This is a genomic window from Neomoorella stamsii (assembly GCF_002995805.1).
In the GTDB taxonomy this organism is placed as follows: Bacteria; Bacillota; DSM-521; order Neomoorellales; family Neomoorellaceae; genus Neomoorella; species Neomoorella stamsii.
Genome location: NZ_PVXL01000055.1, coordinates 1 through 57,147 on the forward strand (window position 1 = coordinate 1; position 57,147 = coordinate 57,147).

Genomic DNA, 57,147 nt, shown 5'->3' on the forward strand with positions numbered 1-57,147 from the left:
AAGAGTATTTAGCTTCTTAACGTACTTATCAACCCCCATACCTTCGGTTAATTGCCAAAAATAGTCGTTAGAAACCGGAGAGAATAGTTGATGAAATGTGGATAATGTGGTATCCTTGCCTTGCATTTTGGCCTCCTTATGTTAGAGGTTAGGGCAAGGACTACCCTTAATCTCTAGTATAAGGAGTTTTTTCTTGCAAGGCCAGGTTATTTCAGGAATTTGGCTGATTTTGGGGCGCAATTGCTCTTGACATGTTTATAATTTTTTTATGCAACGCTAGTGATCTTAGGCAAAAATTGAATGTAAATACTACTGTAACAAACATTCCGACCATCTTTATTTTAACGTCAGCAGGATTTTCGCCGGAACAGGGCGAATTATAAATAGCAAAACGTAATAAGTATTAAATACCCTGCTTCGTATATCCTCAGCAATACGGCCTGAGGGTCTCTACCAGGCAACCGCAAATTGCCCGGCTACGAAGTTATTCCTTCGTTGCTGCGCTACGGTTGCCTGGTTTTTTATAACTACCGGAAGGAGGTTTAACATGCCGATTATCGGTACTTCCCCGGCCAGGATGGAAGCCCGGGCCAAAGTCACCGGCCAGGCCATCTACCCGGCGGATATTAATTTCCCGGGGATGATTTACGGCCAGGCTATTCGCAGCCCCCATGCCCATGCCCGGATTGTCAATATTGAAACCTCGGACGCCCTGCAGGTTCCGGGGGTCCTCTGCGTCCTTACGGCCCGTGATATTCCCGGCCATAATAGCCACGGTGTCGTCTACCAGGACATGCCCGTCCTGGCCCGGGACGAAGTACGCTCTGTGAATGACGTCGTCGCCCTGGTAGGTGCCACCACCCCGGCCGCCGCCAGGGCCGGGGCAGCTAAAATAAAGGTGACCTATAAAGAACTGCCGGCCCTTTTAGATCCCGTAGCTGCCATGCAGCCATGGGCTCCCAGGGTCCATCCCGACCGGGACAACGTTATTTACCACCTGCCCATCCGCAAAGGTAATGTCGAAGCGGGATTCGCCGCGGCCGACGTGATTGTGGAAAATACCTACCGCACCCAGCTCCTGGACCATGCCTTTCTCCAGCCGGAGGCCGCCGTGGCCCGGTTGGACGAGCGCGGCCACCTGGTAATTTACGTGGCCACCCAGTATGTTCACTGGGACCGGACAGAAGTAGCCCGGGTGCTGGGCTGGAACCAGGACCGCATCCGCATCGTGGCCCCGGCCGTGGGCGGTGCCTTCGGCGGCCGGGAAGATATGACCCTGCAGACCCTAGTAGCCCTCCTGGCCGTGCATACCCGGCGCCCGGCCAAAATGGTTCTCAGCCGGGAGGAATCCTTCCTGGCCCACAGCAAGCGCCACCCTATGATCATGCGCTATAAGACCGGGGCCACCAGGGAAGGAAAGTTAACGGCCCTGGAGGCCGAAATCATCGGCGACAGCGGCGCCTATTCTTCCTGGGCCCCCAACGTTTTGCGCAAGGCGGCCATCCATGCCACCGGTCCCTATGTCATCCCCAACGTCAAGATTGATGCCTATGCGGTTTATACCAATAATCCCTTTACCGGGGCCATGCGCGGCTTTGGCGCCACCCAGCCACCCCTGGCTTACGAAAGCCAGATGGACGAACTGGCCAGCCGCCTGGGCCTCCACCCCTTTACCATCCGCTGGCTCAATGCCTTCCGCCAGGGGGATATAACTGCCACCGGCCAGGTCCTGGAAAGTAGTGTCGGCCTTATAGACACCATGCTCCAGGCGGCCCGGGCCGCCGGCTGGTCACCGGAAGATTTAATGCCGGGAGGGAAGGAGAATGAGTAAAAAACGCGGTATAGGCATAGCCTGCTTTTTGTATGGCACTGGTTATGGTAATGGCTTTCCCGATGTCTCGACGGCGACCGTAGAGATCCATGATGACGGGACGGCTACCGTCCGCAGCGGGGCAGTAGACTGCGGCCAGGGGTCCAGTACCGTCCTGGCCCAAATAGCTGCCGAGGAGCTGGGGGTGCCCTATGAATGGGTAACAGTAATCACCGCTGACACCGATACCACCCCCGATGCCGGCACGACGGCAGCCACCCGCCAGACGTATGCTTCTGGCAATGCCGTGCAAATGGCCTGCCGCCAGGCCAGGGAAGTTCTTTTTGAGTACACCCGCACCCTCTTGGGGGTCAATACCATCGCCGGCCTGGTAGCCCGCGAAGGAATAATTTACGTCAAGGGTTACCCCAAGAAACAAATAACTTATCCCGAGGCTGCCGCCCGGGCCCGCCTGGCCGGCTGCCGCCTGGTAGGGCAGGGAACCTTCGTCACCCATACCACAGCCGTTGACCGGGAGACCGGCCAGGGAGCGCCCTACTGGCCCTATGCCTTTGGTACCCAGATTGCGGAAGTGGAAGTGGATACGGAAACGGGCCAGGTTCGGGTCTTAAAATTCATCGCTGCCCATGATGTCGGCCGGGCCGTTAACAGGAAAGGGGTAGAGGGACAGATTGAAGGCGGTATCGCCCAGGGCCTCGGCATGGCCCTGCTGGAAAAGGTCCACCTGCAGCAGGGCCGGATCGTTAATAATTCCTTTTCCACCTACTTGATACCTACCACCCTGGATATGCCCGAGGTTCAACCCCTGATTGTGGAAACTTATGAGCCCACCGGTCCCTATGGCGCCAAAGGAGTGGGTGAACCCGCTACCATCCCCACAGTACCGGCCATTATCAATGCCATTTATAACGCTGTAGGAGTTCGCATTACGGAGTTACCGGTTACACCGGAAAAAATTCTGGCCGCCCTGCGGGAAAAAGAAGGAGAGAAGAAATGAGTATTTTAATCAAAAACGGTACCCTGGTCACCATGAACCCCCAGAGGGAAGTATTCCAGGGCAACATCTACATCGAAAACGACCGTATCGCCGCCATTGGCCGGACGCCGGCTACCGCCGACCAGGTCATCGATGCCAGCGGCCAACTCGTCATCCCCGGCCTCATCCAGCCCCATATCCACCTCTGCCAGGCCCTCTTCCGCGGCCGCGCCGACGACCTGGAACTCCTGGACTGGTTGCGCCTGCGTATCTGGCCCCTGGAAGGAGCCCACGATCCCGAGTCCCTTTATTATTCCGCCCTGCTGGGCATCAGTGAGCTCTTCTTAAGCGGTACGACCACCATCGTAGACATGGAAAGTGTCCACCATACGGAGGCGGCCATTGAGGCCATCGCCCAAAGCGGCATCCGGGCCATTACCGGCAAGGTGATGATGGACTTTGGCGATGATGTCCCGGCCAGCCTGAAGGAAAGTACCGACGCCTCCCTGAAAGAGAGCGTCGACCTACTGGAGAAATGGCACGGTTACGACAATGGCCGCATCCAGTACGCCTTTGAGCCCCGTTTTGTGGTTTCCTGTACCGAGGAATTATTATTAGAAGTCCGGGATCTCGCCCGCCATTACGGCGTTAAAATCCATACCCATGCTTCGGAAAACCGGGGTGAATGCGCCCTTGTGGAAAAACTCCACGACCGGCGCAATGTCCTCTACCTGGACGATATCGGCCTCACTGGCCCCGACCTCATCCTGGTCCACTGTATCTGGCTCAGCGAAGAGGAGAAGGATATCCTGGCCCGCACCGGTACTAAAGTGGTCCACTGCCCATCATCCAACTTAAAAATGGCTTCCGGCATATGCCCGGTACCGGATCTTTTGAGCCGGGGGACGGTAGTCTCCCTGGCCGCTGACGGCGCGCCCAATAATAACAACCTGGATGCCTTTATGGAAATGCGGCTGGCGGCGCTGATCCAGAAGCCTATCCATGGTCCCACCTCCATGCCGGCACCCCTGGTCTTTGAGATGGCCACCCTGGGCGGGGCCCGGGCCATGGGAATGGAAAAGGAAATCGGTAGCCTGGAAGTAGGGAAAAAGGCCGACCTGGCCATAGTTTCCCTGGCGGGCCTCCATACCCAGCCTGCGGCTGGCGTCAACGTCTACACCCAACTGGTCTACCAGGCCCGGGGTTCTGATGTTACCATGACCATGGTGGACGGCAAAATCGTCATGGAGAGGGGCGAACTGAAAACTATAGATGCCGGTGAGGTCCGGAAAAAGGCTAATGAGGCAGTCTTGCGCGTTGCCCAAAGGGCCGGACTGGCATAACTTCTATCAGGCAAAAAATCATCAGGAATCTAAGAACACGGTTTAAACCCCCTGGACATCCTATCCAGGTTATGATAGAATAACCTTAAAGTGAATATGTTCCAGGCAAATACGGGAAGTCAGTGCAATTCTGACACGGTCCCGCCACTGTGAGGGGGAGCAAGCACCATAAAGCCACTGGGTAATACCTGGGAAGGCGGTGCTGGAGTTATGATCCCGAGTCAGGATACCGGTTGTCTGGGAACCTTTACCCCTACGCCGGATAGGGGGTGGTTGGCCAGAGTATGGCAAGCAAACCCTCTGCTTTTGTAGGAGCAGGGGGTTTTATCATGTTGCTCCTCAGTTGTTATGTTATCTAAAACTTATCCTTCAATGGCTTTTTAAAATGCATACAGAATGGGTGCGCGGTCTCGAGAAGACCGGGCTTAAATTCAGCCGCCGGCAGGGGAGAGGTTGCGCAAAACGCCGCCTGGAAGCGGGAACTTGCAGCCACCGATGATGCCCGGCCAACAGGCCAGCCTATCCTGATGCCACCAGGGCCTTAACCCGGGGAGGTGGTGTATTTAGGTATGCCTGTTTAGCGGCACCACTGGTTCCCCCGGCAAAGTAGCCGGGGTTTTTAGTTTCTACAGGGAGGACAGCGCGTTTTGATTTTAGTGGTAGGGAGTACCGGCGAGGGACGGCAGTTAATCCGCAGCCTCGGGCAGGCAGGCTATCAAATTGTTACCTGGACCGACAGTGCCTATGGCGAACAACTGGCCCGGCAGGATGGTGCAACGTTAATATTAACATGTCCCTTAACGGAAGGTAATTTAGCTACCCTGGGGGGTAGCAGGCAACTGGAAGCAGTCATTGACGCCACCCTTCCTTATCCCAACCAGCTATCCCGGACCCTGGAAGCCTGGTGCCAACAACAACAGCTATATTACCTGCGGTTCTTACGGCCTGAAACCCTGTTGCCAGATGATAGCCTAATATACCAGGTAGCAACCTGGGAAGAAGCCGCCCGGACTGCCGCCAGGCTGGGGGAGACTATCTTTTTAACTACCGGTACCAATAACCTGGAAGTGTTCGTCAAAAACCCTTTACTTAAAGACAAACGAATTGTTGTCAGGGTTTTACCTGAACACCAGGTAATTAAAAAATGCCAGGACCTGGGTTTAACGCCCCGTGACATTATAGCCATGCAGGGACCCTTTTCTAAAGAAATGAACAAAGCCATGTTTAAAGCATATAAGGCCGGCGTTATCATCACCCGGGATGCCGGCCCGGCCGGCGGTACCGAGGCGAAAATTGCCGCCGCCCTGGCTCTAAAAATACCGGTGGTCATAATTAAAAGGCCGGCAATCCAGTATCGTTATCCGGTCTATTCAGTGGCGGAAGTTATTGATATATTAAAAAAGATAGCACCGGTAAAAAGCGAAGAACAAAGATAGGTATTACTTCCAAAATTTAAGGAGGGTACATACAATGTTCCGCCGTACAACTTGGCTAACCCTATATCTCCTGCTGGCTATGGCCTTACTGGCCGGGCCGGCCTTTGCCATGCATATCGCAGAAGGCTTCCTCCCGTTTAACTGGGCCGCCTTCTGGTTTGTCGTTGTCCTGCCCTTCTGGTTCTGGGGCCTGCGGTCCATCCAGCAAACTGTAAAAAGCAATCCCGGCCTGAAAATGCTTTTAGGCCTGGCCGGCGCCTATGCCTTTGTCCTGTCGGCCCTGAAAATCCCTTCAGTAACCGGTAGCTGTTCCCATCCCACCGGGGTAGGTCTGGGGGCCATCCTCTTTGGCCCGGCAGCCATGAGTATCCTGGGTGGTATCGTCCTCCTCTTCCAGGCCCTTTTGCTGGCCCACGGCGGCTTAAGCACCCTGGGTGCCAATACCTTTTCCATGGCCGTCGTCGGACCCTTTGTGGCCTACGGCCTTTACCGCCTGGTACGGAGGCTCAATGGCTCAATGCCCGTAGCCGTCTTCCTGGCCGCTACCCTGGGGGACCTGATGACCTACGTCACCACTTCCCTGCAGCTGGCCCTGGCTTTCCCGGCCCAACCCGGAGGGGTGCTCGCGTCCATGCTAAAATTCATGGGTATCTTTGCCGTCACCCAGTTACCCCTGGCCATTAGCGAAGGTATCTTAACCGTCATCGTCTTTAACTTGCTAGTCACTTATAATAAAAACGAATTGCAGGAGCTATCTATTTTAGATGAAAAGGCCCTGGTGGTGGGAGGCCGCAACCAGTTCATGGAGGTGCACAAGAAATGAGTACCGCCCAGAAAAATATCTTCTTACTCTTGATCGTTATTCTCCTGGCAGTGGCACCCTTTTTCCTTCACCGCAGCGCTGAATTTGCTGGTGCTGACGACCAGGCGGAAGAGACTATTACCCAGATCCGGCCTGATTATGAACCCTGGTTTAAACCTGTCTGGGAACCCCCCAGCGGGGAAGTGGAATCCTTCCTCTTTGCCGCCCAGGCAGCCATCGGTAGCGGTATTGTTTGCTACTTCCTGGGCTACAGCAAAGGCAAGAAACAGCGGGAGCAAAAGTAAATGTTCAGCATTGACCAGTATGCCTATAGCAACCGGTTGAAAAACATCCACCCGGGCGAAAAAGTAGCCTTTGCCCTGGTAACCCTCCTGATCGCCCTGGTGGCGCCCCGGCCTTTAATCCCGGCCATCATCATTGCCCTGATGGCCGGGGCTACCATTGGGGTCGCCGGCATCCCGGCCCGTTTTTACCTGCAACTTTTCCTGGTACCCTTTTCTTTTTTAGTAGCGGGGGTGGCCATGATCGCCCTCACCATTACCAGCCAGCCACAGGCCAGTCTTAAGGGCGTGACCCTCCTGGGCTGGACTTTGGGCTTCACCCCAGCCGGTATGCACCTGGCCGGAAAAATTTTTCTCAAGTCCCTGGGGGCCGTTGCCTGTCTTTATTTTCTTTCCCTAACGACCCCCATAGTGGATATCCTTACCGTCATCAGACAGCTCCGCGTCCCCGCCCTGCTGGTGGATTTAATCAGCCTGACCTACCGCTTTATCTTTGTCCTACTGGCAACCGTAAACGACATTTATACCGCCCAGACCTCCCGCCTGGGCTATGCCTCCCTGCGCACGTCTTATCATTCCCTGGGCCAGCTGGCGGCCAACCTTTTTATTAAGACTTACCGGCGTTCCCAGGAATTATTTACCGCCCTGACAGCCCGGGGCTACCATGAAGAGCTACAAGTACTGGAGGTTGCTTATCCTTTCTCCTGGCCCTTTTTATGCCTGGCCGCCAGCTTTGACCTGGTTTTAGTTATTTTAATGCTGCTTACATAAACCGGCCGTCTTCAGACCGGCTCCTCCTCGTGTCTTTTTGACACCAACCTCAATGCCGACTACCGGAGGTGGACCTTTTGGCCGCCCTTTTAGAAGCAGAAAGGGTTTCCTTTACTTACCCTGACGGTACCCGGGCCCTGCAGCATGTTACCTTAAGCATCCCTGAAGGTAAGAAAATTGCCGTCCTGGGTCCCAATGGCGCCGGCAAATCAACCCTTTTCCTTCATTTTAACGGCATCTTAAGGCCCCAGGAGGGGTGTATCTACTTTGCCGGGGCCAGGATTAATTACAGCCATAAAGCATTAACAGATTTACGCCAGCAGGTGGGTATCGTCTTTCAAGACCCCGACAGCATGCTCTTTTCAGCCAGCGTCCGACAGGAAATTTCTTTTGGACCATTAAACCTGGGCCTGAGCAGGGAAGAGGTGGGGCAAAGGGTTGAAGCCGCCATGGCGGCAACGGGTATAGCCGACCTCCAGGATAAGCCAACTCATTTCTTAAGCTATGGCCAGAAAAAGCGGGTGGCCATTGCCAGCGTCCTGGCCATGGAACCCCGGCTTATCATCTTTGATGAGCCGACGGCCTACCTGGACCCGCGCTCAACCCGGGATGTGATGGCCTTGCTGGAAGATATCAGCCGCCAGGGTAAGGCGATTATTTTATCCACCCACGACGTGGACATAGCCTATACCTGGGCCGACTATATTTACGTCCTGGCTGGTGGCCAGGTAATTGGCGCCGGGACGCCGGCCGAAATCTTTAGCGATGCCACCCTCCTGGAGGCTGCCGGCCTGGCCCGGCCCTGGCTGCTGGATGTCTACGAAGACCTGAAAAATAAAGGCTGGCTGCCGGCAGCGGCGCCAGCCCCGAAAAATAAAGATGATCTGCTAGGCCTCATTCCTTATCGTTCCAGGTCTAAACTGGCCATTTAAGTTATTTCACGCCCGTGTCGTAAAACAGTCCCCCCTTCATTTTTCTTGCCTGTGTGTTTCGACTTTCTTAACCGGCAGAAGCTGCAAGGTGGCCATCTGGTTACGTAGGCGAATGTTTTCCTTGAATTCAATCAGGATCGACAGGATTTCATGGAGGAAGGGACTGCCAAAGGTAGACATCAGGCCCACGGCAACCATATTAATCAATGAATAAAGGCCAGGATAAGCAGCCTTCAGGCCGGCAAAGGCATTCAGTCCCATCAGGGCAAAGACATCAATCGAGGCCATACCGGCCAGGAGGGCGGCGATAACGGCGTTAAATAAAATCACCCATAGCTCCCGCTGTTTTTCCTCCCGGGGATCATCCCTTGGTTCCCCCAGCCAGGGCCAGCGGGCCTTGAGCTGGTCAGTAATGCCTTTGGCCGCCGCAAAGACCGCTCCGATAACGGTAAAGAAGCGACTGAGATCTTCCAACTGTATCCCCCCCCTTCAGCACGGCCGTTCCATACATATCCTATGCTTGGTGTTGGTCGGATGCTAAAAGGGGATGAGTTTATTTTAAAAATAACCAGCGATTGCCATTTTTAGCCTCTGCTGATGCTCCTTACAACACGAGCATCCACCCCGTTGAAAAGTGAATTTATTATCACGGCTATAAAAACGGTTAAACTGGTCCGGTTAAATTTGACTTAAATAACTAACCCGGATCATCTCCACACCATCTCCGCTCCATCTCCGTTTTTAGAACTATAGTTAAATAAAGTGTAATTTAATTGAGGGGGAGGGAGTTTTGTTGCTCTGGTCGCTGGCTCTGGCAGGCACCTTGCTGGCCTACCTGGCCGGTTCCCTGGCCGGGGGGCATATTGCCGGCCGCCTCTGGCACCGGGTGGATGTGCGCCGGGTGGGCAGCGGTAATGCCGGTACCATGAACGTCCTCCGCAATCTGGGGGTGATGGCAGGTATTGCCACCTTCCTCTGGGATACGGCGAAAGGTTACCTGCTTGCGACCCTGGGATGGAAGTGGGGTGGAATAGAGCTGGCCGTCGCCATGGCCCTGGCAGCCGTGGCCGGGCATAACTGGCCCCTCTACTGGCAATTTAAAGGCGGGAAGGGCCTGGCCACCAGCCTGGGTGCAGCCCTGGCCATTTATGCGCCGGTAGTCCCGCCGGCGGCCATTGCCCTTGGCCTGCTGGTATTCCTCTCCCGCAACAGCGACCTGGCAACCATGGTCATATTCAGCTACCTGCCATTTTATTTCTGGTGGCGCCTGGGACCCGGCTGGTATTTTGTCTTCGGCCTGGGCCTGGCGGTGATTATGCTCCTACGGCATGGACCCCTGGTAATTGGTAAGCTTGATTAACTGCACCCAACTTCTTGCCCCCTTGCCTGGAGGCTGCTACTTCCAGGCTTTACTGAAATAGGGGTCCAATCACTATGGCTCAATTCAAATGGAACTTCTAATTCTAAAGGTTGTTTCGCCCTTTGGCTCTTCATACTGGATCCTCACTTCCTGGACTTCGGCCAGGGCGGGCCCCCGCCGGCAATGGTCCAGGAACTCTTTCACCCTTTCAGTCGGTCCTTCAACTACCCCTTCAACGCTGCCGTTATAGCGGTTCCGCACCCATCCGTTTAACTGCAGAGCCGCCGCCTGCCGCAGGACAAAATAACGAAAACCCACTCCCTGGACCAGTCCCTTCACCCAGAAGTGCGCCCGCACAATGGACAAAGGAAAGCCCTCCCTGGCAAAAATCTTAGTAAAAATATAGCATAAACCCAGGGAAAGGACAACTGATAGTTGGGCAGGAAGAGCCCCCAGGTAGATGTGCGGCGGCAAAATGGCTAAAAGTTTAGGATATTTTTATGGGGTGTCAATAAAAACCATTTCAGGTTGGGCAAGGACCTTTAAATCCTCCAGGGGGTTACCCCGAACGGCAATCAGGCAGGGCCGGTAGCCGGGTTTTACCTGCCCCAGTTCCCCGTCCAGCCCCAGGGCGGCTGCAGCTGTAACCGTAGCCGCCCGGAGGACAGCCGCCGCCGGGACGCCGGCCCGGTGCCAGTACAGCAGTTCGTCCAGATAAGATTCCCCGTGGTAGACACCGGGGGCACCGGCATCGGTGCCTACTACCAGCTTCACCCCCAGACGGTAGGCCCGGGCAATCATCTGCTGCTGGGATTCCTGGGTCCGCTGAATAATTTCCTTTTCCCTTTCCGGGTAGAACTGTTTCACGGTGGCTGAAAGCCGGTTGGCTATAGCGGCGACAGTCGGTACCCAGTATGTACCCCTGGCAGCCATGGTTTCCAGCTGGGCCGTGGTGAGAAAATAGCCGTGTTCAATACTATCCACCCCGGCGGCCATGGCCAGGTTCACGCCAGCGGCCGAGTTGACATGAGCCATCACCGGCCGCCCGGACGCATGGGCCGCCTTTACGGCGGTAGCCAGTTCGGCAGCGTCAAATTCCAGGCTTCCCACCTCGCCGTAGCGGTGGAAAGTAACTAAGCCGGAAACCACTATTTTAACCTGATCTACGCCCCGGTTTACCAGGCCGGCAATCAACTCCCTGATGGAAGCCGGGTCGGTGGTGCCGGGACCAAGAAAAGAACCGTATTTTCCTTTTTTCGTTACGGCCATCCCGGTGGCCACCACCTGGGGACCCGGGTATTTGCCAGTCCGGACCCATTCCCGCGCCTGGAGGTTGAGACCCTCCCGGTCGCCGCCGTCTCTTATAGCTACCAGGCCATACTCCAGGGATGCCCGCAGGGCCCGGGCCAGGGCCGCTTCCCTGGCCGGCTGGTCCTGCCAGCGGGCCAGGGAGGCCTGAAAATCGATGCCGTCCAGGGCCAGGTGGACGTGAGCGTCGATTAAGCCGGGTAAGACCGTCAATCCAGCAAGGTTGATCTGCCGGGCATTTTTTTCTGTAACGGCCGTTTCCTGTGGCCGTACAGCGGCGATGCGGCCCTGGCGGATGCTGATAACTACTTGCTGCCGGCAATCCTCGCCCCGGCCGTCCCACAGGCTGCCGGCCAGGAGGTCCAGGTTTGTCTCCGGGTTAATATAGACGAGCTTCATAGCTACACCCCCAAACAATAACTATCCTACACCTTTAAAGGGGCGGGAGGCAAGGCAGTCCCGGAGAATCCGGAGTAGGCAGGTTGCTTCCAGGGTCTTAATAAAAATGCACTGCGCCAGAGCCGGCGCTTACCTGCTGGCAGGATTCCCGGTTTCAACGGCGAATAAATCTTCGTTATAGAAAATTCCCGGGTTTTCCTGGAGCTCAAGACCCGCATCCTGGAGCAGATCCAGGAAGAGAGCCTGAAGGCGGCCGCCATGATGCCGGCCGGTTGCGGTTAAGAAGTCCCGTTCTGGGAGTTACCCTCGTGCGCCTCCCAGGCGGCTAGCCTAGAAATAAAGGATAGATGTCAGCCATGGCTAACAGGCGCCTGCCCCCGCATAGTTCTGCCCGGCTGGTCTGGGAGACAAAACCGGCGGGGGAACCACGGGCGGGTGAATTTATTTTCCGGGCGCAAGAGCTGGTCATCCCCCAAGCAGGCCACAACGACATGCCTCAACAAGAAATCGCCGCGGGAAATCCAGATCTCAACCGTCTTATTTACGGTGACAACCTCCAAGCCATACTCGCCCTCCTGGCCGAAGGGTATGAAGGTAAAATTAACTTTGATATATATCGATCCGCCTTTTTTCAGCCAGGCCAATTACAGTTACCGGGTTCCCATTACCGGCTCCCGGTCAGGAAGTCCCGGTAATCGAACGCCCGGCCTACCAGGATACCTGGGCCGGGGGCATGGAGGCCTAACTGGATATGCTCTACCCCCGCCTCCAGCTCATGAAAAAGCTGCTGGCGCCGGACGGCAGCATCTATGTCCAGGGAAAAGACCGGCTTTGCCACCCAGAAAAATAAAAGCCTCCTGCGGCGCATCATCAAAGCTTCCTCCAACCTCGGAGACCTGGTGGCTGATTTCTTTTGTGGTTCCGGCACTACCCTAGTAGTGGCCGCAGAACTGGGAAGGCGCTGGCTGGGATGTGAAATGGGTAGGTCTGGACTGCAGGCGGCCCGAATACGCCTGGTGGCGGCAAGGGCTGGGCCCTTTATCATTGAGGTGGTGCAGCCGGCAGGCCTGCCCGGCGACAATTATTCCGCTTATTCGCCCGACCTTCCCGGCTGCGTTGCGACCGGCAATACGCCGCAAGAGGCCAGGCAGAACATGGCAGAAGCCATAAAGATGCACCTCCAGGGACTAAAAGAGGTAGCCTGCCAATTCCCAGCCCCACAGCCAGGGCCGATTACGTCAGCGTAAACCTGCAAGCGCTTAAACGCTCCGCTTCACCCTTTAAAAAAGTAAACGCCAGCGGCCCACTCCTAGAAGCCGTTGGCGTTTCTAGTTTTCCCTGGAGCCAACGAGGGGATTCGAACCCCTGACCTACTGATTACAAGTCAGTTGCTCTACCGGCTGAGCTACGTTGGCACAAAAACGCTGGTCGGGATGACAGGATTTGAACCTGCGACCCCCTGCTCCCAAAGCAGGTGCTCTAGCCAAACTGAGCTACATCCCGGCAGCATTCATATTTTAACATGCCTGCGTCCGGCAGGCAATACCTTACTGCCCGCTTGAGGGTAAATTATCGCTCCTTACCAGGGAGGCCAGGGCACCAGCAGCAGCCAGGCAAGTACCAACCAGGAAGGCGGCCTTCAACCCGGCCATAAAAGCCATGGTTGTACCGGCAGGTCCCAGGACAGCCAGTTTGGCCTCCCGTTGCCAGGTAAAGACGCCGCTGCTAACGGCTATCCCCAGCACCATACCCACATTGCGGACCGTAGCCAGGACGCCGGAGCCAATACCCAGCCGGTGGCGGGGGATACTACCCATCACAGCGCTATTATTGGGGGACTGGAAGATACCGGTGCCAAAACCAAAGAGGCATAAGCGCCAGATAATATCCAGGACCTGGGAAGTAACTTTTAGACCGGCCATCAGGAAAAGGGTTATACTGACGATAGCCTGCCCCGTAAAGGCCAGCCAGCGCGTTCCCAGGCGGTCCGATAGGGCCCCGCTAACAGGGGCGATTAAAAGAGTCAACAGGGGAGAGGCCGTTAAAATTAAACCGGCCTGCCCGGGAGTGTGGTTCAATATTTGCTGCAGGTAAAAAGGGATCAAAAAAATCATGGCATACTGGGACATAAAGTTCATCAGGGCCGCAAAGTTGGCCGCAGTAAACACCTTATTATGGAACAGGGTTAAATCCAGCATGGGTTGTTCAACCCGGCGCTCCCAGCGGATAAAGGTCCAGGTACCAACTAAAAACATCAAACCCAGCATTAAGGTGACCGGTGAAGTCCAGCCCCATTCTTCGCCATAACTGCCGGCCAGCAGGAAAGCGCTCAAAGAGAAAAAAACCAGGGCCGCACCAGTTAAATCAAACCGCTGCGGTTGCAAATCTTTCGTCGCTGGTACTACCTGCCGGCACAAGATATAACTAAGGATACCAATGGGAATATTAATGGTAAAGATGGCCTGCCACCCGGCTACCGTGACTAGCAAACCGCCCAGGGTCGGTCCCAGGGCCAGGCCGGTGGCAATAATCATACCGTTGGTACCCAGGGCGCGCCCGCGTTCGTAAGGTGGGAAAACTGAGGTTATAATGGCCGGGCCCATGGCCATAAACATCCCGGCACCAATGGCCTGGATGGCGCGAAAGGCAATCAAGATCCATATATTGGGGGCCAAGGCGCAAATTCCAGAAGCTACAGTAAAAATGGCAATTCCCATTAAAAGCACCCGGCGAAAACCGTACATATCCCCCAGGCGACCGTAGATTAAAATTAAGCTCCCTAAAACTAAAAGATAGGCCATGGCCACCCAGCCTACCGTATTTAAATCGGCATTAAAAACCCTGCTAATAGTTGGCAGGGCCACATTTACCACGCTGCCATCAATAGGCCCCATTATGCCGGCGGTCATGACGGCAAAAAGGATGAGCCACCGCCGGGGGTGGGGAGCGGGAAGGATATTACTTTGGGGGAGCAAGGCAAGAGCCTCCTTGACTGTAGATATTTATATTTTTTCACACCTGGTGTACCAAGTCAAGGTAATTTAAACCTTGACAGGAAGACCCGGGGCAGTTTATAATCATATCAGTAACTATTATTAGAAAGGCAGGTACAGGCCATGGCAGTCTGGCAATGCACCCAGTGCGGTTATGAAAAAGATGCCCGTTGCAAACCCCGCAAGTGCCCTGAATGTGGCGCCAAAGATTCCTTTACCAAAAAAGATGCTTCTACCCCTTAAGCTCCTTTAAGGAGCTTTTTTATTAAACCCGAAACATAACCCGGCCGGAATATGGTATAATAATCCAGGAAAGTTATTCGAAACAGGGAGGTAGTCAAGGATTATGCTGGATCTCATGCGCAAAGTTTTCCTCGCCGGCCTGGGAGCCATGTTCCTGACCAAGGAAAAAGCAGAAGAAGTAGCCGAAGAGCTGGTCCACCAGGGGGAACTCCGCCGGGAAGAAGTAAAAAATTTTGTTGAGCAACTTTTAAACAAAGGTAAAGAACAGCAAGCCCTTCTCCAGGAAACCGTTAGTAGGGAAATTAATCGCTTACGCAATGAATGGGGCCTGGTAACTAAGGCCGAAATGGCAGCCCTGGAAAAAAGGGTGGCTGAATTAGAAGCGAAACTAGCCAGTAAGGGAGAACAGTAAAATTAGATAATAAGCTTATTAAGCAAAGTTATTGTATTAAACTATTGACACAAATAAGGCCTGCCGTTAAGATAATACTCAATATGTAACGGCAGGCTTTCTTTTGTGAGCGCTTTCTTAATTAACAAAAATTATTCCATTTTTGTATCAAATGGTTTATAATATTGGCTGACTGGATGAAATAGAGGGTTGAAAGGTGCAGGAGCAATAAAATTAAATTGAATGATTTGTTGCCCGGGATGAGAAGAGAGCAAAAATTAACAAGCAGTTCAGGGAAAGGGTAGCAGGAAAAACGGACTTTGTGTAGAAGTTCACTAATATAACCGGAAAAATGTATGTCCATTTTTTTGAACAAAGGAGGTGTTCGAGTGAAGCTGGCCATTTCCGGGAAAGGTGGCGTCGGCAAAACCACCATTGCTGCCGGTTTAATTAAATGTTTTGCCCGGCATGGTTACCAGGTATATGCCGTCGATGCTGATCCCGATACCAGCCTGGGGATGGTCCTGGGGCTCCCTGAGGAAAGGCTGGGTACCCTTAAACCCATTGTGGATATGCGACAGTTAATTGCCGAACGCACAGGCGGTAGCGGCGCCTTCTTTTCTTTAAACCCAGGAGTAGATAGCCTGCTGCAAGATTATACCATAAGGAACGGGAATATCCTTTTTTTGAAAATGGGGGCCATCAAACCCGGGGGATCTACCTGCTATTGCCGGGAAAATGCCGTCTTGAATGCCATGGTCAATTCCCTCATCCTGAAACGCCAGGAAATGGTGGTCCTGGATATGGGTGCAGGCATTGAGCACCTGACCCGGGGTACGGCCCGCGGGGTAGATCTCATGTTGATTGTTACCGAACCCACCCTGGTCAGTGTCCAGACTGCCCGTGTCGTCCAAAAACTAGCCGCAGAACTTGGTATTGAGCAAATAAAATTTGTGGGCAATAAATTGCGTCAATCCAAGGATGAAGAATTTATCCTCAACCACCTGCCGCCAGGCGATGTCATTGGCCTGATTCCCTTCCAAACAGAAATCTTAGACCAGGCTGCCGGTTTTACCCGTGAGCAGTCTTTTACCGCAGCAGGTATTGCCGAGCTGGCTACCAGGTTGCTAAGCTAACTGGATGTTGCCTGGGCATATGCAGGAGAACCGGAGTTCTCCGTAGAGATAGCCATTGTATTAAAAGGAGTAAAAAGACCAAGGAGGTAAGTAATATGCCCAGGTTCCGCGATCTTACCCACACTTGCAGGCCCTCAGAGGCCCCGCGGGTCATGGAACCCAAAAACAGGGACCGTACCGTCGACCCGGCAGCCCTGAAAATGCTGGCTAAAAGCAGAGACGACAAGGTAATAACCGCCTTTGATCGCTTTGTCGCCCAGCAGCCCCAGTGTAAAATCGGGTATGAAGGTATTTGCTGCCGTTTTTGCATGGCCGGCCCCTGCCGCATCAAGGCCGCCGATGGTCCTGGCAGTCGCGGTATTTGCGGCGCTTCAGCCTGGACCATCGTTGCCCGTAACGTTGGTTTAATGCTCCTCACGGGAGCTGCGGCCCACAGTGAGCACGGCAATCATATTGCCCATGCCCTGGTAGAAATGGCTAATGGGAAAGCGCCGGACTATACTGTCAAGGATGAAGCCAAGTTAAAGGAAGTCTGCCGGCGTGTAGGTATTGAGGTAGAAGGCAAAAGCGTTATGGAACTGGCCCAGGAAGTAGGGGAGAAAGCCCTGGAAGACTTCCGCCGCCTGAAGGGTGAGGGTGAGGCCACCTGGCTGATGACAACTATAACTGAAGGCCGCCGGGAAAAATTCCGTACCCACAATGTTGTCCCCTACGGGATCCATGCCTCTATTTCCGAACTGGTCAACCAGGCTCATATGGGTATGGATAACGACCCCGTTAACCTGGTCTTCAGTGCTATCCGCGTAGCCCTGGCTGACTATGCCGGTGAACATATTGCCACTGATTTTTCCGACATCCTCTTTGGTACCCCCCAGCCGGTGGTCAGTGAAGCCAACATGGGCGTCCTGGACCCGGATGAGGTTAACTTTGTCCTCCACGGTCATAACCCCTTGCTAAGTGAAATTATCGTCCAGGCGGCCCGGGAAATGGAAGGGGAAGCCAGGGCTGCCGGTGCCAAGGGTATAAACCTGGTGGGCATTTGCTGCACCGGCAATGAAGTCCTAATGCGCCAGGGTATACCTTTGGTCACCTCCTTTGCCTCCCAGGAACTGGCCATCTGCACCGGTGCCATTGACGCCATGTGCGTCGACGTCCAGTGCATAATGCCCTCAATCAGTGCCGTGGCCGAGTGTTATCACACCCGGATTATTACCACTGCCGACAACGCCAAGATCCCCGGCGCCTATCACCTCGACTACCAGACGGCTACCGCCCTGGATAATGCCAAAACTGCTATCCGCATGGCCATTGAGGCGTTCAAAGAGCGTAAAGAAAGCAACCGGCCGGTTTTTATCCCTCAAATCAAAAACAGGGTGGTCGCCGGCTGGAGCCTGGAGGCCTTGCAACAGCTCCTGGCTACCCAGGACCCTGAAAATCCCATCCGGGTGCTCAATAAAGCCATCCTTGACGGCGAACTAGCCGGGGTGGCGCTTATCTGCGGTTGTAATAACCTGAAAGGGTTCCAGGATAATTCGCACCTGGTTGTTATGAAAGAGTTGCTGAAAAATAACGTCTTTGTCATCGCTACCGGATGTTCGGCCCAGGGAGCGGCAAAAGCTGGCTTAATGGACCCGGCCAATGTAGAAACCTACTGTGGCGATGGCCTTAAAGCTTTCCTGAACCGCCTCAGCCAGGGAGCTAATATTGAGATGGGCTTGCCACCTGTTTTCCACATGGGTTCATGCGTGGATAACTCCCGGGCCGCCGACCTGCTCATGGCCATGGCCAACGACCTGGGCGTTGATACCCCCAAGGTGCCCTTCGTTGCCTCAGCCCCGGAAGCCATGAGCGGTAAAGCGGTAGCCATCGGCACCTGGTGGGTATCCCTGGGTGTACCGACCCACGTCGGTACCATGCCTCCTGTCGAAGGAAGTGACCTGATCTACAGTATCCTTACCCAGATTGCCAGCGACGTTTATGGCGGTTACTTTATGTTTGAAATGGATCCCCATGTAGCTGCCCGGAAGATCCTCGACGCCCTGGAATATCGCACCTGGAAGCTGGGCGTACACAAAAATGTTGCTGAGCGTTATGAAACCAAAATCTGCCAGGGTTACTAAAGGAGGTTCCAGGCAATGACTGATTTTGATAAAATCTACGAAGGTGCTATTCCAGATGGTAAAGAACCTGTATCCCTGTTCCGGGAAGTTTACCATGGCGCCATTACGGCCACCAGCTATGCGGAGATCCTTTTAAACCAGGCTATCCGGACTTATGGTCCCGACCATCCCGTCGGTTATCCCGATACCGCCTATTATTTACCGGTTATTCGTTGCTACAGTGGGGAAGAGGTAAAGAAACTCGGCGACTTACCGCCCATCCTCAACCGCAAGCGGGCGCAAATAAGCCCGGTGCTTAATTTTGAAAATGCCCGCCTGGCAGGAGAAGCCACCTGGTACGCGGCCGAAATTATCGAGGCCCTCCGTTACCTGAAATATAAGCCAGAAGAACCCCTCTTACCCGAGCCCTGGACGGGCTTTATCGGCGACCCGGTCGTCCGCCGTTTTGGTATCAAAATGGTAGACTGGACCATCCCCGGGGAAGCCATTATCCTGGGCCGGGCCAGGGATTCCAAGGCCCTGGCGAAGATAGTCAAGGACCTCATGGGTATGGGCTTTATGCTCTTCATCTGCGATGAGGCGGTAGAACAACTGCTGGAGGAAAACGTCAAACTGGGCATTGACTACATCGCTTACCCCCTTGGTAATTTCACCCAGATCGTCCACGCCGCCAACTACGCCCTGCGGGCCGGGATGATGTTTGGCGGCGTAACACCGGGCCTGCGCGAAGAGCAGCGCGACTACCAGCGGCGCCGCATCCGCGCCTTCGTCCTTTACCTGGGTGAGCACGATATGGTCAAGACAGCCGCCGCCTTCGGCGCCATCTTTACCGGTTTCCCGGTAATTACCGACCAACCTTTGCCGGAAGACAAGCAAATCCCCGACTGGTTCTTCAGCGTCCAAGACTATGACAAAATAGTTCAGATAGCTATGGAGACCCGGGGCATCAAGCTTACCAAGATTAAGCTCGACCTGCCCATTAACTTCGGTCCGGCCTTTGAAGGGGAGAGTATCCGCAAGGGCGATATGTATGTAGAAATGGGTGGTAACCGGAGCCCGGCCTTTGAACTGGTACGTACTGTTTCCGAGGCGGAGATTACCGATGGCAAGATCGAGCTTATCGGCCCGGATATTGACCAGGTACCAGAAGGCAGCACTTTACCCCTGGGTATCCTGGTGGATATCTATGGCCGTAAAATGCAGGCCGACTTTGAAGGGGTCCTGGAACGGCGCATCCACGACTTCATTAACTACGGTGAAGGTCTCTGGCATACCGGCCAGCGCTCCATTAACTGGCTCCGGGTTAGCAAAGAAGCCGTGGCCAAAGGTTTTCGTTTCAAGCATTATGGTGAAATCCTGGTAGCCAAGATGAAGGAAGAATTCCCGGCCATTGTCGACCGCGTCCAGGTAACCATCTTTACCGACGAAGCGAAAGTTAAAGAGTACCTGGCAATCGCCCGGGAGAAATACAAAGAGCGTGACGACCGCATGCGCGGCTTAACCGACGAGTCGGTGGATACTTTCTATTCCTGCGTCCTGTGCCAGTCCTTTGCCCCTAACCATGTCTGTATCGTCACCCCCGAGCGGGTAGGCCTGTGCGGCGCCGTCAGCTGGCTGGACGCCAAGGCTTCTTATGAAATCAACCATGCCGGGCCCAACCAGCCGATAGCTAAAGAAGGGGAGATTGATCCCGTTAAAGGTATCTGGAAGAGCGTCAACGACTACCTCTATACTGCCTCCAATCGTAACCTGGAGCAGGTATGCCTGTATACCCTTATGGAGAACCCCATGACTTCCTGCGGTTGCTTTGAAGCCATCATGGCCATCCTGCCGGAGTGTAACGGCATCATGATTACTACCCGCGACCATGCCGGGATGACCCCTTCCGGGATGACCTTCTCCACCCTGGCCGGCATGATTGGCGGCGGCGTCCAGACTCCTGGCTTCATGGGCATCGGCCGCACCTATATTGTCAGTAAAAAATTCATTAAAGCCGACGGCGGCATCGCCCGCATTGTCTGGATGCCTAAAGCGTTGAAGGACTTCCTCCATGATGACCTGGTCCAGCGCAGCATAGAAGAAGGTCTTGGCGAGAACTTTATCGATAAAATTGCCGATGAAACCATAGGCACCACCGTTGATGAAATCTTGCCCTACCTGGAAGAAGTGGGCCACCCGGCCCTAACCATGGATCCCATTATGTAAGCTCTACTCCTGCAGCTAGCAAGGCCGGGTATATGCCTCTCCCGCATACACCCGGCCCGGTATATTTGACCTTAAAGGAAAGGAGTTAAAAGTTATGGCTTTAACGGGACTGGAAATTTATAAACAGCTGCCTAAAAAGAACTGTGGCGAATGTGGTACGCCCACCTGCCTGGCTTTTGCCATGAACCTGGCGGCCGGTAAAGCCAGTCTGGACTCTTGCCCCTACGTTTCCGATGCCGCCCGGGAGGCCCTTAATGCTGCCGCGGCCCCGCCCATTGCCAAGGTAGTCCTGGGTACAGGTACGGCAGCAGTGGAGATGGGGGATGAGACCGAACTCTTCCGCCACGACAAGCGCTTCTACCATGAAACAGCCATTGCCATCCAGGTAAGCGATAACCTCAGTAACGAAGAGTTAATGGCTAAAGTTGCTGCCATCAACGAACTGCAATTTGACCGGGTGGGACAGCATTATACCATCCAGGCCATTGCCATCCGCCACGACGCCGATGACCCCAATGCCTTCCAGGCAGCTGTAGCTGCGGTTGCTGCCGCTACCCGGCTAAACCTTATCCTCATGGCTAACGATGCCGCCGTGTTAAAAACTGCCGTGGCGGGAGTAGCCGACCGCAAGCCCCTATTATATGCGGCCACTGCTGCCAATTACGAGGCCATGACTACCCTGGCTAAAGAGTTTAATTGTCCCCTGGCGGTATATGGTAACGGCCTGGAAGAACTGGCCGGCCTGGTGGACAAAATTGTCGCCCTGGGCTGCAAGCAGTTGGTCCTTGACCCCGGAGCCCGGGAAACTTCCCGTGCCGTTGCCGACTTTACCCAGATCCGCCGCCTGGCCATTAAAAAACGCTTCCGTTCCTTCGGCTATCCCATTATTGCCCTGACGACGGCCGGCGATCCCCTGGCGGAAATTCTCCAGGCAACGAACTATATCAGCAAGTACGCCAGCCTGGTAGTTTTGCGTACCGCCGCCAAAGAACACCTGTTACCCCTGCTGTCCTGGCGCCAGAATCTCTATACCGACCCACAGGTACCCATCCGGGTAGAAGAGAAACTCAATGAAATAGGAGCCGTTAATGAGAATTCACCGGTTTATGTGACCACCAACTTCTCCCTGACCTATTACTCGGTAGAAGGAGAAATTGAAAGCACCAAGATCCCCAGCTACCTGCTTTCCGTCGATACCGATGGCCTGTCCGTGCTAACGGCCTATGCCGATGGCAAGTTTGAGGCTGAAAAGATTGCCGGCGTCATGAAAAAAGTGGGTCTCGAAAATAAGGTCAAGCACCGCCGGATTATTATCCCCGGAGCAGTGGCCGTCCTGAAGGGCAAGCTGGAAGACCTGACAGGCTGGGAGGTACTGGTAGGACCCCGGGAAGCCAGCGGTATCGTGGCCTTTGCCCGGGCCAACCTGGCGTCATGAAGCACTTTACTGTCACCTTCATGTCTGATAATATCCAGGTCCAGGTAACGGCAGGTACCACCGTCCTGGAGGCGGCCCAAAAGGCCGGCCTGCCCCTGAAAAGTACCTGCGGTGGTGCCGGTACCTGCGGCCGCTGTATCATTAAAGTTCGCCGGGGAGAGGTTCAGGTTAAAGGAGGACACCTGCCGGCCAAATTGAAGGAAGAGGGTTATACCCTGGCCTGCCAGACCATCATCCAGGGTGATGTAGCCATCGAGATTCCGGCAGAATCCCTCCTCAGCAAACACCAGGTGCTCCTCCAGGACAAGGGACGGCTGCAGGACGGCCTGACTGATTTACTGGGTTCCTATCCCCTGGAGGCTGCCTGTGAAGTAGTAACCTTGCATCTCGCCGAGCCTACCCTGACGGAAAACACCAGTGACACTAGCCGCCTGCTGACGGCACTGCGCAAAGAAAAAGGGGTGGAGGGGCAGGTGAGCTTAGCTCTTCTCCAGGATTTGCCGGAGAGCTTGCGCCAGGCCGGCTGGCAGGTTGATGTCACCCTGGCCAGGGCTGATAACCGCCTCTTACGGGTTACCCCTGCCGGGTCAGGCAGGAGCTTTGGCCTGGCCATAGACCTGGGTACCACGACGGTAGTAGTCTCCCTCCTGGATCTGCGTAACGGCCGGAGGATTGGCCAGGGCGGTAGTTATAACCGCCAGGCGGTATACGGGGATGATGTCATTTCCCGCATCATCCACGCCACCAGTAACCATGGGGGCCTGGAGGAACTGCGCCAGGCGGCCCTGGCCACCATTAATGAGATAAGTAATTCTTTACTGGCCAACCACGGGATTAACCAGGCGGAGGTGACGGCTGCAGTCATTGCCGGCAACACTACCATGAGCCACCTGCTGCTGGGCGTAAATCCCAAGTATATCCGCCTGCAACCCTATATCCCTGCTGCTACCGAGTGGCCGGCCCTCACTGCCGGGGAAATCGGGCTGGCCATTAATCCCCTGGCTACCGTCCAGGTCTTCCCAAGCGTAGCCAGCTATGTGGGCGGCGATATTGTCTCGGGTGCCCTCTTTACCCGCATTGCCAGTGGAGAAGAACTAACCCTCTTCATTGACATTGGCACCAACGGGGAAATGGTTCTGGGGAATAAGGACTGGCTCATATCCTGCGCCTGTTCGGCGGGGCCGGCCTTTGAAGGCAGCGGCATCACTTGCGGTATGCGGGCCATGGAGGGAGCAGTTGAAGGAGTAACCATCGACCCGGAAACCTATGAAGTCGAGCTGGAAGTAATAGGCGACGGCCGTCCGGCCGGTCTATGTGGCAGCGGTTTAATTGACTGCCTGGCGAAGCTCAGGCGGGCCGGCATCATCGACCGGACCGGTAACTTCCAGGAAGTAGCCACACCCCGGCTAAGGCTTACTGATGAAGGATACGAGTTTGTCCTGGCCTGGGCGGCAGAAAGCAGCCACGGCAAGGATATCGTCATTACCGCCGCCGACATCAAAAATCTCATCCGCTCCAAGGGAGCCGTCTTTGCCGGCATCCAGAGCCTGTTAAAGACCGTCTCCCTGGAACTGGAAGCAGTCGACAGGATTATCATTGCCGGCGGTTTCGGCAATTACCTGCACGTTCCCAATGCCGTTGAAATCGGCCTCTTACCCGATTTACCGGCGGAAAAATACGTCTTTGCCGGCAACACTTCCCTCAAAGGTGCCGAACTGGCCCTCCTTTCCCGGCCGGCCTGGCAGGAAGCCCTGGAACTGGGCCACAAGATGACCTACCTGGAGCTTTCCGCCGGCAACCTCTTTATGGAGGAATTTGTCTCGGCCCTGTTCCTGCCCCACACCCAGCTGGAACTCTTCCCCTCCGTAACCGGTGGGACCAGCCCGCAAAGGAGGGAAGGCTAGTGGCCCGCCATATTGCCGTTGCCGGTAAAGGGGGTACAGGAAAGACCACCTTTGCCGCCTTGTTGATACGCTATCTAGTTGAGAAGAAAAAGGGGAGCATCCTGGCCGTGGATGCCGACCCCAACGCCAATTTAAACGAAGCCCTGGGCGTTAAAGTCGATACCGTTATTGCTGATATCCTTGATGCCACCAAAAATCCGCGGGCCATCCCCGCGGGCATGAGTAAGGATATGTTCATCCAGTACCAGCTGGCCCAGGCCCTGGTGGAAACGAGGGACTTTGATCTATTAACCATGGGCCGGCCCCAGGGACCGGGCTGTTACTGTTATCCCAATGACCTCTTGCGCAAGCACCTGGAAACCTTAAGCGCCAGCTACGACTATATGGTCATTGACAGTGAAGCCGGTCTGGAGCATATCAGCCGGCGGGTTATCCAGAATGTGAAGGACCTCTTCGTCATCAGCGACGCCTCCGTGCGGGGGATTCGTTCCGCCGGTAGGGTACAGGAACTGGTCCAGGAACTGCAGCTTGCTATTCCCAATATGTACCTGATAGTAACCAAAACCACCGGGGACCAGGGGCCCCTCCAGGAAGAGATCGAGCGGACGGGATTGCCCCTGGGCGGGACTATTCCCTATGATGAACAGGTCGTCGCTTTTGACACTTACGGCAAACCCCTTTTTGAGCTACCGGCAGAAGCCCCGGCCGTCCTGGCAGTCAGTGACATCCTGAGCAGGTGCCCTATTTAACAATTTATGGAAGGAGTGTTTTTCATGGCCGTCCAGATTTTACGTGATCGCAGCCGCGCAACGGTACAAAAAGTTGTCCTGGGTGCCACCAAAGAGCAGGGTGGTACCCGCAGCCATACCATTGTTGTCGGCGGCGATGCTGCCCTTCCCTTCCACCATTTTGAAGGAGAGATTAGCCGTCCCGTTATTGCCATGGAAGTCCAGGATATCGTTCCCGACTGGCCGGAAGTGTTGAAGGATCCCTTTAATGATGTAATTAATGAGCCCGGCCGCTGGGCGCAAAAATGCGTGGCCGAATACGGTGCCGACCTTATTTACCTGAAACTAGACGGTGCCGATCCCGAAGGGGCCAACCGCTCGGTAGACCAGTGTGTGGCTACCGTCAAGGAAGTCCTGCAGGCTGTTGGTGTTCCCCTGATTGTCGTCGGCTGCGACGACGTGGAGAAGGATCACGACGTCCTGGAGGCAGTAGCCGAAGCGGCAGCAGGGGAAAACCTGCTCCTGGGTAACGCCGAGCAGGACAACTACAAATCCCTGACGGCGGCCTGCATGGTGCACAAGCACAACATTATTGCCCGCTCGCCCCTGGATATCAATATCTGCAAGCAGCTCAACATCCTCATCAACGAAATGAACCTGGGCCTGGACCACATTGTTATTGACCCTTCCATCGGCGGCCTGGGCTACGGGATAGAATACGCCTACTCGATTATGGAGCGCATCCGCCTGGGGGCCCTCCAGGGCGATAAAATGCTCTCCATGCCGGTGATCTGTACGGTAGGTTATGAGGCCTGGCGGGCCAAGGAAGCTGTAGCTCCGGTTAGCGAATACCCCGGCTGGGGTAAAGAGGTTGAGCGGGGTATCCTCTGGGAAGCCGTTACCGCCACCGCCCTCCTCCAGGCCGGCGCCCACATTCTCCTCATGCGCCACCCGGAAGCTGTGGCCAAAGTCAAGGAAAATATCGACCAGCTTATGGCCAGCAACGCTTATTAAGAAGGAGGTCAAAAGCATGCTTATCATTGGTGAAAGGATTAACGGCATGTTCAATGACATTAAACGGGCCATCCAGGAACGGGACCCGGCCCCCGTACAGGAATGGGCCCGCCGCCAGGAAGAAGGCGGCGCCCGCGCCCTGGATCTAAATGTCGGGCCGGCCGTCCAGGATAAGGTCAGTGCCATGGAATGGCTGGTAGAGGTCACCCAGGAAGCCAGCAGTCTAACCCTGTGCCTGGATTCCACCAATATCGCGGCCATCGAAGCGGGACTGAAAAAAGCCAAAAACAGGGTTATTATCAACTCCACCAATGCCGAACGGGAAAAAATAGAAAAATTGTTCCCCCTGGCCGTGGAGCACGGCGCAGCCCTCATTGGCCTCACTATGAATAAAACCGGCATCCCTAAGGATAGCGACACCCGCCTGGCCTTTGCCATGGAACTGGTAGCTGCGGCTGATGAATTCGGCCTGCCCATGGATGACCTGTATATTGACCCCTTAATTCTCCCGGCCAATGTCGCCCAGGATCACGCCCCGGAGGTTTTAAAAACCCTGCAACAGATTAAAATGCTGGCCGACCCGGCCCCCCGGACCGTACTGGGCTTGAGCAACGTCTCCCAGAACTGCCAGAACCGGCCCCTCATCAACCGGACTTTCCTGGCCATGGCCATGGCCTGCGGCCTGGATGCCGCCATTGCCGATGCCTGCGACGAAGCCCTCATGGAAACGGCGGCAGCAGCAGAAATTTTGCTCAACCAGACGGTTTACTGTGATTCTTTTGTCAAGATGTTTAAAACCAGGTAGGATTTTTATCAACAACGTCGAAGCTTATTACGGAGTAGCTAAAATAATGAAATTGTTACAATAGCGAACAGCGTTACAGGAATACGTTGATACCTGGGGGAAAATTACTGCAGTAAAGTGGAGAGAGGTACCGGCGTATGGTTTAACGCTGGTCCTCTCTTTTTAGGGCAGGAAGGAGGAAGGGGATTGGCTGAGCAACAAATTATGCCTTCCCACCAGCTTGTTGCTCCGGTGGCCAGGCAATCGGGTCAACCTGTCAGCCGTTGTTACCAGTGCCATAAATGTACTGCCGGCTGTCCGGTCACGATGGCCATGGACCTGATGCCCCACCAGGTAGTACGCTTTGTGCAGCTTGGTCTGGAAGAAGAACTCTTAAAAAGCAAAACCATCTGGCAATGTGCTGCCTGCCGGACCTGTGTTTCCCGTTGTCCCAACGGCATCGACATTGCCGCTATTAACGACGCTTTGAAGCAGCGGGCCCTGGCTAAAGGAGTCCAGCCGGCCCTGCCGGAAGTGGCTGCCTTCCACCAGGCCTTCCTGGCTTCGGTTAAAAGCAAAGGCCGGGTCCATGAACTGGGGATGATGATCGCCTTTAAGATGAAAACAGGCACCTATTTCCAGGATGTCCCCCTGGGGCTGAAAATGTTCCGCCGCGGTAAACTACGGCTTTTACCCGAAGGGCTTAAAAATAAAGCTCGCTTCCGGGCCTTGTGGCAAGGGGAAAAGGGGGGACAGGCATGAAATTAAGTTATTACCCGGGCTGTTCCCTGCACTCGACGGCGGCTGAATTTTCCGCCTCCACCGAAGCCGTGTTTAAAGCCCTGGGAGTGGAGTTACAGGAACTGGGCGACTGGTGCTGTTGCGGCGCCACCTCCGGCCATTCCCTTAACAGTTACCTGAGCCATGCCTTACCCCTGCATAACCTGGTCCTGGCTGAGGCTGCCGGTAACGATTTGCTGGTACCCTGTGCCGCCTGTTATAACTCCTTAAAAGCGGCCCAGGCCTTTATGGCCGGCGGCAGCCAGGAAGCCCGGGAACTCAACCGGCAGGCAGGTCAAATCCTGGGGCGGGAATACCGGGGAGAGGTGCGGGTGCGCCATGTCGTAGACATGCTGGCCGATCCCCGCCTCCAGGCTCTGCTGGATGGGAAAGCAAAAAAAAGCCTGGCCGGCCTCCCCCTGGCTGCCTACTACGGTTGCCTGCTGACCCGGCCACCCAAAGTAGCCAGTTTTGAAGCTAATCCTGAACAGCCCCGGCTGATGGACCGGCTCCTGGCCCGGTGCGGTGCCACTCCGGTAGGCTGGACCCATAAAAACGAGTGTTGCGGGGCCAGTCTCGCCATTCCCCAGCCGCAACTTGTGGAGCAACTGGTGGGAAAAATTGTAGCTGCTGCTCGCTATGCCGGAGCTGCAGCCATAGTGACGGCCTGTCCCCTGTGCCAGACTAACCTGGACAGCCGCCAGCCGGCCGGCGCAGAACCTCTACCCGTCTTTTTCATTACCGAAATCATCGGCCTGGCCCTGGGGCTGGATGCCGCTCCCTGGTTAAAGAAACATTTAGTAGATCCCCTGCCCCTTTTACGGCAGCAGGGGTTGCTGGTAGCCTCCTAGCAGAAAGGTTGTGAGACGCCATGAATGAAAAGCAGGAAAATGTCCCGGCCGTAGGTTCGGTCCTGGTCCTCGGCGGCGGTATTGCCGGTATGCAGTCGGCCCTTGACCTGGCTAATGCAGGCTACCTGGTTCACCTGGTGACAGAAAGTTCTTCCATAGGCGGTCGTATGGCCCAGCTGGACAAAACCTTCCCCACCAATGAATGTGCCATGTGCCTGCTGGGGCCCCGGATGACGGATACCTTAAACCATCCCAATATCCGCCTGCATACATGCGCCTCCCTGGAGAAAGTAGAAGGGGAAAAGGGTAATTTTACCGTCCAGATCCGGGAAAAACCCCGCTACGTTAATATTGAGGAATGTACCGCCTGCGGCGACTGCGAGCAGGTCTGCCCGGTGTCTGTTCCCAATGAGTATAATCAGAATATGGGCAGCAGGAAGGCCATTCACAAGATGTTTCCCCAGGCGGTACCCAATAAATACCTGATTACCAAAAGGGGTACGCCTCCCTGCCGCAGCGCCTGCCCGGCCGGTACCAATGCCCAGGGTTATGTGGCCCTGATCTCCCAGGGTAAATTTGCCGAGGCCCTGGAAGTTGTCCACCGCCGGATGCCCTTTGCCGGCATCTGCGGCCGCATCTGCCACCACCCCTGCGAAACCGAATGCAACCGGGGACAGTTTGACGATCCCATTGCCATTGCCACTTTGAAAAGGGCGGCCTATGACTATGGCTGGGAAGCTGAAGCAGCCCGGGAAAAGGAACAGAGGCCGGAGCTTCCCGCCAGGCAAGAAAAAGTCGCCATCATCGGCGCGGGCCCGGCTGGCCTGACAGCCGCCCAGGACCTGGCCCTGGCAGGCTTCCAGGTTACCGTTTACGACGCCTTGAGCCAGCCCGGCGGCATGCTGCGAGGCGGCATTCCCCGCTATCGCCTTCCCCTGGAGGTAGTCGACCGGGAAACCGGGCGCATTCTCGCTTTAGGCATTAAGTTTGTGCCCAATACCGTTGTCGGCAAAGATATTACCCTGGCGGAACTGCAAAAGCAGTACAACGCCGTCATTATCGCCATCGGCCTGCAACAGAGCCGGATGTTAAAGCTGGAAGGTGCCGATTTAAAGGGTATTCTACCTGGAGTAGCTATCCTGCGGGAAACCGCCCTGGGCGGCCGGCCCGACGTAGGAGCAAGGGTTGTTGTCATCGGCGGCGGTAACGTAGCCATTGACGTAGCCCGGACGGCCCGACGCCTGGGGGCCAGGGAAGTCCACCTGGCCTGCCTGGAATCCCGGCAGGAAATGCCGGCCCACCCCTGGGAGATTGAAGAAGCCCTGGAAGAAGGCATCATCATCCATCCTTCCTGGGGTCCCAAACGTTTCCTTGGCGAAGGGGGCCGGGTCACCGGTATTGAACTAATGCAGTGTACCCGGGTTTTCGATGCAGAACGCCGTTTTAATCCCCAGTATAACCCGGAAGTTACCCAAACCCTGGCTGCCGACACCATTATCCTGGCCATCGGCCAGGCTGCCGATCTTTCTTTCTTAAGCGAAGACGGTAACATAGCCACCAGCCGCGGCCTGATTGCTGCCGATCCCCTGACCCTGGCTACCAGCGTCCCCGGCATCTTTGCCTGCGGCGACATCGTCCGCGGGCCCGCCTCGGTAGTGGAAGCCGTAGCCAGCGGCCACGAAGCAGCAGAATCCGTCAAGCGGTACCTCCAGGGCGAAGACCTGGCTGCCGGCCGTTCCCTGGAAAAAGAACCCAAGCTGGACCCGCCGCCCAATGTTATACCCTTCCCCGGCCGGCGCAAAGTCCAGGCCATGGCCCCGGTAGCAGAGCGCATCCAGGATTTCCGGGAAGTCTACCAGGGCTTTACCCCGGAAGAAGCCATAGAAGAGGCCAAACGCTGCCTGAACTGCGGCATCTGCTCGGAATGTCTCCAGTGTGAAGCCGTCTGCAAGAAAAAGGCCGTCGAGCACTGGCAGCAGGAAAAGGTAGTAGAACTCAAGGTTGGCTCCCTGGTCCTGGCCCCCGGCTATGAACTCTTTGATGCCACCCTGGCCGGCGAATACGGTTACGGTTATTATGCCAATGTGGTGACCAGCCTAGAGTTTGAGCGGCTGCTCAGCGCCACCGGCCCCACGGAAAGCCACGTGGTACGGCCTTCCGATCACCGGCCGCCCAAAAAGGTGGCCTTCATCCAGTGCGTCGGTTCCCGGGATTGCGAGGGGGAAGGCAGCCCTTACTGCTCGGCCATCTGCTGCATGTATTCCACCAAAGAAGCCATTATTGCCCGGGAACATGACGCCAATATTGAGCCGACCATTTTTTACCTGGATATCCGCGCCTACGGTAAAAACTTCGACCGCTACGTCGAAGCGGCTAAAGCCGCCGGCGTGCGTTATGTGCGGGCTATGATTTCCCGGGTGGAAGAAGACCCGCAGACCAAAAACCTTATTATCCAGTACTATACCGACGGCAGGATAATCCGGGAAGAGTTTGACATGGTTGTTTTAGCGGTAGGCGTCAGGCCACCGGCCGGCGCGGAAAAACTGGCGGCCGTTGCCAGTATTGAGCTTAATCCTTATGGCTTTGCTAAGACCTTACCCTTCCAGCCGGTAGCCACTACCCGGCCAGGCGTTTATGTGGCCGGCGTCTTCCAGGGTCCCCGGGACATCCCGGAAACGGTAGTCAATGCCAGCGCTGCCGCATCTTTAGCCGGTGCCGCCATAGCCTCGGGCCGCAATACCCTGGTCACGCCCAAGGAATACCCGCCGGAGAGGGACGTGAGCCAGGAAGAACCGCGGGTTGGTGTCTTTATCTGCCACTGCGGCATTAATATCGCCGGCGTAGTCGACGTCAAGGCGGTAGTTGAGGCTGCCGCCAAACTCCCAGGAGTGGTCCATGCCGAGGATAACCTCTACACCTGTTCCCAGGACACCCTGAAGAAGATTAAAGACGCCATCCAGGAATACAACCTGAACCGGGTGGTAGTGGCCTCCTGCACCATACGCACCCACCAGCCCCTTTTCCGGGAAGCCTTAAGGGAGGCCGGCTTAAACCAGTTCTACTTTGAAATGGCCAATATCCGCGACCAGTGTTCCTGGGTACACCGCAACGAACCGGCCAGCGCCACTTTAAAGGCTATTGACCTGGTACGGATGGCGGTAGCCAAGGTTAAACGTCATGAAGCCTTACACCTGCAGCCGGTACCGGTAATCCAGAGAGCCCTGATCATCGGCGGCGGCATAGCTGGCTTGACAGCAGCGTTAAATATCGCCGAACAGGGGTTTGACGCCATTATCGTCGAACGGGAAGCTGAACTGGGTGGACAGGTCCGGCATTTACGGACCACCCTAGAAGGGGAAGACCTCCAGGCCCTGTTAAAAGACCTGATCGCCAGGGTCCGGGCCAACCCCCGTATCCAGGTGTACACCAGTGCCCGCCTGGAAGACTTTGGCGGCCACCAGGGACACTTTACCACCACCATTTCCCTTGTTGGTGAACCTGGTAAAGAACACCTGCGCCGTACATGTAAGCTGGAACACGGCGTGGTGATCGTCGCTACCGGCAGCCAGGAGTTAAAAACCGACGCTTATCTCTATGGCCAGGACGAGCGGGTGGTAACCAATACCCAGCTGGAGCAGGCCCTGGCCGACGGCCACTGGGATGCCGGCAAGAACAAACAGGTAGTCTTTATCCAGTGCGTTGGTTCCCGGGATGGCGAGCACCCCTACTGCAGCCGCACCTGCTGCGCCCAGACCATTAAAAACGCCCTGGCCATAAAAACGCGCAATCCTGAAGCTTTAGTTTACGTCCTTTACCGGGACATCCGCACCTATGCCTTCATGGAGGATTATTACCGCCAGGCCCGGGAGCAGGGCATCCTCTTTATCCACTATGAGCCGGAAAGACCACCTGAGGTGCGCCGGCGGGACATCGGCCTGCTGGAGGTTTTAGTTAAGGATTCCGATTCCGGCAAAGACCTGGTGCTCTGGCCCGACCAGCTGGTGCTGGCCACGGGTGCCGTGGCCCCGGACGGGGTGGAAAAACTGGCTACCATGCTGAAACTACCTTTAAATGAAGATAAATTCTATGTCGAGACCCATGCCAAGCTGGCGCCCATTGACTTCCCCTCGGCCGGGATTTTCCTCTGCGGTGCCGGTCATGCGCCTAAATTCGCCAGTGAAGCCATTGCCCAGGCCCAAGGTGCCGTGGCCCGGGCCTGTACCATTTTGAGCCGGGAAAACCTGATGGTAGGCGGCGTGGTAGCCGTGGTCGATGAAAACAAGTGCGCTGCCTGCCTGACCTGCGTCCGGGTCTGCCCCTACAGCGTCCCGCGCATTAATGAGCGTAACGTGGCCGAAATCAATGCCGTCCAGTGTATGGGCTGCGGTACCTGTGCCGGTGAATGCCCGGCCAAGGCCATCCAGCTCCAGTTCTATAAAGATGACCAGCTGCTGGCCAAGGTAGCCGGCCTCTTCGGGGAGGTGTAGTCAATTGCAGGAGTTTGAACCAAAAATTATAGCCTTCTGTTGCTACTACTGTGCCTATTCAGCCGCCGACCTGGCCGGATCCTTGCGCCTGCAGTACCCGGCCAACATCCGGGTAATTGAGATGCCCTGTTCCGGGAAGACCGACGTCCGGGTCCTGCTGGAAGCCTTCGAAGACGGTGCCGACGGTGTCTATGTCCTGGGCTGCATGGAAGGCGATTGCCACTTCTTGAAGGGGAATTTCCGGGCCAAACGCCGGGTCCAGCAGGCGAAAAAAATCCTGGACGAGATCGGCATCGGCGGTGAGCGCCTGGAGATGTACAACCTCTCGGCGGCCATGGGACCGCGTTTTGCGGAAATTGCCCGGGAGTTTACCGAGCGTATCCGTAAATTAGGTCCCAGCCCGTTAAATAAAAAATATGCATCTGCAAATTCGATGAAAGCAGGTGAGCAGGAATGATTATCGCTGAGGGTAAACCCCTGGCCGAGGTTGCCGGGTTGATTCAAGAGGCCAGAAAGGTGCTGGTAGTCGGTTGCGGCGGCTGCGTGACCGTTTGCCTGGCCGGCGGGGAAAAGGAAACCGGGATCCTGGCCGCCGCTTTGCGGCTGCTGAGGCAAAAGGAAGGCAACCCTCTGGAAACAGTGGAGGTTACCCTGACCCGCCAGTGTGACCCTGAATACGTGGATATGCTGGAAAAATACGTTACCGACGATGTCGATGCCATCGTTTCCCTGGCCTGCGGTGTCGGCGTCCAGTTCCTGGCCGAACGCTATAATAAATGGGTGGTACCGGCCTTAAACACCAAGTTCGCCGGCGGCACCGTTGAGCACGGCGTCTGGGAAGAGCGCTGCGGGCTATGCGGCGAGTGTATCCTCTATAAAACCGGGGGTATTTGCCCCATTATCCGTTGCTCCAAGAGCATTTTAAACGGGCCCTGCGGCGGTTCCCAGAATGGAAAGTGTGAGGTTAACCCGGAAACCCCCTGTGCCTGGCAGCTCATCTACGACCGGATGCAGGCCCTGGGTAAACTGGATCTCCTCATGGAAATCCAGCCACCCAAGGACTGGTCCAAGTCCCGGGACGGCGGTCCCCGGAAAGTGGTACGAGAGGATGTGAGGCTGGCATGAAAACAGAAAGCAAACTGGAAAAACTCCTTTCCCAGGGTCATTTTGTGGTCAGCGGTGAGATCGGCCCGCCCAAACACGCCAACCCCGAGGGCATCAAAAAACATACCGCCCAGTTAAAAGACTATGTGGATGCCATGAACCTGACGGACAACCAGACGGCCATTGTCCGCCTCTCGAGTATTGCTGCCGGTGTCCACGTCCTCCAGGCAGGGGGCGAGCCTATTATCCAGATGACGGTCCGGGACCGCAACCGCATCGCCCTGCAGAGCGACCTCCTGGGGGCCTATAGCCTGGGAATGCGCAACGTCCTCTGCCTGTCGGGGGATCACCAGTCCTTTGGCAACCACCCGACGGCCAAAAACGTCCATGATGTGGACTCCCTGCAGCTCATTAAAATCGTCAAGGACCTCCGGGACGAGAAAAAATTTGCCTGCGGGGAAGAACTGAAGGGCAATGAACCAAGGTTCTTCATCGGCGCCGCTGCCAATCCTTTCGCCGATCCCTTTGAGTTCCGGGTCTTGCGGCTGGAAAAGAAAATCAACGCCGGCGCCGACTTCATCCAGACCCAGTGCATCTTTGATATGGAGCGTTTCGAGCGTTTCATGGCCATGGTCAGGGAAAGGGGCCTGCATAAAAAAGCCCATATCATTGCCGGCGTCATGCCCCTGAAGTCTGCCAAAGCCGCTAAATATATGCAGCAGTCGGTAGCCGGGATGATCGTTCCCGATGAAATTGTTAACCGGATGGAAAAAGCTGCCGACCCCAAGGCCGAAGGGGTGGCCATATGTGTCGAACAGATTAAACACCTCAAGACCATTGAAGGGGTAGCCGGCGTACACATTATGGCCGTGATGTGGGAAGAAATCATCCCCACCATCGTCCAGGAAGCCGGCCTTTACCCCCGGCCCAAGGCGGAATAAATTTTGACCCCGGGTTTGCACCCCGGGTTTTTTTACTGGCCTGCAGTTCTTGCCGGTAACCTGGCCGCATATATTGATGGGAGGAAGAGCTGCCAGGAGGTGGGGAGATTGCGCAATAACCGGCTGGAAAATGAAATCCTGCAGCGTGTCGATGAACTGGTTCAATGTGCCATATCCATAAGCCTTAAAGATGAATCTGCCCGCGTAGAACAACTGGCCCGCGGTATCGCCATGGTTCAGGAAATGGGTGACTTGCTCCTGGAAGTCCTCGAAGGACGGGAACAGCATCTCCAGGCTTTACTTGAGCAACTGGTTGCCCAGCGTCTACCAGACCGTCGTATCCTGCAGAGCTTTGGCAACTTTCCCCGGGATATACAGTATATAATTAGCGAAGGAACAGCCCGTTACTTTAAGGCCCGGGAGGAAAAGGGAAAGGAACATGCTCCCAGTGAGGAAAGTAAACCTGCTGCCCCGGGTGAAACAGTTGATGCGGCAAATTCGGCATCCCCGGCCGCGCAAGCAGTGGAAGTAGCTGCAGACCAGCCTCCGCTAGAAGCAACACCTAGCGATACATCCGGAGAACCGGTAAATGAACCGCTTCCCGGACCCGTAAGTACCGGAGAAGATAACTTCCTGCCGGTCGGCCGGCAAGACGACATGACCTCCCCGGAGAGTGAAACAGCGTCCTCAGCCGCCCCGGCCGGCGCCGCTTCCGGCAATCAGGCCCTGGAAGCCCTGCGCCTGGCCCTCCTCCAGGCGTACCCGGACGAAGAAGTAATTACCAACTATGAGACCCGGGGAGGAAAAATTCCCTTTTTCCTGCCCCGCCTGCAGCTAGGCTTTGAGCCGGACGGTATGCGCTATGACTGGCGCCATGAATTTTACTGTCGCCAACAGGGGATCAGCATTCGCAAAGTGGCCGCCGATGAACTGGCCAATCCGGCCTATTTGGCCCGCCGCCTGCGACGGGAAGCCAGCTGGCGCCAGCTTACTTAATTTATTATTGACACAGCAGCCAGGCCAGTGCTACAATAGCATTAAAATTTACAGCAAGGTTAAAGGCAGTGAAGGGAAGAGTAGGCAGGCCCCCTGCTCACCAGCGAACCGGGGAGGGTGCAAGCCCGGTAGCAGACCTGTCGAAAGCCACCCCGGAGCCGCCGCCTGAAGGATTTATCCCCCAAGGGTAGGACGCTGGCCCCGTTAACGGCCAAAGCGCATTAACAAAGGCGCTACAGAGCTGGGTCGTACGAGACCAATGAGGGTGGTACCGCGGGAATAAAACCTCCCGTCCCTTTGCGGGGCGGGAGGTTTTCATATATCATACGGAGGTTTATCCATGCGTAAAAAAATACTCGAATTACTGGAAAATAACGGTAAATTGACCGCTAAAGAAATAGCCATTATGTTAGCCCTGCCGGTAGACCAGGTAGCTAAAGAAATAGCCGCCATGGAGCAGGAAAAAATTATTTTACGCTACCATACCCTGATTAACTGGGAAAAGGCCGGCGCAGAAGAGGTGGCGGCCTTAATCGACGTTAAGGTAACGCCCCAGCAGGATGTGGGCTTTGACGAGATTGCCGGCCGTATCTACCGTTACCCGGAAGTAAAATCCGTTTTCCTAATGTCCGGCAGCTATGACCTTTCCGTCCTGGTCCAGGGAAAGAGTCTCAAGGAAGTGGCCACCTTTGTCTCCCAGAAGCTGGCTACCCTGGAACACGTCCAGAGTACAGTTACCCATTTTATCCTGAAAAGATATAAACAGGATGGGGTTATTTTTGAGGATCAAGAAGCAGACCGGAGGCAGGTGTTGCAACCATGACCATTACTTACGGTTTTGAGGCCCAGCGCTTTATCAATCCTACTGTCAAAAATATACCACCTTCCGGCATCCGTCGCTTTTTTGACCTGGTAGCCAGCACCCGCGGGGTTATTTCCCTGGGCGTGGGGGAACCGGATTTTGTCACGCCCTGGCACATCCGGGAAGCCTGCGTCCAATCCCTGGAGCGGGGTTATACCATGTATACCTCCAACTACGGCCTGCCCGAATTACGCCAGGCCATAGCCGACTACCTGGCGGAACGTTTTGGCTTAAGTTACGATCCCCAGAAGCAAGTCATGGTCACCATTGGTGCCAGCGAAGCTGTTGACCTGGCCTTGCGGACGGTCATCAATCCTGGCGACGAAGTCCTGATCCCCGAGCCCTGTTATGTTTCCTACCGGCCCATCACCCAGCTGGCCGGTGGCGTTCCCGTCACGGTGCCAACTACCATGGCTGATGAATTTGCCTTGACGGCGGCGCAGCTGGAAAAATATGTCACACCCCGTACCAAGGTCCTCATCCTGTGTTTTCCTAACAACCCCACCGGTGCCGTCCTTGATGAGGCCGAAATGCAGGCTATCGCCTCCCTGGTAAAGAAGTATAACCTGCTGGTGATCAGCGACGAAATCTATGCCGAGTTGCGCTATGACGGCCCGCCCCGGTCCTTTGCCGCCCTCCCCGGCATGCAGGAACGGACCATCCTGGTCAGCGGCTTTTCCAAGGCCTTTGCCATGACCGGCTGGCGGGTGGGTTATGTGGCCGCCCACCCCGACTTCCTGGCCGCCATGGTCAAGATTCACCAGTATACCATCCTCTGTGCGCCGGTGATGGGACAGATGGCCGCCCTGGAGGCCCTGCGCCACGGGCGCCAGGATGTGGAGCGGATGGTGGCCGAGTATGACCGGCGCCGCCGCCTGGTCGTCAGTCGCCTGCGGGAAATGGGCCTGGAGTGTTTTGAACCCCGGGGCGCGTTTTACGTTTTCCCATCTATTAAAGTTACGGGTTTAACGTCCACCCAATTTGCCGAAGAACTCCTGAAAGAAGAAAAGGTAGCCGTCGTCCCCGGCCCGGCCTTTGGCAGCAGCGGGGAAGGCTTTATCCGCTGTTCCTACGCTACTTCCCTGGCCGAGCTGACGGAAGCCATGAACCGGATGGAACACTTTGTCGCACGGCGCCTGGCCTTCAAGCATCGGGCCGTGGCCCACGCGTAACAGACCTTGGAGGCGAAACTCAGAGGTCGGCAAAAAATTAGAACAGGGAGAGGAAAGATGATCAATTTACATTTCTACGGTGCTGCCGGGACGGTAACAGGCTCCTGCTACCTTCTCGATAACGGGCGGCACCGCCTCCTTATTGACTGCGGGCTTTTCCAGGGTTCCAAAGCCATTAAAGAACGCAACTATGGACCTTTTCCCTTTAATCCGGCCAGTATCGATGCCCTGGTCCTCACCCATGCCCACATCGACCACTGCGGCCTGATCCCAAAGCTTTACCTGCAGGGCTTCCAGGGGCCGGTATTCACCACGCCGGCCAGCGCCGAGCTGGCCGGCGTCCTGCTACCGGACAGCGGTCATATCCAGGAAATGGAGGTTGAGCGCAAAAACCGGAAAAACAGCCGTGCCGGCCTGCCCCTTTTAACCCCCATCTATACCGCCGCCCAGGCGGCTGCCTGCCTGGAGCATTTTCAGGCCCTGGATTATAAAGAAGAAAAGGAGATTTTACCGGGCTTTCGCCTGCGCCTCCAGGACGCCGGTCATATCCTGGGGTCAGCGATAGCGGAAATCTGGGTGCGCGATGGGGACCAAGAAGTAAAGGTTACCTTTTCCGGCGATTTAGGTAACCCGGGACAACCCATTGTCAATGACCCGGCGCCCATTGAGTCCACCGATTACCTGGTCATGGAGTCTACCTACGGCAACCGCCACCATAACGTCCAGGGGGACAAAATTGAGCGCCTGAAAGAAGTAATCATCAAAACCATGAAAAAGGGAGGTAACCTGGTTATCCCCGCCTTTGCCGTGGAGCGTACCCAGGACCTCCTCTATGCTCTTAATGTCCTCCTGCGCCAGGAAGCCATTAAGGTAGACAAAATTTATCTCGATAGCCCCCTGGCAGTGGCTGCCACCGAGATCTTCTGCCGCCACCAGGATTATTTTGATGCTGAAACCAAAGAGTTAAGTAATGACGGCGCCACCTGTCCCTTCTACCTGCCGGGGCTGCACTTAAGCCGCACCGCCGAGGAATCCATGGCTATCAATAAAATCCAGGGAGGAGCCATCATCATTGCGGCCAGCGGCATGTGCGACGCCGGCCGCATCAAGCACCACCTGAAACACAACCTCTGGCGCCCGGAAAGTACAGTCCTCCTGGTAGGCTACCAGGCAGCCGGTACCCTGGGGCGGCGCCTGCTCGACGGGGAGAAGCGGGTACGCATCCACGGCGAAGAAATTGCCGTACGGGCTGAAATTGTCAGTCTTGACGGCTTTTCCGCCCATGCCGACCAGGCGGGTTTATTAAAATGGCTTAAATCCTTTGCCCGGCCCCCCCGCAAAGTTTTTATAACCCACGGGGAAGAAGAAGCAGCCAGGGATTTCGCCAGCCTGGTAACTGCTGAGCTGGGCCTGGCTACAGAAGTCCCGCAATGGCTGGCTGCCGCTCAACTCCTGCCGCTAGCGGAAAGCCTGCCGGCAGCCTCGCCGGCTACCCTGACGGCCCGCGCCGCAGCCGCCGAAGCCGAAGCCATCTACCAGCGCATCCTGGTGCAGCTCAAGGCCCTGGTAGAAGCAGGTTTTGCCCGGCAGGATTATGCCGGCGTCAATCATAAACTGCAGCAAATAGCGGCTCTTTTAAACCAGAACCTGGACGAAAAAGCCAGCTAGAGCCGGTCATCGGCAAATTTAATCCCGCGAACCGTAATATTGACAGCCTCAATTTCCAGGGCTGTCATATTTGTAATCATTGCTTTTACCCGTTTTTGCGCAGCCCTCAGAAGGGGAGGCCAGTAAACACCGTAAGGAGCGGCAACCTCCAGGTTTACCACCAGATTGCCATTCCTGTTTTCCACCTGGACGCGAGGATTAGCCAGGCCGGCAGCGGTTACCAGGTAAACAGCCAGCTGCGCCACTGCATTATGGGCAATATAGAAATGGCCCAGGGAGTTAAAGGTCGGCCGGACGGTGGTCTGTTCCACCCACAGGTTTTTCTTTTTTCCCGGCGGTGCCTGGCGCCGGCGCAAAAAAGTTTTTAACGGTTCGATAAAAGGCCCGTTAAAGCGCGGCTTGACTTCCACGGTGGGTGCCGGGATGACGTGTTTCCCAAGCTGGCTACGAATCTGCCGGGCGCGGGCAATCTCTTTCGGCGTAGCCACTTCGGTGATATCCACCCAGATGGAGGGCGGCGGCAGCTGCAGGCGGCTGGTTATGCGCTCTGCCATTTCCCGAGAGGTGCTGATCACCAGGAGGCGCCGGGGAGCAATGGCCGCCAGTCTCTCCTGGACTTCCCGGGCGTGGTCAGGGTCGCTGAAAAGGGCCGTTCTGATGGCCCCTACCCGCGTCGGCTGTTCCTTGGCCGAAACTCCCGCCAGAATACGACTCCCCTGGATAAGCAAACCGTCGTCAATTATGGCTTCGGCGGCATAATCCCGGGCAACTGCCAGGGCGCGGTGACTTTTGCCGCTGCCGCTAGGACCAATGAGGGCAACCACTTCCATGGGATTTTACCTCCATTTAACTAAGATAATTATAATCTATAATTAGCTATGAGCAATGCCCCTAACAATCCTTGATTAAATTTGGCCGGGAGTATTATCGATGGTATAATAGAAGTACTGCTAGGAGTTACCAGGGGGAGGGGCAGGTATGGCCAGCAATGATGGTTACCAGGCGCTGGCAACAGCCATGTTAGAAGCAGGCAGTCTGGTTATCCCTGACCTGCTCGTCAAGTTTTACGCCCGGTTGGGCCTGACAGAAACGGAAATGATGGTTTTAATCCACCTCTTGCACTGGCGCCAGGTGGAGCAGGAACGTTTTCCCACCCCGGAAAAGATCAGCCAGTACATGAGCCTGGACAGCGAAGAAGTTAAGAATCTAATTGCTTCTATTATTGAAAAAAAACTCCTGGCGGTCGAACCCTATTACCATCCTTCCCTGGGCCGCTGGCAAAATACCTTTTCCTTTACACCCCTCTGGACTAAATTAATTCAACTAGCTCTAGGGGATTACCATACAGTTACTGAGGTAAAAAAGGAAACGGCTGCCACTGCAGCCCGGCAGGGAGAGTTGTACCGGACTTTTGAAAAGGAGTTTGGCCGTCCCCTGTCCCCCCTGGAAAGCGAGCAGCTGAAAGCCTGGTGCCAGGATGACCAGATGCCGGTCGAATTATTACAGGAAGCCTTGCGCCGGGCCGTATTAAGGGGCATCGTCAACTTCCGTTATATCGACTCCATTTTAAGGGACTGGCAGCGCCATAATATCCGTACCGTTGCCGAAGCTATGGCCTATGATGAAAAGGTAAAAACAAAGAAAACCCGTTCTACTCGCCCTGCCAGTTCTTCTACCAGAAAGGATAAATACCGCGATCTCTACCGGCTTAACCCGGAAGGTTAAGGAGGGTTACAGGCCTGCCCATGGAAAGGATACATATTCCAGCTCAATTAATTATGAAAAATAAAGGCCAGGAAGAGCCGCTGGAGTTGCCGGCTTACCAGTGCTCCCTGTGCCAGGACCGGGGCCTCATCATCCGCGACGGCCGGGCTTACCGCTGCCGTTGCATGCAGCAAAAGGCCTGGCAAAACCGCCTGCGGGCAGCCAACCTGGCACCCCAGTTGAGCAGGTACACCTTCCAGAACTTTGACCTGAAGTATTACTCCCGTACCTTAAACGATGAACTTACGGGTACTACTTATTACGAAAGCGCGCGCCGCTGCTTGGAAGCAGCCCGGCGTTTCGTTGCCACCTACCGCCAGGAAACCCGTGGCCGCGGCCTCTTTATCTTCGGGCCAGTGGGTAGCGGCAAGACCTTCCTGGCCGCTGCCATTGCCAATGCCTTAACGGCCGCCGGGCGAGAAGTTCTTTTTACCGTTGTTCCTGATTTGCTGGATGCCATCCGGGCCACCTATGACCGCCGGCCCCAGGACGGCAGTCAAACGGAACTAGAACTCATCGATACGGCCCGTAAAGTAGCTGTCCTGATCCTTGATGACCTGGGTGCCCACAATTATACCGACTGGACCTGTAATAAAATTTATTCCTTGATAAACTATCGTTTAATCAACGAACTGCCGACGGTGGTAACCAGTAACCTGGACTTAAAGGCCCTGGAAGATTACCTGGGCGAGCGGACAACTTCCCGCCTGGTCCAGCTCTGCCAGTCCTATCACTTACCCGTGGCTGAAGACATCCGCTGCGTTATCAGCCGCGAAGGCGTCACCAAAAAGTAAGCCTTTTTTCTTTGCCACCCCATTGACATTGATTCTCATTTGCCGTAAGATATTTATAGAAGCTCATTGATAATCTTTATCATTTACTTGAGAAGCATCAAGCAAAGATTCTCGCATAAGAATTTATGATAGCAGGGAGGGAAAGATCATGACCCTGGATGAAGCCAGAGAAGGACAACGTTGTCGCATCCTCGCCCTGCCAGGACGGGGCATTCGCGCCCAGGCCATCCGCTTCGGCATCAGTGAAGGAGAACTCATCACCTGTACCAGCGTCATTCCCGGCGGCCCTATTATTGTCGCCAAAAACCGCCAGGAAATAGCCATCGGCAGGGGCCTGGCGCAAAAAATCACCGTTGAACCTGTCCCCGCCCCGCATCCGGTTAAATCCCCGGCAAGGAGGCGTGCCTATGGCCTGCCACGATCTTAACCGTGAGTTAAATATACCTGCGGGCGTCCGCAAGATAGTCCTGGCCGGTAATCCCAATGTCGGTAAATCGGTCTTTTTCAACGCCTTCACCGGCCTGTACGTGGATGTTTCCAACTTTCCCGGCACCACCCTGGAAATCAGCCATGCCCGGGTAGGAAATGACTTTATTTTGGACACGCCCGGTGTCTATGGCGTTTCTTCCTTTAACGAAGAAGAAAAAGTAGCCCGGGACGTCATCCTGGCAGCTGATATCGTCATTAACGTCGTTGATGCCGTCCACCTGGACCGGGACCTTTTCCTCACCCAGCAGATCATTGATATGGGTATTCCCATGGTAGTCGCCCTTAACATGATCGATGAAGCGGCCCGCCAGGGGATCAAGATCAATGTTGAGAAACTGGAGGAGTTGCTGGGGGTACCGGTTATCCCTACGGTAGCGATAAAAAAGCAGGGGTTTGAGGAGATCAAACAGGCCGTTGCCCGCGCCCGCAAAGGCCATAGCCTGCCCGAGCTGGAGGAAATGTTGCCCCTGCTGGAAAAAAAGACCCGCAACCGGGCGGAAGCTTTACTTATCCTTGAAGGTGACCCTTTTGTCGCCGCCCGCCACCGGGTAAAACCCATGGACAGGCAGGAAGAGATCTACCTGGCCCGGCGGCGCCGGGTTGATGCCATAGTAGCGGCAGTGGTCCAGGAAACTAATACCGGGGCTTCCTGGAGCACCCGCCTCAGCCGCTGGATGATGCTACCCCTGACGGGTATTCCCCTGCTGGCTTTAACACTATGGACACTCTATGAATTTATTGGCGTCTTTGTGGCCCAGACAGTGGTGGGCATCACAGAAGAAGGCATCATGCAAGGCTATTATGAACCATTTATCCGTAACCTTATCGGTTCCTGGCTACCACCATCTTCCATCCCAGGTGCCCTTTTAATAGGTGAATTTGGCATCCTTACCATGACGGCAACTTACATCCTAGGCCTGTTGCTGCCCCTGGTCCTGGGATTTTACCTGGGCCTGTCGGCCCTCGAGGATTCCGGTTACCTGCCCCGGATAGCCGTCCTGGTGGACCGGGTCCTCATGCGCCTGGGGTTAAATGGCCGCGGTATTATCCCCATTATCCTGGGGTTTGGATGTGTCACCGCGGCTACCATTACCACTCGTTTGCTGGCAAGTCAAAGGGAACGCCGTATTGCCACTTTCTTGCTGGCCATGGCCATACCCTGTTCAGCCCAGCTGGCGGTAATTACCAGCATGCTAGGACGCCTGGGACCCGGTTATACCTTCCTGTATGTCATTCTGGTGGCCAGTATCCTGGTTCTTGCCGGGACGACCTTAAACTGGCTTTTACCCGGTAAACCCAGCGATCTTTTAATTGACGTGCCACCCCTAAGGTTACCCCAGCCGGTTAATGTCCTGAAAAAGACGGCTACCAGGACGAGGAACTTTATCCAGGAAGCTACCCCTTTATTTGCCGGCGGTGCCCTCCTCATCGGTATTTTGCAGGTTACCGGCCTTTTAGACACTTTGCAAAATTGGCTTTCGCCCCTTACCGTCAACTGGCTGCAGCTTCCTAAAGAAACGGCCACCGCCTTTATCATGGGGTTTGTCCGCCGGGATTTCGGGGCTGCCGGTCTTTATAGCCTCCCCCTGACACCGGCCCAGTCCCTGGTAGCCCTGGTGACCATTACCATCTTTGTCCCCTGTATTGCCTCGGCCCTGGTTATCTTTAAAGAGCGCGGCTGGCGGGAAGGGATCATCATCTGGCCGACAATCCTCTTCCTGGCCTTCCTGATTGGTGGGATAATATCCCGGATTTTGATTTAAGCCAGCCGGTAAGGAGGAAAGAAATATGGTAACAAGTTGCTCCCAGAAATGCCCTCGCTGCGGCTACCCTGTTAGTGACCCCCGGCAGGTGCGTTGCCCCCGCTGCCGGACCCTGCTCGCCGGCAGCTGTCAGGGTCACTGCCAGGGTTGTTTCTTTAAGGGCCAGCAAGTCAAAAAGAAGTCCACATAAATTTAAGATTGCGAATATATACCATCCCCCTTGCGTTTTCCGCCGAATGGTTCTATAATGAGGTTGAACGGTTGAAATCCGGTCCCGAATGGTTATTATGGACAGCCGGGATGTATAAGGGGGAGGAGTTAAAATGCAAGAATTTCTGCTTGAAGCGCCGGTAGGCGTATCCGGGCGGCATGTGCATCTCACCAAAGAACATCTCCAGGCTCTCTTTGGACCAGGCTATGAACTAACGAAAGTAAGGGATCTGGGCCAACCGGGTGAATTTGCTGCCAAAGAAACAGTTACCGTAGTAGGGCCCAAGGGTGTCCTGGAAAAGGTCCGGATCATCGGTCCCCTCCGTTCTTACAGCCAGGTAGAATTATCCCGGACCGATTGTTTTAAACTTGGCGTTAACCCTCCCGTTCGCGACTCAGGAGATCATGAAGATTCTCCCGGATGTGTCCTCGTCGGGCCAGCAGGGGTAGTTACCCTTAACCGGGGCGTCATCATTGCCCTGCGCCACATTCATATACACACTAACGATGCCAGGCGTTACGGCCTGAAGGATAAGGATATGGTCAATGTCCAGGTAGGTGGCGAACGCGGCCTGATTTTCCAGAACGTCCTGGTACGGGTCCATCCCAATTACCGCTTGGAGTTCCATGTCGATACCGACGAAGCCAACGCTTGCCTGTTAAATAATGACGATATCGTCCAGGTTTTAGCCCCCGCGGCAGAAAAAGTCCTGACCATGGCCGGTTAATAGCAGCTTGGCGGTAAAAGTCGCGTTAAATCAAGGTTCGCAAAGCTCCTCTAAAGGGGCTTTTATTTTTTATGGGACTGGCAGGCAACCGGCAGGATCTTTACCGCACAAAAGCGAAATAATAATGTAAAAGGAGGTGCGGTCAGTTATGAAGATACCAGTTTGTGACCGCTGCAAAGCCAGGAACGTCGAGGGCATTATCTGTCACCATTGCGATACTGCCTATTGTTACGACTGCCTGGAAACAAATCCCCCTGACATGCGCATCTGTCCCACCTGCGGCCAGTTCCTGTGCAACGAATGTTATGAGGGCATGATTGAATGTGACCTTACCACCCGCAAATAACCCGCTGGAAGCGGGTTTTTTATTTCTTTCCCTTGACATCGCTCCCTAAAGCAAACTAAAATTAAAACATAGTGAAAACCCTTTTCATCATTTAAAAATAAATGCTAGATATCCTAATGGTGACCGGCAGTATATCTAGTTGCAAAGGAGACCATTCATATGGCCAGAGAAAAAGTCAATGGTGAAGAGAGCAAGACCGTCCAGGCAGTTGAAAGGGCTTTAGCCATTATGGATGCCCTGGCCGAAGCCGGTGTACCCATGGCCATCAGTGACCTGGCCGATAAGGTCCAGTTAAATATAAGTACCGTCCACCGCATCCTCAGCACCCTCATTGTCAAAGGTTACATCGAGCAGGAACCGGATACAAGCCGTTACAAACTGGGCTTAAAACTCTTTGCCATGGGGAAAACTGCCCTTTATGCCCAGGACCTGCAAACCATCGGCCGGCCCTTCCTGGAAGAGCTGGTACGGCGCTGCAATGAAACCGCCAACCTGGCCATCCTCGACGGCCGGGACGTGGTTTACATCGATCAAGTGGAATCCAACAATATCGTCATTGTCCGCATGTTTGCCAGGGTGGGCAGCCGTGGCCCGGCCCACGCTACCGGTTCCGGTAAAATGCTCCTCAGCTCATTAAGTGATGACGAGCTGGATAAACTCTTTGCCGGCGTCCAGCTGGAGCAGTATACGAGTGAAACAATCACCGATGTAGCCATCCTGAAAAAGGAACTACAGCGCATCCGGCGCCAGGGTTATGCTATTGACCTGGGGGAAAGGGATGAAAATGTCCGTTGCGTGGCTGCGCCTATCCGTAACCATGAAGGTAAGGTGGTGGCCGCCATCAGCGTCTCCGGGCCTGATACCAGGATTACCAATTATTATTTAAATAATGAGCTGGTGGATATCGTCCTTAGCGTAGCCCGGGAGATGTCTAAACGTTTAGGATACGCAGGTGAAGATTAAAATGAAATTTGCTTTCATAAATTAAACATGGTTTAACTCGGTTTCTCCCATGTATACAAGATTCCAGATGTTTTATTTTTTTCACATAGTGAAAAATCCTTTCGTTGACAAGCATAATCCCCCTAACTAAAATTAAATCCAGGGACTGCGAAAATGGCTTTCACCATATGATAATGGACTATCGCTACGGTGGAAGCAAAAATTTATTAGAAGCGGGGGATTAAAAGAGATGATCCAGTGGCCAAAACAAAATGATGTCCTGGGAACCGTTAATCGCGGTAATCCGGCAGAATCAGGTTTATGTACATTGTGCCGGGCAGACTGCCAGGGGAAATGTGAGACCTGGATGTCCAGCATGGTGGGGCGCAAGCTCCTCTATCCCCGGGATTTCGGTACTGTTACCGCGGGAAGCTCAAACACAACCCATGTAGGAATTTCTTATAACTCCTTGAGGATCCAGGGATACAACTATGGCGCTTACGGCCTGACAAACGGCCTGTCCAATAGTGCTGATGACTGTATTTTCCCCAATGTAAATGTCGAAACTGAATTTGGTAGTCAGGTAAAAACCAAAGTCAAAGTCCCGATCATGACGGGAGCATTAGGATCTACCTTTATTGCCGCCAAGTACTGGGATTCCTTTTCTATCGGTGCTGCCCTGGTTGGAATCCCGATCGTTATTGGGGAAAATGTCGTAGGAATCGATAAGGAAGCCGTTATTGAAAATGGTAGAATTGTTAAAGCCCCGGAATTGGATCGGCGCATTCAGACCTACTTGAAATACTATGATGGATATGGCGCTATTATCGTCCAGATGAACGTAGAAGACACCCGCAACGGTGTTGCCGAATACGTCATTGAGAAGTACGGCGATCAGGTTATTTTAGAGCTGAAGTGGGGCCAGGGCGCCAAGGACATCGGCGGAGAAATTCAGGTTACCGATCTCGACTATGCTATCTTCTTGAAGAACAGGGGCTATGTGGTCGATCCGGATCCGACCATTCCGGAAGTTCAAGAAGCCTTTAAGAACGGGGCCATCAAATCATTCGCCCGCCACAGCCGCTTAGGCTACACGGATCTCACCAGCTATGACCAGGTGAGAGAAAACTTTATGAGTGCCATTAAATACCTCCGTGGACTGGGCTACAAGCGGATTACCTTGAAGACCGGTTCCTATGGAATGGAAGCTCTGGCTATGGCCATCAAACTCGCAACAGATGCGAAACTTGATTTGCTTACCGTGGACGGCTCAGGCGGCGGTACCGGCATGAGCCCGTGGAACATGATGGAGACCTGGGGCGTCCCCTCTATTCTGCTTCATGCTAAAGCCTATGAATATGCCAGCCTGTTAGCTGCCAGGGGTAAGAAAGTTGTCGATATGGCCTTCGCCGGCGGATTGGCCAGGGAAGACCATATCTTCAAAGCTTTAGCTTTGGGTGCGCCCTACGTTAAACTGATATGTATGGGTCGAGCCTTAATGATACCGGGCTTTGTCGGGTCCAACATTGAAGGTGTGCTCCATCCTGAAAGACGCGCAAAAGTAAACGGTAACTGGGATAGTCTACCCAAGACTGTGGCCGAATTAGGTACGAAAGCTGAGGAGATTTTTGCCGGCTACTATGATGTTCAAAAGAAAGTCGGCGTTGAAGAGATGAAGAATATTCCTTACGGTGCCATTGCCTTCTGGACACTAGCCGACAAGCTAACGGCAGGATTACAGCAATTAATGGCTGGAGCCCGCAAATTCTCCTTGGATCAGATCAGCAGGAATGATATCGCTTCCGCGAACCGGGAAACTGAAGCCGAAACCGGCATTCCCTTTATCACCGATGTTCAGGACGAATTTGCCAAGAAGATCCTGCTAAGTTAATTTAAAAAAGGTGCCGGGGAAGTCGAACGTATCTTAGAAGGTTAATCTTCAACAAGGGGGAGTCGAGTATGCCGGTAACCAGGGTTAATAAAACAAGGGGCGTCCAGGCCGTTGACCGGGCCCTGGCCATCTTGGAAACCCTGGCCAGGGAAGGCTCCCCCATGATGCTCTCGGCTATCAGTGCAGAACTCCGGCTGAATATAAGCACTGTCCACAGGTTGTTAAATGCCCTGGCGGCCCATGGTCTGGTTGAGCAAGAACCTTACCAGGGCCGTTACCGTTTGGGGATCAAGGCCTTTGAGATTGGCAACCGCGCCCTCTACAGCCTGGACATCCGGGCCATAGCCCGGCCGGCATTACACCAGCTGGTAGACGATTTTAATGAAACGGCCAACCTGGCGATCCTGGATAAATACGAAGTCGTTTATATTGACCAGGTCGAGTCCAGTAACATCATAAAGATGCTGGCGCGACCGGGTACCCGCGCCCCGGCTTACTGTACCGGCGCAGGGAAAGTCCTCCTGGCCTACTTAAGTGAAAACCAGTTAAACATGTTCCTCCAGGAAGTTCCTCTCTTCCCCTATACGGCCACCACAATCATCGATCCTCTCCATCTGCGGGAAGAATTGCAAAAAATCCGCCGGCAGGGCTTTGCCCTGGATCACGGGGAGAGGGAGGAAGGGGTTCGTTGCGTTGCTGCCCCAGTATTTAACCACGAAAATAAAGTTATAGCCGCCGTTAGTGTTGCCGGTCCAGCCAACCGGATGCCGCCAGACTTGATGGCCGGTAAACTGGCCACCGCTGTTGTTCAGGTTGCCCATCGAATTGGCCGGCATTTAGGTTATCAATGCCGTTAAATTTTAACTTATGTTCATCGCCAGAGGTATTTTATGGGGTTAATTGGGTAATACTAACATCAAACCTGAAATTATCCAGAGGAGGGTTTGATGTTAGTGGAAATTTATCGTGCCCGCCGGTTTAACCGTAACGCCAGAGGTGAGTTAAGCGTATCCAGTAATGGTATCCGGCTCCGCGGCGCTGCTTTCCAGCATTTACGTGGCAGTCAATACATTATGATTGGCGTTGACGGTAAAAAGTTAATCTTAAAGAAGAGCGAGGACCCGGCCAATTTAAAATTAAGGCTCGCAGCCCAGGGTAAAATCGGGGAAATAGGAGGCAAACACCTCACCCAGTGGCTGCTGGAACGGGGCTTTCACAAAGGCCAGTATCAAGTCCAGCTGGATGCAGACCAGGTTGTTGTCAATCAGGAGTTAGCTTAAAGTTAGCTTGTAAAAGGACCCGCAAGGGTCCTTTTCTTATGTTCAGGTAAACAAAGATTAAGTACAAAAAGGAAAACGGCCATTAACGGCGAATATGGTATACCATAAATAAGTTGGGAAAGGGGAGCCGGGAGATGGCTGAAATTTTTGATCATAAAGCCAGCGATTATGACGACTGGTACAAGCGCCCCCTGGGGGCCCTGGTCGACCGCGTAGAAAAAGAACCCGTTTATGCTTATTTAGAGCCCCGGGCCGGGGAACATATCCTGGATGTCGGCTGTGGTACGGGGAATTTTTCCTTAGAACTGGCTCGTCTAGGGGTCAAGGTGACCGGCATAGACATTTCCGAGCCCATGCTGGTCACCGCCCGGTGCAAGGCGGCTGCAGCCGGACTGGAGATTGAATTTCTCCACGCCGACGCCATGAATCTACCCTTTGCCGATAATACCTTTGATAAGATAGTTTCAGTTACGGCCCTGGAATTCGCGCCTGATTTAAAGGCCGTCCTCGCTGAGAGTTACCGGGTTTTAAAACCCGGCGGCCGCATGGTCATCGGCCTCATCGGCGGCAACAGCCTGTGGAGCCGCCACTACGAGGCCAGGGCCGCCCGGGAACCGGACTGCCTCTTCCGGTACGCTAAATTTTATACCCTGCCTGAACTCCTGGCCGCCATGCCCGGAAAAGACGTTAAAGGTAAAGCCGTCCTCTTCTTCGGCCCCGACTTTGATGGCACGAAAGTAGAAGAGGCCCTGGCCATCGAAGCTGCCGCCGCGCGGGAAGGCCGCACCGATGGCGGGTTTATTGTGGCGGTGAGTTATAAAGAAAGCTAGTTGATCACCAGCTCCCTCTGGGGGACAACACCTTTGCCATCCACAGCTGGCACTACGTCCAGGGCTGCCAGACCGGCATCGGGATAGGCACTTTCGCCGTGCTGGGAGAAATCCAGGCCGGCCTCCTCGTCTTCGGCCGTTACCCTTAAGGGTGTCAGCAGGCTGACCACCTTCAGGATGCCGTAGGTTACCACAGCCACAAAGGCCCAGGCAACAACTACGTCCAGGAGCTGGATCCCCAGCAAGCGGGCGTTGCCGTACAACAGGCCGTCGGCGCCTGCCGGGTTAACGGCCCTGGTGGCAAAAATCCCGGTAGCTATGGCCCCCCAGGTACCGCCCACACCGTGGCAACCAAAGGCGTCCAGGGAATCGTCGTAACCCAGTTTAACCTTGACCACAGCTACCGACAGGCAGCAAATGGCCCCGCCAAAACCACCGATCACCAGGGCTGCCAGGGGCGTGACAAAACCTGCCGCCGGGGTAATGGCCACCAGGCCGGCTACCGCGCCGCTGGCCGCCCCCAGGGCCGTAGGCTTGCCGTGGAGCAGCCATTCCACCGCCAACCAGCCCAGGGTAGCAGCCCCGGCCGCCGTATTGGTAGTAACGAAGGCATTGCCAGCCAGGCCATTGGCCGCCAGGGCACTGCCGGCGTTAAAACCAAACCAGCCGAACCATAGCAATGCCGTCCCCAGGACGGTCATGGGGAGGTTATGGGGTAACAGGGGCAAGCGTCCATAATCCCGCCGTCGTCCCAGGACCAGGGCGCAAACCAACCCGGCCACACCGGCGCTGATATGCACTACCGTCCCGCCGGCAAAATCAAGGGCGCCCAGTTCCCGGAGCCAGCCACCCATTCCCCAGACCCAGTGGGCCAGGGGATCATAGACCACGGTGGCCCAGAGAATAGTAAACAACAAAAAGGCCGGGAAGCGCATCCGCTCGGCAAAGGAACCTGTAATGAGGGCCGGAGTAATAATGGCAAACATGAGCTGGAACATGGCAAAGACCTGGTGAGGAATGGTGGCGGCGTAATCGGCATTGGGTTCCAGGCCTACACCCCGGAAACCCAGCCAGCTGAGACTCCCTATCAGGTGGCCGCGGTCGGGACCAAAGGCCAGGGAGTAGCCCCACAGGACCCATTGAACTGAAATCAGGGCCACAATGGCTAAACACTGCATGAGGATACTCAATACATTCTTCTGGCGGACCATGCCGCCGTAAAAGAGGGCCAGGCCAGGGGTCATCAACATTACCAGGGCGCTGGCCACCAGCAAGAAGGCCGTATCGCCAGTATCGATTGTACCCCCGGTAGCCGCCAGTGCCGGCCGGGCCAGGATAGCCCCTGCCAGCCAGAACGCCACTGCCAGTAACCCTAATTGCTTTAATTTCATTGCCATTGCCTCCTTTGGACAGAAATAAAAAAGGCACCGGGAGAGATAGATCTCCAGTGCCTTCTTTGGCGATCCACGGGTTACAGCCTCGCAACCCCGGATCAAGCTCACTGTTGTGACTATTCTACCGTAGGAACCATCTAACCGTCAAGCATCTCTAATAAAAAACTTTTGACTGCCATTCCTGGCTAAAGTAAAATAATTCTATAAAGCTGAAGCCATGGGGGAGATTACAATTGCATAAAATAGAGGCCATTATCCGGCCGGAGAAATTTGAAGGCGTCAAGGAAGCCCTGGGCCGGTTTGGTATCCATGGCATGACCGTTACCCACGTTGTCGGTTGCGGCCAGCAGCAGGGTAAAACTGAAGTTTACCGGGGCACCACTTATACCATTGACCTGCTGCCCAAGGTGAAGGTGGAAATTGTCCTCGAGGATAAGTATGTTGACGAAGTAGTCGCCATTATCATCCGCCAGGCCCGTACCGGTAACATCGGCGATGGCAAGATTTTTATCTACCCAATCGAGGATGCCTTCAGGATCCGGACCGGTGAACGGGGACCAGATGCCATTTAATTTCTTCTTGACACCTGAACCCCGGCATGATATTAATTTATTAGCAAAATTGCATAACGCCTCACGGCTTATCGAGAGCAGGTGGAGGGAAGGCCCCGATGAAACCCGGCAACCCCGGTATTTTGCCGGAAGGTGCTAAATGCCGCAGGAAGACCCTGAGAGATAAGTTGATGGCTATTCAACCTCTTCTTATACTTTCGGGAAGGGGTTTTTTATTTTTTAGAGTAGCGTTTTAGAGAAACCGGCATAGTTCTGGGAGGGAACAGCAGTGGCAGTGGAAAAGTCCCTGGCTGAAATCAACGCCAGGATAAAAAGCGGCAAGGTTGTAGTCCTGACAGCCGAAGAGGTCATTCCCCTGGTCCGGGAAAATGGCGTCCGGCAGGCGGCAGCTGAAGTTGACGTCGTGACTACCGGCACCTTTGGTACCATGTGCTCATCGGGCGCCTATTTCAATTTCGGCCATACCAAACCCAGGATGAAAATGAGCAAGGTATGGTTAAATAATGTCCAGGCCTACGCCGGCCTGGCCGCCGTTGATGCCTTTTTGGGAGCCACCGAAGTCCCGGATAATGATCCTTTGAACAGCATCCACCCCGGGGAATTTCGCTACGGCGGCGGTCATGTCATCCATGACCTGGTAGCCCGGAAACCGGTAAGCTTAAGGGCCATTGCCTACGGTACCGATTGTTACCCCCGCCGGGAAATCAATACCGTCATTACCATTGATGACCTGAACCAGGCCGTCCTTTTTAACCCCCGTAACGCTTACCAGAATTATAATGTTGCCGTCAATCTATCCGACCGGACGATATATACTTATATGGGTGTTTTAAAACCTCATATGGGGAATGCCAATTATTCAACCTCCGGGCAGCTAAGCCCGCTCCTGAAAGATCCTTACTTTCGGACCATCGGCATCGGTACCAGGATATTCCTGGGCGGCGGTACTGGCTATGTGGTCTGGCAGGGTACGCAGCATTGCCCCGGCCTGACGCCCCTGGCTGAAGGTGGCCAGCTTGTATCCGGCGGTACCCTGGCGGTGATCGGTGACCTCAAACAGATGCGCCCGGAGTGGCTGGTCGGCGTTTCCTTCCTGGGCTACGGCGCTTCCCTTACGGTAGGCCTGGGTATACCCATCCCCATTCTCAACGAAGAAATCATGTACTGGGCCTCCCGTAGCGATGAAGAAATCTACGCCCCGGTAGTTGATTATGGTCTGGACTATCCGGCAGGTAATCCTCAACCCCTGGGTTATGTAACTTACGCCCAGCTAAAGTCAGGGACCATTAACTTGCAGGGACGGGAGGTACCCACGGCGCCCCTATCAAGCTATCCCCGGGCACGGCAGATCGCTGCTATCTTGAAAGATTGGATTCGCGCAGGCGGTTTCCTCCTCAGTGAGCCGGTAGCCCTGTTACCTTCTATTAATGAAGTTACGCCTTTAAAATCCTTGCAGGAAAAAGAAGCCTGAGCACCTGATTCTGAGAAGGGAGGGTGGGGAAATTGTCCCCCAAACGGGTAGTCCTCCGTTTCATGGCCGAGACGGCCGATAAACCCATCATCTACCAGCTAATTCGTAACTATGACCTGGTGGTCAATATCCTCAAAGCCAACATCAATCCCCACAAAGAAGGGATGATGGTCCTGGAAATCCAGGGCGAACCGGAACAGTATGCCCGCGGCCTGGAATACCTGCGCTCACTGGGTGTTACCATCCAGCCCTTGAGCCAGGATGTCCACCGCAATGAAACCGTCTGCACCCATTGCGGTGCCTGCATTAGTGTTTGCCCTTCCGGAGCCCTATACCTGGAACGCCCGGATATGACCGTTAACTTTGATGAAGATAAATGCGTAGTCTGCCTGATGTGCGTCAAGGCCTGCCCTTATAAGGCCATGGAGGTCCGTTTCTAAAGTTGGCCTACGAAGAGAGAAGCTACCGCCGGCTTTTTGCCCAGGAAGACCTGGTCCATTTCCAGGTGGCCTATAAAGAAACCGACCTGGACATCGGCATCCCTAAAGCGCAGTTTAAACCGGAACTGGTCAGGCAGGCGGAAGAGATCATTCGCCATTATCGCTGGCAACTGGAGGCTTATCTCGCCAAGGACCCTGTTTTTGCCCGTACCCTGGTACCCCATGATGTACTGGAGGAAGCCCCGCCTATAGCCAGGGAAATGGCGGCTGCAGCCAGTCTGGCTGGCGTTGGACCCATGGCGGCGGTAGCCGGGGCCATGGCCCAGTATGTTGCCACCGACCTTGTAGGGCCAGGGGGAGAAATCATTGTGGAAAACGGCGGCGATATTTATTTAAACAGTAGCCGTTCCCGGCTCATCGGCATTTTTGCCGGTGCTTCACCCTTCAGCCACCGCCTGGCCTTAAAGGTTGAGCCGCGAATGTGCCCTTTAGGCATCTGCACCTCTTCCGGCACCGTTGGCCCTTCTTTGAGTTTTGGGCGGGCCGATGCGGCCGTTATCCTGGCCACTTCCGCAGCCCTGGCCGACGCCGTGGCCACAGCTGCGGGTAATACCGTCCAGGAACCTGCTGATGTGGAAAAGGCCGCCCGCCTGGCCGCAAAAATTCCTGGTGTCCTGGGGGCGGTAATCATTGCCGGTGATAAACTGGCGGCCTGGGGCCGGGTAGATCTGGTTCGTATTGAAGGACGGGTATAGTTGTTAATTAAAATACGGAGATTTTGGACCCGGCCTGGCCTTGACTTTAGCTGTAATCCGTACTATAATAACTTTTGCAGTTGTTAAGCGCCCGTAGCTCAGGTGGATAGAGTAACGGAATCCGAGTCCGGAGGCCGCAGGTTCGAATCCTGCCGGGCGCGCCATCTATGCGCCAGTAGCTCAGTTGGTAGAGCAGCTGACTCTTAATCAGCGGGTCGTGGGTTCGAAGCCTACCTGGCGCACCAGAAATATCAAGCTCCCTGGCTTCCTGCCAGGGACTTTTTTATGCCGGTCACCGGGGCGGCTGCCGCAATGGTCTTAAAGAAGTTATAGTGGCGTAATCGCTCTTGCCAAGTTTTAATATTTTTTGTTTACAACGCTGGTGATTTATACTTACTTTTAAGCCTTCCACTCCTGTGGAGGGTTTTTCTTTATCCCAGTAGCGCCTCCGTTTTCTAGCAGTTTTATTTAACAGTCGCCCGTTATTAAGTCCATACTAACGCAAGGGTAAATTCCCAGCAAAAACTATAACTATATTTCATGCTAATAATGAGAGGATTTTATGTTTATTCGTTGAAAAAGATAGTTAGGAAGTATTGGCCTTCAAGTGGATCAAAAACGGCCATTATAAAATCGCTGCAGGGGAAAAGCCATAAAAAATAAAGAAAAGGGAAAAAGACGATGGCCGTACTTACACCCGGAAACGTCGCCAGGCCAATCCTGTGCGCCCGCAATTTATGGAAGTCATTCGGACACATCGTGGCCCTGCGGGGAGTAAACCTCGATGTATTCGAGGGCGAGGTTGTGGCACTGGTGGGGGACAACGGTGCTGGCAAGTCAACCCTGATCAAGATTTTATCCGGGGTTTACAAACCTGATAAAGGCGAAATTTACATAGCCGGGAGGCTTTTTAAGCGACTGACTCCAGCACAGGCTTTAAAGAATGGTATTACAACAGTATATCAGGATTTGGCTCTTGTCGACTGCCGCGATATTTGCAGCAATGTCTTCCTGGGCCGGGAACCAACGCGTGCCGGTTTTCTAATTGACAAGAAAAAAATGGAAACCGAAACAGCTTCACTTCTGAAAAGGTTAAAGATAAATATTCCTTCAATAAATGTTCTTGTCAGCAGCCTGTCAGGCGGTCAGCGTCAGGCTTTAGCTATAGCCAGGGCCATCCATAAGGGTGGTCGGGTTATGATTCTTGATGAGCCGACGGCGGCTATGGGCCTTCAAGAAACAAAACAGGTGTTGGTCTTAATTAATACCCTCAGGGAGCAAGGTTATGCCGTAATTTTAATCAGTCATAACCTTCAGCAGGTCTTTTCTATTGCTGATCGCATCTGTGTCCTCCGACACGGTGAATCTGTGGGGCATTTTATTGTTCGTGACACCAGTCCCGATGAGGTAGTAAAACTAATGACGGGAACGCAGGATAAGTCGCAAACAATTAGATCGGGGATGTGATTTAAGCTCCATGGCGCGGGTTAAGCCGCACGTCTGGTTGCAGATAAACTCGGTGCAGACAATATTATTTGGGCTATTATTGCTGTTGGTAATTACTTTATCCTTGTCCTCTCCTTTTTTCTGGCGATGGGAAAACTTGAGAAATATATTGGACCAAAGTACCCTTAATATTATCATTGGCGTTGGTATGACATTAATAATCTCTTCCGGCGGCATTGATCTTTCGGCAGGGGCTATAGTTGCTTTAAGTGGTGTAGTTATGGCTGTTGCCATGCATTTCTGGTTCCTTTCGGTAGCTGCTTCCATTATTATGGGGATGGCCGTAGGGTTAATAGTTGGATTAATTAATGGGTCCCTTATAGCGCTATTCCTTTTAAACCCATTTATTGTTACCCTGGCTTCAATGTCCGCTATCCGGGGTCTGACCTTAATTATTACCAAAGGCATCCCTATTTCCAGCTTTCCGGAAGGCTTTACATGGTTCGGGAGCGGAGAGGTGGGCATATTCCCTGTACCTGTTGTTATTGCTACGCTGGTCGCCATCCTGGGTGCTTTTGTCCTGAACAATACGAAGCTAGGTTATTATACTCTGGCCCTGGGTGGCAATGAAGAAGCCCTGCGTTTATGCGGAGTTTCCACAGTAACTTTTAAAATTATTGTATATATGCTTGGGGCTCTTACCGCGGCTTTAGCAGGGTTAGTGCTGACCGCAAGGCTTAACAGTGCCGATCCTACGG

The 57,147-nt window shown here is 54.6% G+C and carries 56 protein-coding genes, 4 tRNA genes and 3 riboswitches (1 of these 63 only partly in view); of the genes, 51 read left to right on the top strand and 9 right to left on the bottom strand.

The features are described from left to right. Positions 1-397 precede the first annotated feature (397 nt). Positions 398-499, top strand: a riboswitch (purine riboswitch). A 48-nt stretch (positions 500-547) separates the two neighbouring features. The 8 genes from MOST_RS18280 to MOST_RS12095 all read left to right on the top strand — a co-directional run bounded on the left by MOST_RS18280 (position 548) and on the right by MOST_RS12095 (position 8,393). Further along, positions 548-1,831, top strand: a complete 1,284-nt coding sequence (locus MOST_RS18280; RefSeq protein WP_054935844.1) for a xanthine dehydrogenase family protein molybdopterin-binding subunit — start codon at positions 548-550, stop codon at positions 1,829-1,831. Then, on the top strand, positions 1,824-2,828 hold the full coding sequence (locus tag MOST_RS18285; RefSeq protein WP_054935845.1) for a xanthine dehydrogenase family protein molybdopterin-binding subunit: 1,005 nt from the start codon (positions 1,824-1,826) through the stop codon (positions 2,826-2,828). Before MOST_RS18280 ends, MOST_RS18285 begins: the two co-directional genes overlap by 8 nt. Continuing rightward, positions 2,825-4,150, top strand: a complete 1,326-nt coding sequence (locus MOST_RS12070) for a 5'-deoxyadenosine deaminase (RefSeq protein ID WP_054935846.1) — start codon at positions 2,825-2,827, stop codon at positions 4,148-4,150. Before MOST_RS18285 ends, MOST_RS12070 begins: the two co-directional genes overlap by 4 nt. Before the next feature lie 60 nt (positions 4,151-4,210). Next, positions 4,211-4,402: riboswitch (cobalamin riboswitch) on the top strand. A gap of 404 nt (positions 4,403-4,806) precedes the next feature. Next, positions 4,807-5,586 (top strand): precorrin-6A reductase, encoded by a 780-nt coding sequence (gene cobK / locus MOST_RS12075; protein WP_244266978.1) that lies wholly within the window; start codon positions 4,807-4,809, stop codon positions 5,584-5,586. Positions 5,587-5,620: 34 nt separating this feature from the next. Next, positions 5,621-6,409 carry an energy-coupling factor ABC transporter permease gene (locus MOST_RS12080; RefSeq protein ID WP_054935848.1) on the top strand — a complete coding sequence of 263 codons (789 nt, stop codon included), beginning with the start codon at positions 5,621-5,623 and terminating at the stop codon, positions 6,407-6,409. Next, positions 6,406-6,693 (top strand): energy-coupling factor ABC transporter substrate-binding protein, encoded by a 288-nt coding sequence (locus MOST_RS12085; RefSeq protein ID WP_054935849.1) that lies wholly within the window; start codon positions 6,406-6,408, stop codon positions 6,691-6,693. The genes MOST_RS12080 and MOST_RS12085 overlap by 4 nt, the downstream gene beginning before the upstream one ends. Further along, entirely contained in the window at positions 6,694-7,461 is a 768-nt protein-coding gene (gene cbiQ / locus MOST_RS12090; RefSeq protein ID WP_054935850.1) for a cobalt ECF transporter T component CbiQ, read from the top strand. A 77-nt stretch (positions 7,462-7,538) separates the two neighbouring features. Continuing rightward, positions 7,539-8,393, top strand: a complete 855-nt coding sequence (locus MOST_RS12095) for an energy-coupling factor ABC transporter ATP-binding protein (RefSeq protein WP_054935851.1) — start codon at positions 7,539-7,541, stop codon at positions 8,391-8,393. A 36-nt stretch (positions 8,394-8,429) separates the two neighbouring features. Here MOST_RS12095 and MOST_RS12100 read toward each other — a convergent pair whose 3' ends face one another. Then, entirely contained in the window at positions 8,430-8,867 is a 438-nt protein-coding gene (locus MOST_RS12100) for a hypothetical protein (RefSeq protein WP_054935852.1), read from the bottom strand. A 319-nt stretch (positions 8,868-9,186) separates the two neighbouring features. Here MOST_RS12100 and MOST_RS12105 point away from each other — a divergent pair, with 319 nt between their 5' ends. Continuing rightward, entirely contained in the window at positions 9,187-9,753 is a 567-nt protein-coding gene (locus tag MOST_RS12105; protein ID WP_054935853.1) for a glycerol-3-phosphate acyltransferase, read from the top strand. An 84-nt stretch (positions 9,754-9,837) separates the two neighbouring features. On the opposite strand, the gene MOST_RS12110 is transcribed toward MOST_RS12105, so the two are convergent. Then, on the bottom strand, positions 9,838-10,119 hold the full coding sequence (locus MOST_RS12110; protein WP_054935854.1) for an acylphosphatase: 282 nt from the start codon (positions 10,117-10,119) through the stop codon (positions 9,838-9,840). Between the two features lie 132 nt (positions 10,120-10,251). Next, the gene (locus MOST_RS12115; RefSeq protein WP_054935855.1) at positions 10,252-11,460 is read right to left on the bottom strand and encodes an amidohydrolase family protein; all 1,209 of its coding nucleotides are present in this window, start codon (positions 11,458-11,460) and stop codon (positions 10,252-10,254) included. A 356-nt stretch (positions 11,461-11,816) separates the two neighbouring features. Here MOST_RS12115 and MOST_RS17305 point away from each other — a divergent pair, with 356 nt between their 5' ends. Then, complete coding sequence (locus MOST_RS17305; protein ID WP_054935856.1) at positions 11,817-12,155, top strand: hypothetical protein; 339 nt, start codon at positions 11,817-11,819, stop codon at positions 12,153-12,155. Here the strand turns inward: MOST_RS17305 and MOST_RS17310 are convergent. Next, positions 12,125-12,331, bottom strand: a complete 207-nt coding sequence (locus MOST_RS17310; protein ID WP_054935857.1) for a hypothetical protein — start codon at positions 12,329-12,331, stop codon at positions 12,125-12,127. The genes MOST_RS17305 and MOST_RS17310 overlap by 31 nt on opposite strands. On the opposite strand from MOST_RS17310, the gene MOST_RS17680 reads away from it, so the two are divergent. Beyond that, positions 12,270-12,707: a DNA methyltransferase gene (locus tag MOST_RS17680; protein WP_208974798.1), complete on the top strand. Its 438-nt coding sequence runs from the start codon at positions 12,270-12,272 to the stop codon at positions 12,705-12,707. The genes MOST_RS17310 and MOST_RS17680 overlap by 62 nt on opposite strands. 92 nt (positions 12,708-12,799) lie before the next feature. On the opposite strand, the gene MOST_RS12130 is transcribed toward MOST_RS17680, so the two are convergent. The 3 genes from MOST_RS12130 to MOST_RS12140 all read right to left on the bottom strand — a co-directional run bounded on the left by MOST_RS12130 (position 12,800) and on the right by MOST_RS12140 (position 14,435). Further along, positions 12,800-12,875 (bottom strand) — tRNA-Thr (locus tag MOST_RS12130). A 10-nt stretch (positions 12,876-12,885) separates the two neighbouring features. After that, positions 12,886-12,963, bottom strand: a tRNA-Pro gene (locus tag MOST_RS12135). 44 nt (positions 12,964-13,007) lie between these two features. Then, positions 13,008-14,435: an MFS transporter gene (locus MOST_RS12140; RefSeq protein ID WP_054935858.1), complete on the bottom strand. Its 1,428-nt coding sequence runs from the start codon at positions 14,433-14,435 to the stop codon at positions 13,008-13,010. Between the two features lie 141 nt (positions 14,436-14,576). On the opposite strand from MOST_RS12140, the gene MOST_RS18360 reads away from it, so the two are divergent. From MOST_RS18360 to MOST_RS12240, 20 genes are all read left to right on the top strand, one after another. Continuing rightward, positions 14,577-14,696 (top strand): RCKP-type rubredoxin-like domain-containing protein, encoded by a 120-nt coding sequence (locus tag MOST_RS18360; protein ID WP_106007172.1) that lies wholly within the window; start codon positions 14,577-14,579, stop codon positions 14,694-14,696. Between the two features lie 103 nt (positions 14,697-14,799). Continuing rightward, positions 14,800-15,108, top strand: a complete 309-nt coding sequence (locus tag MOST_RS12150) for a phasin family protein (protein WP_054935859.1) — start codon at positions 14,800-14,802, stop codon at positions 15,106-15,108. A gap of 368 nt (positions 15,109-15,476) precedes the next feature. Next, positions 15,477-16,223, top strand: a complete 747-nt coding sequence (locus tag MOST_RS12155; RefSeq protein WP_054935860.1) for an ATP-binding protein — start codon at positions 15,477-15,479, stop codon at positions 16,221-16,223. Positions 16,224-16,318: 95 nt separating this feature from the next. Next, positions 16,319-18,343 (top strand): anaerobic carbon-monoxide dehydrogenase catalytic subunit, encoded by a 2,025-nt coding sequence (gene cooS / locus MOST_RS12160; protein WP_054935861.1) that lies wholly within the window; start codon positions 16,319-16,321, stop codon positions 18,341-18,343. Positions 18,344-18,358: 15 nt separating this feature from the next. Next, positions 18,359-20,548, top strand: a complete 2,190-nt coding sequence (gene acsB, locus MOST_RS12165) for an acetyl-CoA decarbonylase/synthase complex subunit alpha/beta (protein WP_054935862.1) — start codon at positions 18,359-18,361, stop codon at positions 20,546-20,548. 94 nt (positions 20,549-20,642) lie between these two features. Next, a complete protein-coding gene (gene acsC / locus MOST_RS12170) occupies positions 20,643-21,983 on the top strand; it encodes an acetyl-CoA decarbonylase/synthase complex subunit gamma (protein WP_054935863.1) in 1,341 nt (446 codons plus the stop codon). Further along, positions 21,980-23,887, top strand: coding sequence for an ASKHA domain-containing protein (locus tag MOST_RS12175; protein WP_054935864.1), 1,908 nt, complete (start codon positions 21,980-21,982; stop codon positions 23,885-23,887). Before acsC ends, MOST_RS12175 begins: the two co-directional genes overlap by 4 nt. Next, positions 23,887-24,636, top strand: coding sequence for an ATP-binding protein (locus MOST_RS12180; protein WP_054935865.1), 750 nt, complete (start codon positions 23,887-23,889; stop codon positions 24,634-24,636). The genes MOST_RS12175 and MOST_RS12180 overlap by 1 nt, the downstream gene beginning before the upstream one ends. Positions 24,637-24,660: 24 nt before the next feature. After that, positions 24,661-25,629 (top strand): acetyl-CoA decarbonylase/synthase complex subunit delta, encoded by a 969-nt coding sequence (locus MOST_RS12185; protein WP_054935866.1) that lies wholly within the window; start codon positions 24,661-24,663, stop codon positions 25,627-25,629. 16 nt (positions 25,630-25,645) lie between these two features. Then, entirely contained in the window at positions 25,646-26,434 is a 789-nt protein-coding gene (locus MOST_RS12190; RefSeq protein ID WP_054935867.1) for a methyltetrahydrofolate cobalamin methyltransferase, read from the top strand. A 186-nt stretch (positions 26,435-26,620) separates the two neighbouring features. Beyond that, positions 26,621-27,175, top strand: a complete 555-nt coding sequence (locus tag MOST_RS12195) for a 4Fe-4S dicluster domain-containing protein (RefSeq protein ID WP_054935868.1) — start codon at positions 26,621-26,623, stop codon at positions 27,173-27,175. Beyond that, positions 27,172-28,044: a CoB--CoM heterodisulfide reductase iron-sulfur subunit B family protein gene (locus MOST_RS12200; protein WP_054935869.1), complete on the top strand. Its 873-nt coding sequence runs from the start codon at positions 27,172-27,174 to the stop codon at positions 28,042-28,044. Before MOST_RS12195 ends, MOST_RS12200 begins: the two co-directional genes overlap by 4 nt. A gap of 20 nt (positions 28,045-28,064) precedes the next feature. After that, on the top strand, positions 28,065-32,531 hold the full coding sequence (locus tag MOST_RS12205; protein ID WP_054935870.1) for an FAD-dependent oxidoreductase: 4,467 nt from the start codon (positions 28,065-28,067) through the stop codon (positions 32,529-32,531). A gap of 4 nt (positions 32,532-32,535) precedes the next feature. Continuing rightward, positions 32,536-32,988: a hydrogenase iron-sulfur subunit gene (locus MOST_RS12210; RefSeq protein WP_054935871.1), complete on the top strand. Its 453-nt coding sequence runs from the start codon at positions 32,536-32,538 to the stop codon at positions 32,986-32,988. After that, a complete protein-coding gene (locus MOST_RS12215; RefSeq protein WP_054935872.1) occupies positions 32,985-33,656 on the top strand; it encodes a methylenetetrahydrofolate reductase C-terminal domain-containing protein in 672 nt (223 codons plus the stop codon). The genes MOST_RS12210 and MOST_RS12215 overlap by 4 nt, the downstream gene beginning before the upstream one ends. After that, positions 33,653-34,576 (top strand): methylenetetrahydrofolate reductase, encoded by a 924-nt coding sequence (locus tag MOST_RS12220; protein ID WP_054935873.1) that lies wholly within the window; start codon positions 33,653-33,655, stop codon positions 34,574-34,576. Before MOST_RS12215 ends, MOST_RS12220 begins: the two co-directional genes overlap by 4 nt. Positions 34,577-34,684: 108 nt before the next feature. After that, entirely contained in the window at positions 34,685-35,572 is an 888-nt protein-coding gene (locus tag MOST_RS12225) for a hypothetical protein (RefSeq protein WP_106007188.1), read from the top strand. Between the two features lie 340 nt (positions 35,573-35,912). Then, positions 35,913-36,395: an Lrp/AsnC family transcriptional regulator gene (locus tag MOST_RS12230; protein ID WP_054935875.1), complete on the top strand. Its 483-nt coding sequence runs from the start codon at positions 35,913-35,915 to the stop codon at positions 36,393-36,395. Then, positions 36,392-37,606, top strand: a complete 1,215-nt coding sequence (locus MOST_RS12235) for an aminotransferase class I/II-fold pyridoxal phosphate-dependent enzyme (protein WP_054935876.1) — start codon at positions 36,392-36,394, stop codon at positions 37,604-37,606. Before MOST_RS12230 ends, MOST_RS12235 begins: the two co-directional genes overlap by 4 nt. 57 nt (positions 37,607-37,663) lie before the next feature. Next, on the top strand, positions 37,664-39,274 hold the full coding sequence (locus MOST_RS12240; RefSeq protein ID WP_083476485.1) for an MBL fold metallo-hydrolase RNA specificity domain-containing protein: 1,611 nt from the start codon (positions 37,664-37,666) through the stop codon (positions 39,272-39,274). Here MOST_RS12240 and MOST_RS12245 read toward each other — a convergent pair. Further along, on the bottom strand, positions 39,271-40,104 hold the full coding sequence (locus MOST_RS12245; RefSeq protein WP_054935877.1) for an Asp23/Gls24 family envelope stress response protein: 834 nt from the start codon (positions 40,102-40,104) through the stop codon (positions 39,271-39,273). The genes MOST_RS12240 and MOST_RS12245 overlap by 4 nt on opposite strands. Positions 40,105-40,252: 148 nt before the next feature. Here MOST_RS12245 and MOST_RS12250 point away from each other — a divergent pair, with 148 nt between their 5' ends. The 12 genes from MOST_RS12250 to MOST_RS12300 all read left to right on the top strand — a co-directional run bounded on the left by MOST_RS12250 (position 40,253) and on the right by MOST_RS12300 (position 50,311). Then, positions 40,253-40,999 (top strand): DnaD domain-containing protein, encoded by a 747-nt coding sequence (locus MOST_RS12250; protein WP_054935878.1) that lies wholly within the window; start codon positions 40,253-40,255, stop codon positions 40,997-40,999. A 20-nt stretch (positions 41,000-41,019) separates the two neighbouring features. Further along, positions 41,020-41,832, top strand: a complete 813-nt coding sequence (locus MOST_RS12255; protein WP_083476486.1) for an ATP-binding protein — start codon at positions 41,020-41,022, stop codon at positions 41,830-41,832. A 148-nt stretch (positions 41,833-41,980) separates the two neighbouring features. Next, positions 41,981-42,259: a FeoA family protein gene (locus MOST_RS12260; protein WP_054935879.1), complete on the top strand. Its 279-nt coding sequence runs from the start codon at positions 41,981-41,983 to the stop codon at positions 42,257-42,259. Then, the gene (gene feoB, locus MOST_RS12265; RefSeq protein ID WP_054935880.1) at positions 42,240-44,084 is read left to right on the top strand and encodes a ferrous iron transport protein B; all 1,845 of its coding nucleotides are present in this window, start codon (positions 42,240-42,242) and stop codon (positions 44,082-44,084) included. Before MOST_RS12260 ends, feoB begins: the two co-directional genes overlap by 20 nt. A gap of 25 nt (positions 44,085-44,109) precedes the next feature. Continuing rightward, positions 44,110-44,274, top strand: coding sequence for a zinc-ribbon domain-containing protein (locus tag MOST_RS17000; protein WP_129588689.1), 165 nt, complete (start codon positions 44,110-44,112; stop codon positions 44,272-44,274). 133 nt (positions 44,275-44,407) lie between these two features. Then, on the top strand, positions 44,408-45,022 hold the full coding sequence (pduL, locus tag MOST_RS12270) for a phosphate propanoyltransferase (RefSeq protein ID WP_054935881.1): 615 nt from the start codon (positions 44,408-44,410) through the stop codon (positions 45,020-45,022). Positions 45,023-45,170: 148 nt separating this feature from the next. Then, positions 45,171-45,368, top strand: a complete 198-nt coding sequence (locus MOST_RS12275; protein WP_054935882.1) for a hypothetical protein — start codon at positions 45,171-45,173, stop codon at positions 45,366-45,368. 159 nt (positions 45,369-45,527) lie between these two features. Next, positions 45,528-46,331 carry an IclR family transcriptional regulator gene (locus MOST_RS12280; protein WP_054935883.1) on the top strand — a complete coding sequence of 268 codons (804 nt, stop codon included), beginning with the start codon at positions 45,528-45,530 and terminating at the stop codon, positions 46,329-46,331. Positions 46,332-46,560: 229 nt separating this feature from the next. Beyond that, positions 46,561-48,201: a glutamate synthase-related protein gene (locus MOST_RS12285; protein WP_054935884.1), complete on the top strand. Its 1,641-nt coding sequence runs from the start codon at positions 46,561-46,563 to the stop codon at positions 48,199-48,201. A 68-nt stretch (positions 48,202-48,269) separates the two neighbouring features. Next, positions 48,270-49,058: an IclR family transcriptional regulator gene (locus tag MOST_RS12290; protein ID WP_054935885.1), complete on the top strand. Its 789-nt coding sequence runs from the start codon at positions 48,270-48,272 to the stop codon at positions 49,056-49,058. 96 nt (positions 49,059-49,154) lie between these two features. Further along, positions 49,155-49,481, top strand: a complete 327-nt coding sequence (locus MOST_RS12295; RefSeq protein ID WP_161952843.1) for a hypothetical protein — start codon at positions 49,155-49,157, stop codon at positions 49,479-49,481. Between the two features lie 134 nt (positions 49,482-49,615). After that, the gene (locus MOST_RS12300) at positions 49,616-50,311 is read left to right on the top strand and encodes a class I SAM-dependent methyltransferase (RefSeq protein WP_054935887.1); all 696 of its coding nucleotides are present in this window, start codon (positions 49,616-49,618) and stop codon (positions 50,309-50,311) included. Here MOST_RS12300 and MOST_RS12305 read toward each other — a convergent pair. Next, positions 50,308-51,702 carry an ammonium transporter gene (locus tag MOST_RS12305; protein WP_054935888.1) on the bottom strand — a complete coding sequence of 465 codons (1,395 nt, stop codon included), beginning with the start codon at positions 51,700-51,702 and terminating at the stop codon, positions 50,308-50,310. The two genes, MOST_RS12300 and MOST_RS12305, sit on opposite strands and share 4 nt — an antisense overlap. Positions 51,703-51,938: 236 nt before the next feature. Between MOST_RS12305 and MOST_RS12310 the strand changes: the two genes are divergently transcribed. The 8 genes from MOST_RS12310 to MOST_RS12345 form a co-directional block, all read left to right on the top strand. After that, positions 51,939-52,277, top strand: a complete 339-nt coding sequence (locus MOST_RS12310) for a P-II family nitrogen regulator (RefSeq protein WP_054935889.1) — start codon at positions 51,939-51,941, stop codon at positions 52,275-52,277. Positions 52,278-52,342: 65 nt separating this feature from the next. Further along, positions 52,343-52,446: riboswitch (SAM riboswitch) on the top strand. 99 nt (positions 52,447-52,545) lie between these two features. Further along, the gene (locus tag MOST_RS12315; RefSeq protein ID WP_106007173.1) at positions 52,546-53,748 is read left to right on the top strand and encodes a homocysteine biosynthesis protein; all 1,203 of its coding nucleotides are present in this window, start codon (positions 52,546-52,548) and stop codon (positions 53,746-53,748) included. Positions 53,749-53,780: 32 nt separating this feature from the next. Next, entirely contained in the window at positions 53,781-54,188 is a 408-nt protein-coding gene (locus MOST_RS12320) for an NIL domain-containing protein (RefSeq protein WP_054935891.1), read from the top strand. A gap of 2 nt (positions 54,189-54,190) precedes the next feature. Continuing rightward, positions 54,191-54,943: a UPF0280 family protein gene (locus MOST_RS12325; protein ID WP_054937599.1), complete on the top strand. Its 753-nt coding sequence runs from the start codon at positions 54,191-54,193 to the stop codon at positions 54,941-54,943. An 87-nt stretch (positions 54,944-55,030) separates the two neighbouring features. Further along, positions 55,031-55,107, top strand: a tRNA-Arg gene (locus MOST_RS12330). Positions 55,108-55,112: 5 nt separating this feature from the next. After that, positions 55,113-55,188, top strand: a tRNA-Lys gene (locus MOST_RS12335). 436 nt (positions 55,189-55,624) lie between these two features. Then, on the top strand, positions 55,625-56,410 hold the full coding sequence (locus tag MOST_RS12340; RefSeq protein ID WP_054937600.1) for an ATP-binding cassette domain-containing protein: 786 nt from the start codon (positions 55,625-55,627) through the stop codon (positions 56,408-56,410). Between the two features lie 10 nt (positions 56,411-56,420). Continuing rightward, positions 56,421-57,147, top strand: the 5' portion of a protein-coding gene (locus tag MOST_RS12345; protein ID WP_083476753.1) for an ABC transporter permease. The gene runs 236 nt beyond the window's last position; 727 of the gene's 963 nt are visible here — the first part of the coding sequence; the start codon lies at positions 56,421-56,423; the stop codon falls past the right edge of the window.

What these genes read in the sequence shown, in the direction of transcription:
- MOST_RS18280 (WP_054935844.1), top strand. Translation starts at nt 548, where the DNA reads ATGCCGATTATCGGTACTTCCCCGGCCAGGATGGAAGCCCGGGCCAAA.
- MOST_RS18285 (WP_054935845.1), top strand. Translation starts at nt 1,824, where the DNA reads ATGAGTAAAAAACGCGGTATAGGCATAGCCTGCTTTTTGTATGGCACT.
- MOST_RS12070 (WP_054935846.1), top strand. Translation starts at nt 2,825, where the DNA reads ATGAGTATTTTAATCAAAAACGGTACCCTGGTCACCATGAACCCCCAG.
- MOST_RS12080 (WP_054935848.1), top strand. Translation starts at nt 5,621, where the DNA reads ATGTTCCGCCGTACAACTTGGCTAACCCTATATCTCCTGCTGGCTATG.
- MOST_RS12085 (WP_054935849.1), top strand. Translation starts at nt 6,406, where the DNA reads ATGAGTACCGCCCAGAAAAATATCTTCTTACTCTTGATCGTTATTCTC.
- cbiQ (WP_054935850.1), top strand. Translation starts at nt 6,694, where the DNA reads ATGTTCAGCATTGACCAGTATGCCTATAGCAACCGGTTGAAAAACATC.
- MOST_RS12115 (WP_054935855.1), bottom strand. Translation starts at nt 11,460, where the DNA reads ATGAAGCTCGTCTATATTAACCCGGAGACAAACCTGGACCTCCTGGCC.
- MOST_RS17305 (WP_054935856.1), top strand. Translation starts at nt 11,817, where the DNA reads ATGGCTAACAGGCGCCTGCCCCCGCATAGTTCTGCCCGGCTGGTCTGG.
- MOST_RS17680 (WP_208974798.1), top strand. Translation starts at nt 12,270, where the DNA reads ATGTCCAGGGAAAAGACCGGCTTTGCCACCCAGAAAAATAAAAGCCTC.
- MOST_RS17310 (WP_054935857.1), bottom strand. Translation starts at nt 12,331, where the DNA reads ATGATGCGCCGCAGGAGGCTTTTATTTTTCTGGGTGGCAAAGCCGGTC.
- MOST_RS18360 (WP_106007172.1), top strand. Translation starts at nt 14,577, where the DNA reads ATGGCAGTCTGGCAATGCACCCAGTGCGGTTATGAAAAAGATGCCCGT.
- MOST_RS12150 (WP_054935859.1), top strand. Translation starts at nt 14,800, where the DNA reads ATGCTGGATCTCATGCGCAAAGTTTTCCTCGCCGGCCTGGGAGCCATG.
- cooS (WP_054935861.1), top strand. Translation starts at nt 16,319, where the DNA reads ATGCCCAGGTTCCGCGATCTTACCCACACTTGCAGGCCCTCAGAGGCC.
- acsB (WP_054935862.1), top strand. Translation starts at nt 18,359, where the DNA reads ATGACTGATTTTGATAAAATCTACGAAGGTGCTATTCCAGATGGTAAA.
- acsC (WP_054935863.1), top strand. Translation starts at nt 20,643, where the DNA reads ATGGCTTTAACGGGACTGGAAATTTATAAACAGCTGCCTAAAAAGAAC.
- MOST_RS12175 (WP_054935864.1), top strand. Translation starts at nt 21,980, where the DNA reads ATGAAGCACTTTACTGTCACCTTCATGTCTGATAATATCCAGGTCCAG.
- MOST_RS12185 (WP_054935866.1), top strand. Translation starts at nt 24,661, where the DNA reads ATGGCCGTCCAGATTTTACGTGATCGCAGCCGCGCAACGGTACAAAAA.
- MOST_RS12190 (WP_054935867.1), top strand. Translation starts at nt 25,646, where the DNA reads ATGCTTATCATTGGTGAAAGGATTAACGGCATGTTCAATGACATTAAA.
- MOST_RS12200 (WP_054935869.1), top strand. Translation starts at nt 27,172, where the DNA reads ATGAAATTAAGTTATTACCCGGGCTGTTCCCTGCACTCGACGGCGGCT.
- MOST_RS12205 (WP_054935870.1), top strand. Translation starts at nt 28,065, where the DNA reads ATGAATGAAAAGCAGGAAAATGTCCCGGCCGTAGGTTCGGTCCTGGTC.
- MOST_RS12215 (WP_054935872.1), top strand. Translation starts at nt 32,985, where the DNA reads ATGATTATCGCTGAGGGTAAACCCCTGGCCGAGGTTGCCGGGTTGATT.
- MOST_RS12220 (WP_054935873.1), top strand. Translation starts at nt 33,653, where the DNA reads ATGAAAACAGAAAGCAAACTGGAAAAACTCCTTTCCCAGGGTCATTTT.
- MOST_RS12230 (WP_054935875.1), top strand. Translation starts at nt 35,913, where the DNA reads ATGCGTAAAAAAATACTCGAATTACTGGAAAATAACGGTAAATTGACC.
- MOST_RS12235 (WP_054935876.1), top strand. Translation starts at nt 36,392, where the DNA reads ATGACCATTACTTACGGTTTTGAGGCCCAGCGCTTTATCAATCCTACT.
- MOST_RS12240 (WP_083476485.1), top strand. Translation starts at nt 37,664, where the DNA reads ATGATCAATTTACATTTCTACGGTGCTGCCGGGACGGTAACAGGCTCC.
- MOST_RS12245 (WP_054935877.1), bottom strand. Translation starts at nt 40,104, where the DNA reads ATGGAAGTGGTTGCCCTCATTGGTCCTAGCGGCAGCGGCAAAAGTCAC.
- MOST_RS12250 (WP_054935878.1), top strand. Translation starts at nt 40,253, where the DNA reads ATGGCCAGCAATGATGGTTACCAGGCGCTGGCAACAGCCATGTTAGAA.
- MOST_RS12255 (WP_083476486.1), top strand. Translation starts at nt 41,020, where the DNA reads ATGGAAAGGATACATATTCCAGCTCAATTAATTATGAAAAATAAAGGC.
- MOST_RS12260 (WP_054935879.1), top strand. Translation starts at nt 41,981, where the DNA reads ATGACCCTGGATGAAGCCAGAGAAGGACAACGTTGTCGCATCCTCGCC.
- feoB (WP_054935880.1), top strand. Translation starts at nt 42,240, where the DNA reads ATGGCCTGCCACGATCTTAACCGTGAGTTAAATATACCTGCGGGCGTC.
- MOST_RS17000 (WP_129588689.1), top strand. Translation starts at nt 44,110, where the DNA reads ATGGTAACAAGTTGCTCCCAGAAATGCCCTCGCTGCGGCTACCCTGTT.
- pduL (WP_054935881.1), top strand. Translation starts at nt 44,408, where the DNA reads ATGCAAGAATTTCTGCTTGAAGCGCCGGTAGGCGTATCCGGGCGGCAT.
- MOST_RS12275 (WP_054935882.1), top strand. Translation starts at nt 45,171, where the DNA reads ATGAAGATACCAGTTTGTGACCGCTGCAAAGCCAGGAACGTCGAGGGC.
- MOST_RS12280 (WP_054935883.1), top strand. Translation starts at nt 45,528, where the DNA reads ATGGCCAGAGAAAAAGTCAATGGTGAAGAGAGCAAGACCGTCCAGGCA.
- MOST_RS12285 (WP_054935884.1), top strand. Translation starts at nt 46,561, where the DNA reads ATGATCCAGTGGCCAAAACAAAATGATGTCCTGGGAACCGTTAATCGC.
- MOST_RS12290 (WP_054935885.1), top strand. Translation starts at nt 48,270, where the DNA reads ATGCCGGTAACCAGGGTTAATAAAACAAGGGGCGTCCAGGCCGTTGAC.
- MOST_RS12300 (WP_054935887.1), top strand. Translation starts at nt 49,616, where the DNA reads ATGGCTGAAATTTTTGATCATAAAGCCAGCGATTATGACGACTGGTAC.
- MOST_RS12305 (WP_054935888.1), bottom strand. Translation starts at nt 51,702, where the DNA reads ATGAAATTAAAGCAATTAGGGTTACTGGCAGTGGCGTTCTGGCTGGCA.
- MOST_RS12340 (WP_054937600.1), top strand. Translation starts at nt 55,625, where the DNA reads ATGGCCGTACTTACACCCGGAAACGTCGCCAGGCCAATCCTGTGCGCC.